The organism is Vagococcus sp. JNUCC 83 (genome assembly GCF_053667615.1).
Map to the genome: position 1 here is coordinate 57,672 of NZ_CM132204.1, position 57,671 is coordinate 115,342.

A 57,671-nucleotide genomic window follows, 5' to 3' on the forward strand; every position below is an offset into this window, starting at 1 on the left:
TAAGGATACTCAACAATTGGGAAATCCTAGTGGCTCAACAGATCCAAAATGGATGAGTGAGTCTAGTGTTAAAGACTGGACAAGTATTAGATCCTTTAAAGTTGAGTTAATACCAGGTACGGTTTGGATTAAAGGTGTGGATATGAATATCACGTTTAGAATGGAGGCTCCAACAGTAGAACGAGCTTCTGATAAAGCAATATTTGATCCTAAAACAGATCCCCGAGAACGAGTAGCCTGGAATTCGTTTGCTGTTGCAACTGATAATGGACAACCAGTAGAACCTCAACAAGTAGGTGTGTATATGAATGAGGACATTGGAAACTTGACTATCAATAAAATTGATAGTGAAACTAAAAAAACATTATCAGGTGCAGAATTTAAAATTAGTAATAAGGATGGTTCATTCGTTAAAACAATTGTATCTGATGATAAAGGAATAGCTAAATTAGAAGATATCCCTTTAGGAAAATATACAATCAAAGAAACAAAAGCTCCAGATGGATATAATTTATCAAGTGATATTTTTGAATTTGAGGTAACTAATGATAAATATCAACACGAATTTATAATAAAAAATCAAAAAATAAAAGGTAAATTAACGATTAAAAAAGTTGACTCTATAACAGGTAAAGTATTGTCAGGTGCAGTATTTGAAGTGAAAAATAGTAAAGGTGAGATTATCACAACTTTAACTACTGATGATAAAGGGTTAGCAGATATTTCTGACTTATTAGATGATAAGTATACAATCACTGAAGTAAAAGCTCCAGAAGGATATAATATTCTACAAAAACCAATAGAATTTGAGATTACATCAAAAAATTCAGATATAACACTAACTGTAAAAAATACAAAAACTGGTTGGGAGTTACCTGATACTGGAGGGAACGGTATACTTCTTTCAAGTGTTGTAGGGTTGATGTTTATGTCAGTTGGATTATCTCTGATTAGATTACGTCGTGTTTAAAAGTTTATAAAGTGAACTCTATTTTTAAAATAGGGTTCATTTTTTTGAAATGGACGTTCATTAGAAGTTCATTGCTAAACTGATACAATAACATTAAATCTGTATATAAGATAACTAAAGTGACAGAAATAAATACAGTGAATGATAAATATATAAGTCAATTCTAATTTCTTCAATGAGATTAGAATTTTTATAGTATAAGGAGAAAAAAATGAAGAGAAATACAATTATTACTTTTTTTCTATTAGTAGGTATGGCGATATTTTCTTATCCTTTCATAGCTAATATGGTATCTACTACAGGGCATGTGCAAAAGGTAAAAGGTTATGAAGAAATGATGGAAAAAGTAGATAAAAAACAAAAAAAGGCAGCTGAAGAATTAGCACAAATTCATAATGAAGAAATAAAAAAAGGTGAACAAATATTTGTTGACCCTTTTGAGAGTGGTACAGAGTCTGTAGGCAGTCAAAGTTATTATGATGCCCTTAATTTGGGAGAGGTTATTGCGGTATTAAAAATTCCTAAACTTAATTTGGAGTTACCAATTTATCATGGTTCAAACGAAAAAGTTCTGAGTAAAGGTGTGGGACATCTTGAAAATTCTGCTTTACCCATTGGAGGGACGGGCACTCACTCGGTTTTAACAGCACATAGAGGGTTGCCAACTGCAAAATTATTTAGACATTTAGATAAATTGAAAAATGGCGATGTTTTTTTTGTTGAGGTGCTTGATGAAACACATGCTTATGAAGTATTTAATGAAAAAATAGTTTTACCAAATGAAACGGAGTGGCTCACACAAGATGAAGACAAAGAGTTAATGACCCTGTTAACTTGTGAACCATACATGATTAACACACATCGATTACTTGTAACAGGAAAACGAATTCCATACGATGAAAAAGTAAAAGAAATTCATAAAAATGCATCAAATAGTTTATCGAAGTTATATATGCTGGCTGGTGCTGGACTTAGCCTATTCATATTACTAATCATTTATTTAGTATACCGTTATAAAAAGAACACAAAGAAAAATAAACGAGGTAAAAAATGAGAAAAAAACGCTGGATACTAATAGCATTATTTCTTTTTATTGGCTTAGGGCTGATAACGTTCCCTAAAACAGTCAGAGTGTATTATGATTTGAAAAATAAACGGAGCTATGAATCTTATAAAAAATCAGTCAATGATATGGGAGAAGAAACTGCTAAAATCAAAACTGAAAAAATAAGACATTGTTACGATGAAACTACACAAAACGACGAAGGCATTATGGACCCATTTAACTCGAATAAAGAATCTGCCAATCGAATGGCTTCATGTCTTGATATGGAAAAAAATGATATTTTCTCAATGTTAGAAATACCAAAATTAGGCTTAGTTATTCCTATTTTTCTGAATTCAAGTAATGAGGCTCTTAACCATGGTGTTGGGTTGGTTGAAGGTTCTTCTCTTCCAGTGGGTGGAATTAGTACTCATTCAGTATTAGCAGGTCATCGTGGTTTATGGACACAAGAAATGCTAAGGCATGTGGATAAATTAAATAATGGTGATGTGTTTTATGTTCATACGTTAGAAGAGACACTAACGTATGAAGTATTTGCCAAAACGATTATTGACCCACATGATACGGATATATTAGAAATAGAAGAAGGGAAAGACTTAACGACTTTAATTACATGCCATCCTTTTCCCACTGACTTGCAACGATTGCTAATTAGGGGAGAAAGGATAAAATAAATGACCTATATATATAAAATCGTAGCAAAAAATAACAAAAAACATACTAATTATGAATGGTTGTTCAGTTTTTTTTCAGTATTTAATGATAAAATTGAAATCGAAACACAAAAAGGGTAAATGAGATGATTATTATGAGCAAAAAGTCATATCGTGTTTGGGTGTATGTTATTTTGGTAATATTTTTATCATTATCTTTATTTGGTCGATTGTTATGGGAAAATAAATTTGGGAGTGTCTCACGTGATGCAAAAGGAGGAGTCATAGAGTTTACTAGCAAAGACTTAGAAAATAATATCTATGCGATAAATGGAGAATGGTCATTTTATCCAAATCAACTATTAACTTTAGATGAAATGGTACTATCTGCCAATGATTATACGCCTGTCCCGAATAATTGGGGGCAACAGTTTAAACGGAGTCCTATCGGATATGGGACATACCATCTAAAATTATTTGTTCCAAAGCATAAAAAACGCTATGCACTACATTGGGTAAGCATCCATAGTGCTAGTAAAGTTTTTATTAATAATGAATTACTGTATGAAACAGGGCATGTTGGCAAGAGCGCTAAAGAAAGTGCACCTAAAAATATCCCTAAAACAGTATCATTTAGTAAAGATGAAGGTCAGGAAACAATTGATTTAATTATTCAAGTATCAAATTTCAATGACACCAGGTCTGGTGGTTTAGTAAGGGAAATATTGTTTGGTGATGCGACTCATATGATGGATAGTATGAGTATTTCAAACAGTTTGGAGCTTATTACACTAGCGATTTTAGTGTTAACAGTGTTTTTATTGTTTGGTTTATTTGTATTTGTTAAGCCAAAAAAAGAACTGTTTTATGTGAGTTTAATTTTATTGAACTTTACTATATTGTTTATGACTGGATTAGGTGAGAAGCTACTTCATCATTGGGTAGATATTCCTTATTATATTAATGTTAAATTAGTTAACAGTAGTATTTTATTTATCTCATTTCTCTTTTTAGATTTAATAAAGGAAAGCTTTTCTCATAGGTATCAATCAATGATAAAAAAACTTATCCATGTTGAGATAGTCAGTATTATCGGTTGTGTATTGTTACCAGTTGAGATCGTCCATAGTTTATCCAATATATTTATCATATTCTTAGTCATATCATTATTTATGACATTTTATATTGCCAATAAAAAAGTTGAAAAAAATGTTCCAACACAAACGTTTTTTTTAATTGCTTTAGGCTGTTTGATGTTGCATTTATCTTGGTGGTTTTATACTTTTTTAACAGGTGAAGTTTACATTTTTTATCCATTTGATTTGCTTACTTCTATTTTTTGTTTAATGTTTACTTGGCTTAAACATTATGAAAATTTATATAGTCAAATGGAAGAGATGAATGCAAATTTAATTTATGCTATGGATTCTAAAAATAATTTTCTATCTCGTGTAGCTATTAAACTGAGAAAACCGATTAAAGAAATTGATAATCTGATTAGCCATATTATGATTCAATCAAAAGATAATCATTACCCAGAATTAGAAGAAGAGCTAACATTACTAGAAGAAGCTAATCAGGATATCTTGGTATTAGTTAATAATATGGTTGAACTTTCAAATAGTGAATTTTCGTTAAAAAATGATTTTGTTGAGCCTTTATCTATTTCCAAAAAAATAGATTACTGCTCAAGTATTGTTCTGAAGAATGAGTTTTATAAAGAGATGACAGTGGTGACAGATATAGATCATTCAACTGATTTAATTTATGGAAATGTCAGACATTTTGTACAACTTATTTTTCAATTATTGTTTATTTCAAAAAAGTTAATTCCTTCAGGTCTTCTGACTTTTTCGTCAGAAAAAAGAGATGACTCGCATATATCACTAAGAGCAACATTTAAAGATTGTTTTGTTTCACCTAAGCAGATTGAAATAATGAATATGTCACTTCATGAATTGATGGAAGATGATACATTATTTGAAAGCATGTACGGTGTTGAGATGAGTTTGTTGCATTCTATGACAAAACTGCAAGGTGGTACTTTATACATAGAGCCTTTACACAATGGTATTGAAATGGTATTTACATTTGATCAAGCCCATATGTTAGATGTATATGGGGAAGAGAGCTTTGAGATAATCGAATTAGACGAACCGTTGCTACAAGAAAAAGAGAAAATAATCTTAGTTATAAGTAGTAATATCAAGCAATTGATGGCATTAAAAACAATGTTAGAAAATAAAGAAACCTTAGTTATTGTAACAAATTGCACGTCAGATGCTTTAAGTTATATTAAAAAATATAATATTGATTTAGTGATTGTGGATACTATATTGGATAATGAAACAGGCTTTTCCTTTGTTAATAATATAAGAAAATCTCATACTATTATTCAGTTACCTGTATTGATGATTGTTTCAACAAGCAAATATAAAGTCGAACTTAATGAAGTATATCGTTCGGGAGCCAATGATTACATTGAAAAGCCGATTGATGCAGTGGAGTTATCCGCGAGAGTTAAAATTTTAATTGGTATGAAACAGAACATAGAACAAGCCATTCATTTTGAAGCGTCTTGGCTACAAGCGCAAATTGAGCCACATTTCTTATTCAATACATTAAATACTATTATTAGTTTATCAGATGATGACGAAGATAAAATGAATGAAGTGTTTGATGCATTTATGACATTGCTACATAGTAAGTATCATTACGATAACGAAGGAATTATTACGTTGGAGGAAGAAATAAAATTAGTCAAATCTTACTTATTAATAGAAGAAACCAGATATGGTGATAAATTAAAAATAGATTGGCAAGTAGAGGAGACTTTAAATTTAGAGAAAATTAACATCATTTCTTTGTCAATACAACCTATCGTAGAAAATGCGATTAAGCATGGCGTATTGCCAAAAAGAGGGACTGGTACACTGACAATAATTATTGCTAAGGTAAATAAGTCGCAAGTAAAAGTAACTATACAAGATGATGGAAATGGTACAGATAAAAGCATGTCAGATTTTTTAAAGATGAGGTATCAAAAATTACCTGTTGGTATTGGATTAACAAATACATATTATCGATTTAAAAAAATTATGAAAGAAGAATTAGTTTTTGAATCTATAGTTGGAAAAGGAACAAAAGTTTCGTTTTATTTAGACTATGAGTAGAGGGGATATTTGTATGCGTACAATGATTGTCGATGATGAAATGCCTGCACTAAAACTACTTGAGAAACATGTGAATGGCCAAAATGATTTAACACTAGTATATAGTACAACTATTGGGGAAGAAGTTGTTGAAAAAGTTAAAGAACTGGACATTGAGTTATTACTAATGGATATCAATATAGGAAATGTGTTGGGAATTGAGTTAGCCGAAGAAATTAATCGAATTAATCCCAAAGTCAAAATTGTGTTTATTACAGCTTATTCGGAATATGCTGTGACGGCATTTGAAGTCAATGCCATTGATTATTTATTAAAGCCTGTCACTAAAAACCGATTTGCAAAGATGATTCAAAAAGTTGGATCGATAGCAGAAGAAAAAGAAACGGAACAACATCCGTTGATTTTTGATGTGTTTTCAGAAGGACAAATATATAAAGATGAACAAAATCTTTTAGAATTAAGAACAAAAAAAGCCGCAGAATTGTTATTTATATTGTGGCATTTTTCAGATGGTGGTCTAAATAAAGAACAGTTAGTTGAGTTTCTTTGGCCAGATCAAGCGAAAGAGTCAAGCACAATGATGTTACACACAACGATATATCAAATTCGACAAGTGTTTAAAAAAAATAAATTACAAAATCCTATTGTACATAAACAAGGAAGGTATATTTTAACTTATCCTGTTAAAACATCATTGGATACGTTAAAGCAGATATTACAAAAAGCGTATACACTTGAAAATATTACGATGGTGTTAGATCTCTATAAAGATCGATATTTTGCCATTAGTGATTATCTATGGGCTGATGAATACAGTCAAACTTTACATCAAGTTATTTTAGAATACTTGATGAAAGCAATTGAGCAAAATCTTGTTGATCAACCTATTATAGCTCGAATTTTATATAAGTTTAAAGAAGATTTATTATTAGAAGAAGAATATGTAGAAAGTATCTACCGTTATTATAAACAAAATAATCAACATATTAGAGCTACAGAATTTTTAAAAGAAACAGATGAGTATTGGCGTAATGAGTTGGACATTCCATACTCACATTTTTTAGATAGATTAACATCTTAGGACTAATGAAAAGAAGGTATTGATATGCCTTCTTTTTGTTTATAAAAAAATTATAAAAATAAATATGTTATCCGGTTGACATGAAAGCGGATTTAAATTATACTATGAAATATAGAAAGCGCTTTTCGAAAAAATGTGGTAACCGGTTGATATAATTAAAAAAATATACTATCATTGGGGGAAACCAATATGTCAAAATTAAAAGAATCATTTAAAAATGCATCATATTTACAAAGTTCATTAACATTATTACTATTTTTTGCTTCATGGGGAGTTTGGTGGTCATTTTTCCAATTGTGGCTAACATCTGAAGCAAATGGATTGGGCTTGAGTGGAAGCGCTGTCGGAACGGTGTTTTCGGCCAATTCATTAGTTACCTTGATATTCATGTTTATCTATGGAACATTGCAAGATAAGCTTTATATTAAAAGAACGCTATTAATCTTTTCTGCATGTATTGCTACTCTAGTTGGTCCATTTTTTATTTGGGTATATGGCCCGCTTTTAAAGAATAATTTTAATCTAGGGATTATTGTTGGGGCAGTTGTTTTATCAGCAGGATTTTTATCATCAGTTGGGATATTTGAAGCTGTAACTGAGAGATTTAGCCGTTTATTTGATTTTGAGTATGGTCAAGCTAGAGCTTGGGGATCATTCGGCTATGCAGTTGTAGCGTTACTTGCCGGTTTTCTTTTTGTGAAAAATCCGGACTTAAACTTTTGGGCAGGATCATTTTTTGGCTTATTATTGTTATTAAATTTATTATTCTGGAAACCAGAGGCAGAGAAAAAAGCGAATAAAGATTTTGAAGACAAACAAGCTGAATCAAGCAGTGTGCCATCGTTAAAAGAAATGTTTGGTTTATTAAAATTACCACAGTTATGGGCAATTATTATATTCATCGTTTTTTCATGGACATTTTATAATGTATTTGACCAACAAATGTTTCCAGGTTTTTATACTAGTCTATTTTCTACATCAGCAGCTGGAGAAAAAATGTATGGGACACTAAATGCTGTTCAAGTTTTCTGTGAAGCAATTATGCTTGGTGTTGTACCGATTATTATGAGAAAAATTGGTGTAAGAAATACATTATTATGTGGTGTAACAATTATGTGTATTCGTATTGGCTTGTGTGGTTTTACGACTTCTCCAATTGCTGTATCTTGTATTAAAATGTTACATGCTTTAGAAGTACCAATGTTTATTTTACCAATGTTCCGTTACTTTACATTACATTTTGATACAAAAATGTCCGCAACACTTTATATGATTGGGTTCCAAATTGCAGCTCAAGTTGGGCAAGTTATTTTATCAACACCATTAGGGATGTTAAGAGACAATGTGGGATACCAATCTACATTTAAAATAATTTCACTAATTGTCCTTGTAGCAGGTGTTTATGCGTTCTTTATCATTAAAAAAGATGATCAAGATGTACAAGGTGATCCATTTATTAGAGGTTAATAAATTAGATAAATACATTTAGAAAGTAGGAGAATTATTATGACAAAAAAAGAAGCAATCGAATTAACTAACTCACGTTACCGCTTAGGCTACCATGTATCAGCACCATCAGGTTGGATTAATGATCCAAATGGTTTTTGTTATTTTGATGGGTATTACCATGTATTTTTCCAACATCATCCACACAGTGCTGAATGGGGACCAATGCATTGGGGACATGCGAGAAGTAAAGACTTAGTTCATTGGGAATCTCTACCTATAGCATTAACTCCTGGAGATAAAGAAGATGAAGATGGATGTTTTTCAGGTAGCGCCATAGAAAAAGATGGTGTATTATATCTGTTTTATACTGGACATCATTATTATGGTGACGGTGATAAAGATCATTTTTGGCAAAATCAAAATATGGCTTACAGTACAGACGGCATTCATTTTACAAAATATGAAAAAAATCCAATAATAGCAAAAGAACCAGGGGATAACACACATCATTTTAGAGATCCTAAAGTATGGGAACATGAAGGAACTTATTACATGATTTTAGGTAGTCAAGAAGAAGATGGACTAGGACGAGCAATTGTTTATTCATCAAAAGATTTATTAGATTGGGAGTACGAAGGCGCTATATCTAAAGCGAATGGGTTAAAAACAGAAGGCTTTATGTGGGAATGTCCTGACTTTTTCAATCTTGATGGTAAAGATATTCTATTATTATCTCCACAAGGAATCGATGCACAAGGTAAAGATTATTTAAATCTTTTCCAAACGGGGTATTTTGTCGGTGACTACGACTATGATAATGTTAAGTTTACGCATGGGGCATTTAAAGAGCTTGACAAAGGGCATGATTTTTATGCAACGCAAACAACAGAAGCACCAGATGGCCGACGAATTGTGATTGCTTGGATGGATATGTGGGAAAGTCCACTTCCTGAACAAGAGGATGGCTGGGCTGGAGCATTAACGATTCCACGAGAATTACGATTAAAAAATAATCATCTTTACATGACACCAGTCAAAGAATTAGAAAAATTAAGAGTAAAAGAAATTAGTAGTGATTCGGTTGAAGTGGCGCACAATCTACTTGTGGCAAGTGATGCTTCATCAAGTGAGATTTTAGTAGATATTCCATTAAGTGGTTCAGATAAAGAAGAAGTGACTTTTGCACTTAAAACAATAGATGAGGAATTAGTTTCATTAAGCTATTCAAAAGAAACAAATGAGTTTATTTTAAAACGTAGTGACAAAGATGACCTAAGATATGGTACAATTCAACCATGTGATAAGTTGTCATTACGAGCATTTGTTGATACAAGTTCAATAGAAATATTTATTAACAACGGAGAACTTGTATTTACAGAACGTTTCTACACAGAAGAAAAGACAAGTGTAGCTGTTACTGTTAGTGAAAAAGAAACAATCTCGTATACAGTTTATCAACTTGAGAATGATGCAGTTTCTTATAACTAAGGAGGTTTTATTGTGTTAATTGGTAGTATTGAAGCAGGAGGAACAAAATTTGTTTGTGCTGTAGGTGATGAGGATTACCGAGTAAAAGACCAAATAACGTTTCCGACAACAACACCTGAGGAGACATTAAAACAAGCAGTGGACTATTTTAAAAAATTTGATATTGAAGCATTAGGTATTGCCTCATTTGGTCCAATCGAGATTAGAAAACATTCACCAAAATCGGGTTACATCACAACCACACCAAAACCAGGTTGGAAAAATGTGAATGTATTAGGCTATTTACAACAACACTTAAATGTTCCAATGTCTTGGACAACAGATGTCAACGGGTCAGCATATGGTGAATATATTATGTCGACTTTATCAAATGAAAAGATAGACTCTCTTGTTTACTATACTGTGGGTACTGGTGTAGGCGGTGGAGCAGTTATTAATGGAGAACTTTTAGGAGAAGCAGGACATCCAGAAATGGGGCATACATTTGTTAAGCGCCATCCAGATGATTTGGAGTTTAAAGGTATTTGTCCTTATCATGGAGATTGTTTAGAAGGCCTTGTTTCAGGTCCAACTTTTGAGGCTAGATTAGGTAAAAAAGGTGAAACAGTCCCTTTAACAGATCCAGTATGGGATATTATGGCGTACTACTTGGCTCAAGCAGTTATTCAAACAACTCTAATCATCCGACCAGATAAAATTGTGTTTGGTGGAAGTGTGGCTAATGAGACCTTACTCGAAAAAGTACGTGAAAACGTTAAAGAATTGTTAAATGACTATATTGAGTTACCACCTCTTGATAAGTACATTACTCGCCCCCTCATTAAAAATAATGGGTCAGCAACTTTAGGTAATTTTGCTTTAGGGTTAAACCAATTACAAGAATAATACTTTATGAAAAGACTTTTATAATGAAATGAATTGTTATAAAAGTCTTTTTTATGCTATTCTAGACATAGAAATTTATGAGGGGAAAGAGTATGAGACCGAAGTTAGAAGATGTTGCTAAACGAGCAAACGTATCCAAAACAACTGTATCTAGAGTGCTAAATAATAGAGGGTATTTAAGCCAAAAAACCATAGATAATGTCCATAAAGCAATGGAAGAATTGAACTATCAGCCAAATGTTGTAGCGCGACAGCTTTATAATAAAAAAACCAATATTATAGGATTGATTTTTCCGACTGTCGCTAATCCATTTTTTGGAGAATTAGTTGAGGCGCTTGAAAAAAAATTATATGAGAGTGGATACAAAGTAATAATTGGAAACTCAATGAATAATACTAAAAAAGAGTCAGATTATCTGAATCAATTACTATCTGAGCAAGTGGATGGGTTGATTGTAGGAACACACAACCAGGGGATTAAAGAGTATAAATACCAAAATTTACCAATTGTTGCAATTGATCGAGTGATGAATGAAGATATTCCAGTGATAGAATCAGATAATTACCAAGGAGGAAAATTAGCGACACAGGCATTAATAGAACAGGGAGCTAAACAGATTATTCATACTAATGGACCTATCGAACTTGAAACACCTGCCAAGCGTCGGCGGTTAGCTTATGAAGAGACAATGTTGGCTTACGGACTAACACCTGAAACTGTCACACTAGATTTTAATATACCTTATCAAGAAAAAAAAGCAATTTTTTATCAATTATTCGAAACATATCCGAAAGTAGAGGCAATTTTCGCCTCAAATGACATGGATGCCGCGCTGATTCTTCAGGTAGCTAAAGAAAAAGGTATCAGAGTGCCAGAAGATTTGTTACTTGTTGGTTATGATGGGACACTCATGACACGTAGTATTTTGCCAGATTTGACAACTATTATACAGCCCATTGATGACATAGCCGAATTAGCGATTAATATTTTAATGAAGCGTATCAATAAAAAAGAAACGGATAAAGAGTATATTCTTCCTGTGACACTATGGGAAGGTAAGACATCAAAAAAAGGCAGCCATTTTTAGCGGTTGCTTTTTTATTTTTCATTTAAGAAATGAAGAGCAGTGTAAATGGCGGAAAAGATAAGCAAGAATACGAGAATAGAAATGACGATAATCGGTGGGTGGATTAATGATGTAGTTATATCAAGTGTTGTGGAAATAAGATAAAATATAGAACCTAACACAATGAATAACCATGCTTCAGAGCGTAAAAGAAAACTTTTCGAACGTTTAATTTGTTTGATATCATTTGGAGAATGGCTGGACTGTAATACTTTTTTTAATTCTCTATTTTCTAAATAAAGTTTATAAGGAAATAGGAGCCACCAGTCACCTTTAATCATTAATCGTTTATCCTGTAGATTTTCTACTTCCTTTAGTTCGTTTTTATATGTTCTTAATTCCATGATAGCTTGAACTGTTGTAAATGTTAAAAGAAGCCAGTCGGCACTAATTTGAAGGAATTTAATAGCTATTTGCATAAAGGACACTCCTTTTTTGTGATAGGTATAATTTTACAATATTTTTCACAAAAAGTATAATTTATAAAAAGAGGAGGGATAATTTGGAAGATGATTACATTATGCGTCAAATAAGGCTAGCAAGTGAAGGTATTGCTAGATTATTTAAAAAGGACATATCGAAAGACTTTTTAGGAGAGGTTCAAAAGGAGGATTCATCTCGTGTTTCTAGAATGGATTTAGTACTGGAGCATGTAGATAATCACCAATATCACGAAGCTTTTTTACTTGTAAACGCTCTAAAATTTAAAATGTCTCTTTATGATTTTCAACAAGTAACGGATTGGTTCATCAAATTGTTGAGGGAAAGACACGCCAATTATCCTCTCGAATTAACGAGTGAAGATATTGAAACTTACAAAACTAAATTAAATGCTCTTTTATAATAGGTTAATTTGTGTCATTATAGACAAGACATGACAGTTATAAAGGAGATAAATAAAAATCATGAGAAATATAAAAATGAGTATCGAATATGACGGGAGAAGATATCAAGGATGGCAAAGATTAGGTGATTCGGATAAAACGATTCAAGGAAAAATAGAAAATATTATTCATCAAATGACAGATGAAAGAATAGAAATTATCGGGTCAGGTCGAACAGACGCTGGGACTCATGCAAGAGGCCAAGTTGCAAATTTTAAAACAGAGTCGACCCTTTCTTTAAATGAAATGCTTGATTTTTTTCATCAATATTTACCACAGGATATTGTCATCAAACATCTTGAGGAAATGCCAGAAAGGTTCCATGCGAGATATAATGCAGTAGGAAAGCAATATAGTTATTACATTTGGAATGAGCGTGTACCATCAGCCTTTTATAAAAACTATAGTATGTACGTTCCGGAAACATTAAATATAACAAAAATTGAAGAAGCATGTGACAAATTAACAGGAACACATGATTTTAAAGGTTTTTCAGCGCTAAAGAAAACGAAAAAATCAACGACTCGTACTATTTCAGAAATAAGTATACAACAAGAAGGTGAATTAATTCATTTTACATTTGTTGGTGATGGATTTCTACATAAAATGGTGCGTATTATCATGGGAACACTATTAGATATAGGCACCGGAAAATTATCAATAGATGATATTGATACAATTTTTGAAACAGGTGTTAGAAGCCAAGCGGGAGATACGGTTCCAGCACAAGGCTTATTTTTAGATGAAGTATTTTATAAATAAAAAAAGAGGCTGACCCAAAAGTAAGTTTTTAAATGAAAATCACTAAACTAACAAAACAGAACTCCCATGAAGTCAGTGTTTTAATAAACTGATTTCATGGGAGTTTTCTATTTTAAGATTTTTGGGTCAGCCTCAAAAAGTCTAACTTTTAGGGTGCACTACACAAGTCACTCTTTTTTATTAGTCTTTTTTAAAGAATCGTATACCTGTTAAGATTGTAGCAATTAAACAAATAATAAAAGCAGTGATATAGACAGCGTGCATACCATAAATAAAGACATCCGGTCGATTGGCAATATAGGTTGTTACTTTTTGTCCATAATCATGACTCATTGCAGCATATAAGACAGAAGTTGATAAAGAAATTCCTATTACCATACCTAGGTTTCTAGCCAGTGAGTTCAAACTGCCAGCTACTCCTAAATCTTTCTTTTCTACATTGCTCATAACGAGTGTATTGTTGGGTGCTTGGAATAGGGCATTTCCTAACCCAACAAATAAAGAAGCAAAGACAAAAAAGATGAGAGAAGTCTGTTCTCCTAATGTTAGATACAATAGTTGTGAAAGTGTGATTAAAATTAGGCCGATAAAAGTTAGCAATCGAGCACCTATTTTATCAGTAATATACCCACTTATAGGTGATCCTACAATCATTGTTAAAGGAATAATCATCATTAGTAAGCCAGCAAAACTAGCTGAATAGCCTCGCGTATTTTGTAAATAAAAAGGAATCACAACGTTTGTAAAAAAATTAGTCACAAAAATCATAGAAGCAGTTAATAAGCTTAGGGTAAATACTTTATTTTTAAATAATGAAAATTGAATCAGAGGATTATCTTTGCTAATTTCAACACGGTAAAAAATAAACATAGTGACAAGCGCTATTGCTATTAACGCGATTGGCAGAGTATGGGCATACCCTAACTCTTGACCAATAAAAATACCTCCAAATAAAGTGAGAATCATCGTTGCAAATAAAATAAAACCGATAAAATCAATATTAGCACCCGATTTAGTGGAATCTTTTGGTAAGACTTTTTGTCCAAGAATAATAGTCAACACCCCGACTGGAACATTGATTAGAAAAATATATTCCCAAGAAAAGTGAGCTAAAATAATTCCACCAAGACCAGGACCCATAATTGACCCTAAAGAAACAAATGCCCCAATCATACCAAGAGCGCGTCCGCGTTCGCTCAGTGGAAAGACTTCCGTAATAATTCCTGTATTAGTAGACATTGTCATGCTTGCCCCAATTGCTTGGATAATTCTAGAAAGCAATAGTAATTCAAATGTATGAAACACACCACATAGTAATGACCCCAAAACAAATGTGATTGTCCCAATTCGGAAAATTTTTATTTTTCCAATACTATCTCCGATTTTTCCAAATAAAGGCAAACACGCACAGACTGTCATTAAATATATTGAAACAATCCATTCTGTTTGATTCATAGGAATGCTCATTTCTTTTGACATTACAGGTAGTGCGATGTTCACAATACTTCCATCCAAAGTAGACATGAATGTAAATAAACCAATGGCGACTAAAACAAGCCACCTATTTTTGTTAGGTATGTGAGTTACTTTTGTCATTAATCATTCTCCGTTCTTAAAATTACCCTTTTTTGTACTGTTTAACAATTGATAAACGCTCATCTAATTTATTATTATCTTATCTTACTATAAATTGTCATTTTTTTGTTAATAATTTGTTGAAGTTGACATACTTATAATATGATAAACTATTACTATAGAGTAAACTAGGAGGAAAATTCTTTTATGGTAGAGAGTAATGAAAGAGAGGTTGTTCACCAACTAGGTGAGTATATTAGAAAAATAAGAAAAGAATCAGGATTGACAATGGAACAGTTATCAAAAAAATCGGGTGTTAGTGTGCTATCAATAGGAAATATTGAAAATGGCCGGACTAATCCAACAATTAATATTCTATGGAAGTTGTCCAATGCTTTAAATATAACATTATCTCAATTGATAGGGTATTCAAATAACGTGAATATTGTATCGAAAGGAAACGATCCATACTTTATGAGTGACTTGACTAAAGGGTGGTTGGTTCAACCAGTATTTCAAGAAGATAACATAGAAGTATTTCGAGTCTGTTTAAAGGCACACTCTTCAAACAAAGGACAAAATCAACCATCAGAATCGGTAGAAGTATTAACTGTCATGAAAGGAAAAGTGGATATAAAAGTTGAAGGAAACACCTATCATTTAGAAGCGTATGATACGATCAATTTTCAATCTGGGATGATCCATGAATACATAAATAAAACAGAAGATGATGCCTTGCTAAGTATTGTTGTTAAATACTAAAAAATATATTATAATGTATTTTTATATATTATAATATATTTTTATTTAAGGAGATTAAGATGGAAAAGAAAATAAATAGTGTATTGTTGTTGGGGATAATCTTTGTAGCGATGAATTTACGTTCACCAATTACGTCTGTTGGTCCTTTAGTTGGACTCATTTCAGATGATTTATTATTATCTGGTGGGCAAGCAGGATTAATTACTACCATCCCATTGATTGCATTTGCATTAATCTCACCAATCGCACCTAAGTTGGCTAATAGATGGACGATAGAGAAAACTATTTTTGGTGCGTTGATTGTGTTGATTATAGGGATGGTTTTAAGAGCAATTCCAACATTATCTATGCTATTTCTAGGTACAACACTAATAGGTTCCGCCATTGCGATTTGTAATGTTTTAATACCTGGATTAGTCAAAAAAGAATTTTCTCATAAAAGCGGATTAGTTACTGGTATTTATTCAGTTAGCATGAATTTAACAGGCGCAATTGCCTCTGGTGTAAGTATTCCTCTTGTTAAAAAGATTGGTTTGGATTGGAATGTAGCATTAGGAGGATGGTCTATTTTAGCGGTAATGGCATTTCTGTTTTGGTTACCACAGTTAAAACGACGTGACATGGTAGAACAAACAATAAGCATAACAGATGATTCATCGGTTTGGTCTTCGTCTCTTGCCTGGTCGGTAACATTATTTATGGGGATACAGTCTTTTATATTTTATGTTTTAGTTGCATGGTTACCAGAAATGTTAATTGATAAAGGTTTATCAACAATACAAGCTGGTGGTATGTTATCTTTGTTACAAATGACGTTATTGCCTATAACATTTATTGTACCGATTATTGCTGAAAAGCAACCAAATCAAAAAAGTTTTGTGTGGGTATCGTTTATATTGTTTTTTTCAGGAATCTTTGGATTAATGTTAAACAATATGTTACTGGTTACTTTAGCAATCATAGCAATTGGTGTAGCAGGAGGTGTTGCATTTAGTCTTTCTATGATATTTTTTAACTTGAGAACATCAAGTGCAAAGCAAGCAGCTGAGTTATCAGGTATGGCACAGTCAGTTGGTTATTTATTAGCAGCAACAGGGCCGTTTTTATTTGGTTTTTTACATGATATGACAAAAAGCTGGCAATCTTCTTTAATTATCTTATTAGTGATGACAATAGTATTATTAGTAGTTGGATTAAATTCAGCTAAAAAGCGAGTGATATAAGAGGCTGACCCAAAAGTCTCTTTACAGAAAACAAGCATTCCAAAATGAAACCTCTCATTTCAGAATGCTTGTTTTTTCGTGATCTCTTACTAATATCCTTCCTATTTTTTCTCAGTTTTCTTAAATTTAGTGCCATTAACGCAAATCCCAGCTCCTGTGAAATCTTATCTTTTCCTCTTACAGAGAATCGATTGAATGCCAAATTAGCCTTCAGATTTCCAAAGGCTGGTTCAACATCTATTTTTCTTTGACGGTATATTTCTCCTGTGACATCCTCTTTCAAAAGCTCTCTTACGTGAGCCTTAAAATATTCCCAATTCCCATTTTTTTGAATCACTCGATTTTTACTACTCTTCGCACGAGTACATAATGCTCTAACTGGGCAATTTAAACAAGACTCACATTCATACATTTTAAGTTGTCTTTTGAATCCAGATTTATCCACTCGAGTAGAGTAATTTCTAAATTTGACTTCTCTATTATTCGGGCAAATATAAGTATCTGCCAATTCATTATAAATCCAGTTATCTGGAATAAATGGATTTTGTTTGTATTTTTTAGTGTGTTCTTTCTGATACATTGTATAAGTAATTAATGGAGTTCTTTCAAAATCATCTAAAATTGCTTGATAGTTTTCTTCACTACCATAACCTGCGTCAGCCACAATGTATTTAGGTAAGTCAAAATAAGATTTCTTGATAGTATCTAAGAAAGGAATCATTGTTTTAAAATCCGTTGGATTTGAAAATGTTTCATATGCTAAAACGTATTGATGATTGGTTGCAATTTGAACGTTATATCCAGGTTTTAACTGACCATTCATCATGTGGTCATCTTTCATTCTCATAAAAGTGGCATCATGATCTGTTTTAGAGTAGCTATTTCTACCGTTATAAATATCATGTTGTTCTTTATATTTTTTCTTTCTATAGATAAAGTTAGAAAAAGCTTTCAATGCTTTGGGACTGAACCCCTAAAATGAGACAGTAATAAAAACACCTATGCGATTACTTTTTTCCGATAGTCAACTGGAGATAAGTAGTCGTATTTTTGTTGAATTCTTTCTTTATTATAATAGTTGATGAAATTTTGTACAGTTTCAATTACACTAATTGTAGAGCTTCCAAGCTCTGGGTGTAATGAGAACGTTTCAGACTTTAGGATGGAATGAAACGATTCTATTGGAGCATTATCTGCAGGAGTCCCTTTTCGGGACATACTTCTGGTAATGCTCTTTTCTTTTGTTGCGTGATAATAAGCATATGAAGTATACACAGAACCTTGATCCGAATGAAGTATACATTTATCTGGAAGTTTAGGTAATTTATTTAGTGTGTCTAAAACACAAGATATGTCCTGTTTTTCACTTATTGTATAAGAAAGTATTTCTCCATTAAACAAATCCATAATGCTAGAAAGATAGAGTCTTTTAGGACCATAATCAAGATAAGTGGGTTTGTCAAGTTAAGTGTGTAAGTAATTTTAAATAATAATAGAACGACAATTTGACAATGAGTCGTCCTGTGATAATCTTCGAGGATAAGAGGGCATTTTTAATAAAGCTCTTGTCCCGATAAAAATTCACAGGACGAGAGACTCGTTGTCAAATTATATATATCCAACCTATTTTGATTAGTACCGATTATATTTTTCAACTCGTTTTGAAAAAGAATCATTAACAGTTAATTGATTAAGCACCATAGCCCAATTGTGAACGTGTCCACCTTCCCATTTACTTTGAAGTTCTTTTACTCGAAGATATAGCAGCTTAAGAAGGGCATTCTCATTAGGGAAAGCGCCTTTTTTAGTTACCTTACGGAAACTTGAATGAACACTCTCTACAGCATTTGTTGTGTACATTATTTTTCGAATAGCTGATCCATAATCAAATAGTTGTTCAACATGTTGAAAATTTCTTTTCCAAACATCAACAGCTCCTGGATAAATAGCCCACTTTGTTTGAAAGGTATCAAAAGCTGTTTGAGCAGCCTTTAAAGAAGAAGCGCTGTAAAAAGACTTCATATCCTTACAAACTTCTTTATAACTCTTACTTGGTACATAGCGAAGGGCATTTCTAACTAAATGAACTAAACAACGTTGAACCACAACGCCTGGGAAAATAGCTTTAGCACCATTTTCAAGTCCTGATACGCCGTCCATTGAAATAAATAGAATATCTTCAACTCCACGCTCTTTAATCTCATCAAAAATCTGCATCCATCTGTTTTTTGATTCTGTTTGATTTAACCAAAGGCCTAAAATTTCTTTATTTCCTTTTAAATCATAGCCAAGAATTGTATACACTGCACATTCTTTCACTTCATAATTTTCTCTTAGAGTGACATACATACAATCAACAAACAAGAAGGCATAGCATTTGGCCAGAGGTCTGATTTGCCATTCCTCAAGTTCTGATAATATTTGATCTGTGATATCCGACACCATGTCATGAGAAATAGTAAAGCCATAAATATCTTCAATTGTCGAGGCAATATCTCGTTGACTCATGCCTTTGGCATACATAGAAAGAACTTTACTTTCAATACTTGAAACGTCTTTGCTTCTTTTAGGAATAATTTCTGGTTCAAAAGAAGCATCTCTATCTCTTGGAACCTGAATGTCTAATTCACCGAAACTTGTTTTTAACTTTTTATTTCCATATCCATTCCGTCTGTTTTGAGTTTCTTTTTCTTGTCTTGACTGATTCTCATAACCTAAATGATTATCTAATTCTCCACGTAGCATAGCTTCAAACATCGGTCCAAAAACATCTTTTAAAGCTTCTTGCATATCTTCAACCGATTCTGGTTGATAGATGTCAATAATTGATTGAGCTAACTTCGCTGATTTTTGGTCTCTTTTCTTTTTAGCCACAGCTTCTCACTCCTTTAATCTATTGTAAAAAAAGAAAAACCGCGAAGCAACCCACTACCTAGGATGGTAGGTTACTTACACAGTTTATATTACACTCTCAGATAAGTGATGTCTGTTGTTAGTTTTTCTAGTGGCTTACTTGAACTAAAGTCTCTATCAATTACATTAGTAGTTTTAAAATAAATAGAACCATGACGTTTTTCTTTCTTTATTTTCACCTGACAACTCCATCCATATTTTTGCATAATACGCTGAACAACTTTATGATTCACTTTTATCTTTTTACGAAGTAAAAAAGTGATTTTTCGATAACCATAAGTGAACTTGTTTTCTTTACACAGCTGCTCAATCATTTTAATTCGATTATCGGCAACATATTCTTTCTTAGACCAACGATAGTAAGTACTTCTAGCTATCCCAAAATAGTGACATAACCATGTTATAGATAGTTTTCCTTTATAAGAATCAACTAAATTTATGAATACTTCTTTTTCCACATCCTTTCCAACTCCTTGTATTTTTTTAAAACATCAATTTCCTGTTTCAAGTACTTGTTTTCTCTTTCTAGAACTTCTAAAGGTGAAAAGTGTTCATTACCTTTTCCATAAGTATATTGTTTTCCCACACCTTGAGAGAATCGATAAGATTCTCCATTTCTATACCATTTCCACCATGTTTTCACCTGAGTTTTATTCCGAATGTTGAGTTTATTCATAATTTCTGATGTTGTTTTACCTTCAAGTTTCATTTTTATAGCTTCTTCTTTTACTTCTACTGGATAAGCAATCCTTTTAACCATAAAAAATACACCTCCGTTAAATTCATTTTACATGAATTCAACAGGGGTGTTTTTATATTTGTCTCATCTTTTGGGGTCAGTTCCCTTTTTTAGGCTCTTTACGCTCAGAACGAAGTTCTTTTCTCTCTTGAACATCTGAAGTATTTTCAATTTTAGTACTTAAATCACTTACTTTCATTTCCAACTCATCAATGATTTGTTTTAAATTTTCTGTGTTTAACTCATCATCTTCTGAACAAATAGATGGAATAATTTGCTCTTCCACAAGTTGTTGATAATAGGACTTTGACTTCTCTCTCAAAGATTCTTCATAACGTTGTGTGCTCTTTTTCCAAACGAAGGTATATTTATTTGCGTTGGCTTCTAACTTTGTTCCATCAATAAAAATAGCTTCTTCATCAATTAATTGTTGAGAAACAAGCTGATTTCTAAATTGAATAAAACATTCTTGAAGTATCGGTTGAACCAGTGGGTTCACTCTGAATCGATTAATTGTTCTGAAGTTAGGTGTCTGTGATTGCGTTAACCACATGGCACGAATGCTATCTTTAGACATAGCTTCTATCTTTCTTCCTGAAAAAATAGATTGAGTGTAGCCACACAGAATAAGCTTCAACATCATTTTTGGATGATAAGACGAAGTTCCCATTCGATGCTCAAAAACTGAGAACACATCCACAGGGATACTTTCTACTAATTCATCAATCGCAAAAGCGATATCATTTTCTTCTAAATAAATATCTAAATTCAGTGATAAAGTAACCTGTTTCGTGTTATAATTCTTATACATAAATAGCACTCCTTTTTAGTTGGTTTCGTCACTTTAATTATATAGGATAGTGCTATTTTTTACGTCAAAAAAGGAAGAAAATCGAAAAAAGATTTTCTTCCTTTTACTTTATTCTAGAGACTTTTGGGTCAGCCTCTCGGACTGTAAACAAAGTATTGATTAATTTTGATACTTTTTTTAAATTAATCAAATAAGTAAACGTCATCTGATAGTTTTTTGTAGGTGATCATATTCATGTCCTGCAATAGTGGTTTCTCCGACTTTTTGAAAGCCATTATTTAAATAAATTCTATTGGCATTATCATTAATTTTATCGACATTTAGCCCTATAGTAGAAAGGTTTGTTTCTTTTACTATTTCAGGTAAGGCATTCAATAATTCTTTAGCAACACCTCGACCTCGGTAATCTGGTGAAGTTACTATTGTGTCCAAATACCATTCGTTATCAAATGCTTCATATTCTGTAAATAAACGATATTCTTTTGACAGGTTATGTTGTTCTAAAATATCGTAAAATCCGTCATCTATATTTTTTTCATGATGGTGCGGATAACCAAAAGCTATACCTGCGATGTTGCCATCTATTTCTTTAACCATCGCATTTTTGTAGCCATACCGATGTGTAGGTTTTTCTTTGTATGCCTTGATTAAAAGATTTTTTACTTCTTTTTCAGAAAGTTTATTAAAAATATCAAGTTCCATATCTTTTAGTACTATCATGACTAAGTCAATGGCTTGAGTAGCATCTTCCTTTTTAGCAAATCGAATCATGATTAATTATTCCTCCTATAGTTATACATATGGCAACTATATCATGGGTGTTTTATAGTAGCAACTTAGGAAAATAAAATTAATAAAAAGGTATTGATTATTTTGTTATTCATAGTATAATGTGGAGGTGCGTGTATACACGTATTTCTTTTTTATTTACAGTGTGGGAGGAGAAATTTCCATCTCCATTAAACCACATCACGGACTTAAGGAGGTATGTCTCGTGGCAAAGAAAGTTGAAAAATTAGTTAAATTACAAATTCCTGCAGGGAAAGCAACACCAGCTCCACCAGTAGGTCCAGCATTAGGTCAAGCGGGTATTAATATTATGGGATTCACAAAAGAATTCAACGCTCGTACAGCAGATCAAGCTGGCTTAATTATTCCAGTTGTAATTTCTGTATATGAAGATCGTTCATTTACATTTATTACAAAAACACCACCAGCTGCAGTATTACTTAAAAAAGCAGCTAACATTGAAAAAGGTTCTGGAGAGCCTAACTCTAAAAAAGTAGCATCTGTTACTAAAGATCAAGTAAAAGAAATTGCTGAAACTAAGATGCAAGACCTAAACGCAGCTGATATTGAAGCAGCTATGCGCATGGTAGAAGGTACTGCACGAAGCATGGGTATCACTGTAGAATAATTATTCTACAGCGACTCTTGAAGTAGCTTCTCAGTCGATTTATATTGAAAAATATAAATACGTGGGAGGTACAACCGTTATAACCACAATCAAGGAGGAAACAAAATGGCTAAAAAAAGTAAAAAAATGCAAGAAGCATTGAAAAAAGTAGATGTAACTAAAGAATATCCTGTAGCAGAGGCGGTAGCTTTAGCTAAAGAAACAAACATTGCTAAATTCGACGCAACTGTAGAAGTTGCTTATAGATTAAATGTAGATCCTAAAAAAGCTGATCAACAAATTCGTGGAGCAATGGTATTACCTAATGGAACTGGTAAAACTCAATCTGTATTAGTTTTCGCTAAAGGTGAAAAAGCTAAAGAAGCAGAAGCTGCTGGAGCTGACTTTGTTGGTGAAGCTGACATGGTTGAAAAAATTAAAGGTGGATGGTTTGGTTTCGACGTAGTTGTAGCAACTCCAGACATGATGGCTCAAGTTGGTCAATTAGGACGTGTATTAGGACCTAAAGGATTAATGCCTAACCCTAAAACAGGAACAGTTACTATGGACGTAACAAAAGCTGTTGAAGAAGTTAAAGCTGGTAAAGTAACTTACCGTGTAGACAAACAAGGAAACATCCATGTTCCAATTGGTAAAGTATCATTTGACGATGCTAAATTAATTGAAAACTTTGAAGCATTAAATGATGTTATCTTAAAAGCTAAACCAGCAGCTACAAAAGGTGCTTATATCCAAAACTTAACAATTACAACAACTTTTGGACCTGGTGTAAAAGTTGACAAATTTTCATTCTAATTAATAAAAACAGTTGACCTAGATAACTGTTAATGTTATAGTTATCTAGGTTAAAATATTATGCCGAAGACAGTAGGTGGTTCTAGAACCTTAATTTCCTACCGAGGACAATGATTAATACAATCAATAGTCCCTCTATGTCAACGGTGGCATGGAGTTTTTTTATTATAAAAAATTCCACCATCTATTAATTTACGGAGGTGAAAATAAATGAGTGAAGCATCAATTGCAAAAAAAGCACAAGAAGTTGAAGTGATTTCTGCAAAACTAAAAGAAGCTGCATCTGTAGTTGTAGTGGATTACCGTGGTTTAACTGTAGAAGAAGTAACTAACTTACGTAAACAATTACGTGATGCAAACGTTGAGATGAAAGTTATCAAAAATGGTATCTTACGTCGTGCGGCTGAAAAAGCTGGATTAGAAGGTATGGAAGATGTATTCTTTGGCCCTACTGCAGTAGCATTCAGTAACGAAGACGTTGTTGCACCTGCTAAAATCATGAATGATTTTGCAAAAGAAGCAGAAGCATTAGAAATTAAAGGCGGTATTATCGAAGGAAATGTTTCTTCTAAAGAAGAAATCGTTGCTTTGGCAAAACTACCAAGTCGCGAAGGCTTACTTTCTATGTTACTATCTGTACTTCAAGCTCCTGTCAGAAACGTGGCTTATGCAGTCAAAGCTGTGGCAGAAAAAGAAGAAGAAGTTGCTTAATTGCAGCATAGTTTATTAAAAAATAAAAATTAAATAATCGAAAGATTTAAAATGGAGGAAAACAACATGGCATTAAACGTTGAACAAATTATTGCTGATTTAAAAGAATCAACTATTTTAGAATTAAATGATTTAGTTAAAGCTATCGAAGAAGAATTTGGTGTATCTGCTGCTGCTCCTGTAGCTGTAGCTGGTGGAGCTGCTGAAGGTGGAGCTGCTGCTGAACAAACTGAATTCACTGTAGAATTAACTTCTGCTGGAGATTCAAAAGTTAAAGTAATCAAAGCAGTTCGTGAAGTAACTGGTTTAGGATTAAAAGAAGCTAAAGCATTAGTTGATGGAGCTCCATCACCACTTAAAGAAGGCGCATCTAAAGAAGAAGCTGAAGAAATCAAAGCTAAATTAGAAGAAGTTGGCGCTGCAATTACATTAAAATAATTCATTATTTTATGTATCAAGAGGAAGAGAAATCTTCCTCTTTTTTTTGTTTTAAAATACCTTGGTGTTAAGAGTTGAGAAATTTGTTTTAAAGACGTAAAATAGAGGGGGTAAAAACAAAAGGAAAAAGAATTGGAGAATAGAATGATTAATCGATTACATGACGATAGTTTAGCCCTGCACACAGATTTATACCAATTAAATATGATGAAAACTTACTGGGAATTAGGTAGAGATGATAAACATTCTGTTTTTGAATGCTACTTTCGTGATATGCCATTTAAAAATGGTTACGCTATATTTGCCGGATTGGAACGTATAGTTGATTATTTTGATAATTTATCTTTTTCAGATTCAGACATTGACTATTTGCGTAAAGTGACAGATTATCCGGAAGAGTTTTTAACTTATTTAAAAGAATTTAGGTTTAAATGCACTGTCAGATCAGCTCTTGAGGGAGAATTAGTTTTCAATAATGAACCGATCTTTCAAGTTGAGGGACCACTGGCACAATGTCAGTTAGTTGAAACAGCTGTTCTTAATATTATTAACTACCAAACATTAATCGCAACAAAAGCTGCAAGAATTCGTGCAGTCTGTGATGATGATTTGATTATGGAATTCGGTACCCGACGAGCACAAGAATTGGATGCTTCTATATGGGGGACTAGAGCGGCATATATTGGAGGATTTGATTCAACAAGTAATGTGAGAGCTGGTAAAATGTTTGGTATTCCCATTGCTGGAACTCATGCCCATAGTTTGATTCAATCGTATTTAAATGATTATGAAGGGTTTAAAGCGTACGCACAAACACACAAAGATTGTGTCTTTTTAGTGGATACATATGATACGTTACGTTCAGGAGTTCCAAGTGCGATTCGTGTAGCTAATGAGATGGGGGATAAAATTAATTTTATTGGTGTCAGAATTGATAGTGGCGATATGGCTTATATTTCTAAAAAGGTTCGAAAACAATTAGACGAAGCAGGATATCCTGATGTGAAAATTTATGCTTCAAATGATTTAGATGAGTCAACGATTTTAAATTTAAAAATGCAACGAGCAAAAATAGATGTATGGGGTATTGGAACAAAATTAATTACGGCATATGATCAACCAGCTTTGGGCGCTGTTTATAAAATAGTATCGATTGAAAACGATGAAGGCAAAATGGTTGATACGATTAAACTATCGAGTAATGCTGAAAAGGTATCAACTCCTGGTAAAAAACAAGTTTGGCGTATTACTGGTGAAGATGGTAAATCAGAGGGAGATTATATTACTCTTTGGACCGAAGATCCTAGAAAAGAAAAAGAGTTATACATGTTTCATCCAGTACATACCTATATAAATAAAACCGTTAAGAATTTTACAGCACGCCCAGTATTACAAGATATCTATATTGATGGAAAACGTGTATATGAATTACCATCATTGGAGGATATTAAGCAACTATCAAAAGATAATCAAGATTCATTATGGGAAGAGTATAAACGTAATTTAAATCCTCAAAAATACCCAGTTGATTTGTCAAAAGAATGTTGGGAGCATAAAATGGCAACCATCAAAAAAGTACATGATATGACAAAGAAAGAAGCAAAAAATAATTGATGTAAGGGCATAATGAGATGAATGAAAAAGAGAGCGCGTTTTGGAAAAAATTTTTAAAAGAGACAGACGTTGAAAAACCAGTTTTTGGTGAGTCTTGGTCGTTTGGTGCTATTCCTGATGAGTTAGCTAGTTTAGTACTGCAAGGGAAAAAGACGGCAACTGCGAGCGCTAAACTTGAATATGAATGGGGAAATGAGGAGTTACCTAAAGCAAATCGTTATTATGATATTTTGTTAGATGGGAAAGAGAATCCTGTAGCTATCTTGATGACAACAAAAGTTTATGTGACACCTTTTAAAGATGTAACAGCTGAACATGCCTTTAAAGAAGGGGAGGGAGATTTGTCTCTTTCTTATTGGCGAGAAGCTCATTATAGATTTTGGACAGAATTATTTGACGAAGTATACCATAAAACAGTTGATATAGAGAATATGGACGTTGTTTGTGAAGAATTTGAAATGGTCTACCAATAAAAAAAGAAAGAAGATGCCCCAAAAGTAATTTTTTAAATAAAAATCACTTAACTAATAAAATAGAAATCCCATGAAATCAACGTTATATTTAACAGATTTCATGGTTTTTTTCTATTCTAGGATTTTAGGAACAGCCTCTTTTTTGTAACATAAAGACATGACTTACTATTTGTTCATTATCTGTTTATACCTATTTTAGTATAATATAATTGTTATTTTATATAAAAGAATTCAATTATTAGTTATTTTAAAATAAAATAAATTGTTTTTTTTAAAAAAGTTTATTAATTTGCTGTTTGTTGATTATATGAGTAAACTATCGGATATTATATTAAAAGAAGGGGTAAACATGGTAAAACAAAAAAAGGTATATGTAAATAGTTTTGGAAGGGGGCGTTTGCTAGATGATAAAGGGGAACGTATTTTATTACGAACCAAAAAAGCGTACGAACTATTCTTTTACTTATTCCATTTTAGAGATGAATTGGTAACGAAGGATGACTTGGTCAATGTATTATATCCTAATATGATCACTGAAAAAGGTGGCAGTAATTTACATACGACTATTTATCAAATTAGAAAAGAGTTCGAGAAACATGGATATTCGGATATTATTGTCTATAAGTCAGGTACTTATTTTATCAATACAATAATAGATAATGATTACGATCAAGTTAAAAATAGTTTGCAAGAAGGACTCTCAGAAGACTCATTATTAAAAATGTTGAATGTCTATGATGGTCAATATTTTGAAAAGGATGGTTATGAGTGGAGTGAATATTTAAGAAAGGATATTCATAGTAAAATTATATTGAGTGTAAAAGAGGCTATTCTTTTAGATGAATTATCGAATATTGCCTTAATGCAATTTTTACTTGTATTTAGAGATGATTGTTTGAGTGATTTAGAATTGTTAGGAATTATTTTAGATAATTTTTTAAAAAGTAGAGACCAATTAAAGATAAGAAAGGTATTGAATGAAGCAAAACAATATTGGAAGTCTGAGTTGTCTTGTGACTTGCCAGGAGAGTTTGTTGGAAAATATGAATAATATATTCAACACCCTCATCATTTGAAATGTTATGTAGCGCGCCTCAAAAGCTAGACTAAAAAATTTAACTTTTGAGGTACATTACAAGTAGTAATTCCTTAATTATGTTTTGTTTTTTTTTGATTTATGATAGGTAATCTCAAGATGAATTCAACACCAATAGGGAGTATGTTTTTAGCTTGAATGTTTCCACCATGTTCTTCAACGATTTGTTTAGCAATCGATAGACCAAGACCATTTCCACCAGTTTCCTTGTTTCTTGAATCGTCTTCACGATAAAATCGAGTAAAAATATGATTTAGTTTGTCTTCTTTGATGTGAGGTCCTGTATTTCTAATGGCTACTTCCCACTGTTTTTTTGATGTTAAAGAAGAAGTGACAGTAATAATATCACCACTCTTTGTATATTTAAAGGCATTATCTAACAAAATTAGTAATACTTGATGCAGTTTAGCAACATCTACAGTCGCTTCAAAGGAAATATTTTCTTTAAAGAGCAGTTGTTTGTCCTGTTCCTCAGCTATCAGTTGAAAAGGGTCTAATACCTTATGAATAAAAGTATTTGTATCAATTGTTTCCTTATCAAGCACAAGAGTATTAGAGTCTCCCTTAGCTAAAAGAAGCAAATCACTTGTTAGTTTGGTAAGTCGTTGGGCTTCATTTAATGCTTGTGCAATATGTTCTGATTCATCAATAATAGTATTGTTAGGATGAGTAAATAGTTTTTCTAAATTTAGCCGAATAATGGTTAGCGGTGTACGTAACTCATGTGACGCATTTTCTACAAATTCTTGTTGTTTTTTCCAAGATTTTAAAATAGGTCTCATAGCAAATTCGGATAATCCGTAACTAATAGCTAATGATAGTAGCCAAAACACAAACATACAGATTAAAATAATCACACGAGATTGTTTAACAGCTTCATCGATTTGATTAACATTGACTAATACTTGAATATAGGCAATATTCAAGTTGTTTTCGCTTGGTGAGATGGTAATACTACGAAATGAAAATTTAGAATCATTATTTTTATTTTTTAAAGATAACGTTGAAATAATATCAGTATTTTTTTTATCCAGTGTCGGTTCTTCTAAGTTTTCTAGCTTATCTTCCACGGATGAATCATTTAATATATTACCATTTTTATCCCATAGAACAACCACTGTATTAAATTGATTGTTTGGTCCATTAAAATTAAATTTTGGTGTTCCAATAGGCCCGTCTTTTCCATCTTTATTTAACATTCGGATTTCTCTATCCAATAAACTGGGGTCATTTGCCATTCTCTCTAAAGTTGTGTCTGTTTCAGTGTAAGCTGAATTTTGGATAATTTGGATAGTGATAAAGGAAAGCAGTGAAAAAATTATGGCAAACGCACCGCAATTAATTAGAAAGAATTTTAGGCGTTGCTGTTTTGAAGCGGTTGATTTCATAGTGCATCCTCTTTTTGTAAAATATAGCCAACATTTCGTATAGTAGTTAATTGTTTATTTAAACTTGTTTCTTTTAAATGCTTTCTTAAATGGCTCATGTAGACCTCAACAACAGATAAAGCTGTGTCTGAATCATAGCCCCAAATGCGATTAAAAATCTGTTCTTTTGTTAGGATGATGCCTTTGTTTTGTAGCAAGTACACAAGTAAATCATATTCTTTACCTTGAATTTGTAAAACTTTATCTTGATACTTCACTTCTCGTTGTAGCAAAAGACAGGTTAAATCACCGTAACTAAGTGTGTTATCTTCATATAATTCAAATGTTCTTTTCAAAATTGCTTTACTCCTCATGAGTAATTCGTCACGATGAAATGGTTTGGTTAAATAATCATCGGCTCCAACTTCAAAGCCTTCTAATTTGTTTTCAAGACTATCTTTGGCTGTTAAAATTAAAATAGGAATGTTGTTTTTATCATTTCTCAATTTTTTTAAAATGGATAAACCATTCATATTTGGTAGCATTAAATCAAGTACCACAAAATCATATTCACCAGACTCAACTTCATATAGAGCCTCATCTCCATCATAAACTTGTGTCACGTCGCCAAGCTCAGTAAGGATGTCACGGATATGTTGGGAGATTTCTTTTTCATCTTCAATGACTAAAATTTTTATCATGTCATCACTCCTTTATATAAACTTTAACTACATTATACACAATATACAAAAAAACAAATACTAACTAACCAGCTTGTGAGGAACTGGCTAGTTAGTCATATTATCTTACTTCCTTATCTAGGAGCACCCATACCGCCTCCCATGCCCATGCCACTTTGGACAGCATTACCATCTTGATCAATATTCAAAACATTTGAACTATCAAAGGCTATCGTACTTAATTTTTCGCCAGTTGTTTTTGTTCCTGTCGGGTATAATCCACTGGATGATTCTTTGGATGTTGAACCGCCAGAAAGTAAAGTATAGGTTGCATCATTAGATAAATCTGGACTAGAAATTACGACATGTTGAAATTCTTTCTTGGATTTAAAGGTAACGAGGGGAGTACCATCACTATTAGTTAGACTATACAACGTATCGGCTGGTTGAGTTGAGTTGAAGGATATGCCGACACTTGCTTGAGAACTATCGTCACTAACATTCATTGCCATGTCGGAAGTTCCTGTTGCAATCAGTGTTCCACCTGTTAAATTAAATGTGCCATCGTAGTCAAGGGCACCATTTCCACCATTAGTTGGTCCATACACAATAACCTCTCCACCTGACATAGTAATAGATCCATTACTATCTAATCCATCACCAGAAGCATCTATTGTAATAGTGCCACCTGTAATTTCTAAAGATTTACTGTCATCCGCTTGACCAGGAGGATTTCCTCCTTGAGAAAATGAGTCAGCACCAAACTGTCCTGTTCCATCATCTTCACTGCTACCACCAGCGTTAATGCCATCGTCGGATGCTGTAACATTTATAGTGCCACCGTTTAATTTTATGACACTTGACTCGATTCCTTCATAACTATGGTTAATAGAAATATTTCCATTATCAACTGTCAAACTATTATCAGCGTGAATCCCGTCATCTCCAGTATCAATTGTATAATCGCCACCTTTAATAGTTAATGTGTCATTACTATGAATCCCATCGTCTAGGGTATTAAGAGAATACGTTCCACTAAGTAATGTGACAGATTTTGCTTTTAATCCTTTATAACTTTCATTGGTATCAAATTGTTCTGTGTTGTATCCACCACTCGTTTTGATATTAATCGATGCTTTTTGGATAGAAAGTGCTGTTTCAGCTTGGATTCCGTCCCGACCACTTTTAATAGTAAATTCACCACCATCGATAGCAATAAATCCCTTATTCTCTTCAGTCGAATTATTTGCTTGTATGCCATCGCCTTCACTAGTTGTTAATTTATATGTTCCATCTTTAATAGAGACAGAATCTTTTCCTTTTAGGGCGTTGTTTTTTGCATCAATAGTATAACTTCCTGAAACTAACGTTAAATCATCTTTGCTTCGAATACCATTGTTGTAGCTAGCCTTAACATTTAGAGACCCTTCGCCATTAATCGTCAAATCATCTTTACTAAATATAGTGGCATCTGGCTCTGTTTCACCATCATTTAAGGTATAGTTTTCACCGTCAGATACTGTGTTTTTAGAGTTTTTAGCAAGAGTTATGATGGCTTTATCAGTTTGTTCGACCAGTATAGCAGGACCATCATTATTATGGATAGTTGCATTATTGAGAACTAGCTGAACTTTTTCTGTTTTATCACAGTTTATGATAAGTTGACCATCAGATAATTCTCCATCAACAATGTATGTTCCACCCTTAGAGATGGTCACAATCTGACCATCTGCGGTTGCCCCTTCACCATTAATATCAACAGAATTACCAAGTTTAATCTTTGTTGCATTTGATTCGTCATAGTCTGCATTTAAATCTGTATCAGAGTACTTTCCTAAAAGATCAGTTGAATCATCCACAGAAGAGGTAGAACTTTTAGTGGTTTGAGTCGTAGATGTTGCATTAGACTCCGTTTTAGAGTTTTGACAGGCTGTTAGTAAAAAACTAGGACTTAACAGTAAGACTAGTAAGAGTGATTTTTTCATAAGAACTTCTCCTTTCTGTTATAACGTATCATTATGTGTTTTACATCTTCCAAGAACGACAGGTAGGTTACCGTTTCTTACACGAATAGCATCTAACAGTTCTTTTTCATTTGTCCCTTCTTTTAAGATTAAGTGATATCTTAATTCATATAGACTGCCCATTGTTGTCGTTCTGACAGAATCAAGTTGTTCGCTCGTTACAAATTGATCGAATATATCTTGAAATAAGTCCGGATAATCTAAATCTTCAGAAATCGTTATTTTCAATTCTCTTTCGGTGAATTTTTGTTTTGATCCAAAAGGTGTCAAATAAAGAGCTATTAAAATGATAGTAACAAAAAGCGAGAAAATAATAGCGTAAACGATGAATCCCATACCAGTTGCCAAGCCAATTCCCATAGACCAAAAAATACTAGTGATTTCTCTTGATCCTCCAGCAACAGAACGGAATCGAACCAAACTAAATGCCCCAACGACTGCCATACCAGTACCTAGATTACCATTTACTAACATAATCACTGATTGAACCAAAACAGGAAGAATAGCTAATGTGACGATAAAATTTTTTGTATAGATATTATTTAAGGTGTGGATGTATGAAACCACAATTCCTAATCCAATAGATGTTAGAGTGCAAAGAACTAATTGAGTCAATTGAATAGTAGAACTGCCATCTGGAAATATACTAGCTAACATGTGACATCACCTCAACATTATTTTTATGGATATAGCGACAGTAAGTTTGAGAATATTTAGAAAAACTTGCTTTTCTTAAATGGTATTTGTTTAGTAAATCAACAAACCATAAAGGGTAAGCACCTAGGACTTTCACTTCCATGAGCACGCCAATTTCGGGTGCCACAATTTTCCCGTAACTTCCGTGTTGTAAGCATAAATCATGCGTTCGGTAGCGAATGTCGTGGTCGAAAGTAACTCTGAAATTTGAATCATCTGGTGTAAAAAGTGATAAACGATCATAGGATATGAGGACTCTGGGTTTAAGGTTTTTATATCGTTTATATACCCAATCAATTTCTCGATAGGTTTGAGTATTTGCTAAGTCATCTGACAAAATATTTTGGGTTTCAAGATTAACGTAATCTTTATAAGACATGTCAATTCTTCTTTTATAAACGGTGCCTTGTATTTTCTTCTTTAGTTCTAAAAACACATGAGTATCTTCAGTAGGTGTTTGATAACTTCTAACTCTTAGTTTCTCCTTATAAGCAGGTTTTTCCATCGAGTGCTTTATTAATAAAAAATCCTCTGTGTCATAATATAGTGACATAATAGTGTGTAACCCATAACTATCTATAGACATATGCTGTTGTAAATCTGTCATGAAGTGTTCATATGTATCTAAATCAATCATGTATTTATGTTCTTTTCGTTTAAACTCTTTTTTTGCTTTCATATTATTCGACTCCTTTAAAAATAGTATGGATATAGTTTATATGATTAATCTTAACGCTACCTTAAAGGGAAAAACGATTAGTGATTATATTAACAAAAATAATATTGTATTCTTTTAATTGATAATATTATGATTATTTTGTCTCTTTTTTAAGTTTTTTAATTATTTATAAAGATAAAAGTATTTATTTATTAAAAGTGAAAAAAATCACATTAAAGTATTTACAAAGAGACAGAATTGTTGTATATTATATTTGTGAAATACATAACGAATTTAATTCAGGAGGGTATTACTTTGAAAGATAAAAATAAAAAAACAGAAGTTAAAGAACAATCAGTGGTTGAAACGATTGATCATTTAGTGGAAAACGCTCAAGAAGCATTAAAAGAAATGAAAACTTTTGATCAAGAAAAAGTGGATCATATCGTTCACCAAATGGCTATGGCTGCCTTGAATGAACATATGCCTTTAGCCAAATTAGCAGTAGAAGAAACTGGTCGTGGAATTTATGAAGATAAAGCTATTAAAAATATGTTTGCTTCTGAAAGTATTTGGAATAGCATCAAGAATGATAAAACTGTTGGAGTTATCAATGAAGATGACCAAAAACAAATCATTGAAATTGCTGACCCAGTCGGAGTTGTGTGTGGGGTAACACCAACAACAAACCCAACATCAACAACCATTTTCAAAGCAATGATTGCGATTAAAACACGTAACCCAATTATTTTTGCTTTCCATCCAAGCGCACAAAAATCATCTGCAGCAGCTGCAAAAGTTGTAAGAGATGCAGCAGTTAAAGCTGGCGCTCCTGAAAACTGTATTCAATGGATTGAAACACCATCTCTTGAAGGAACAAACACATTAATGAACCATGAAGGTGTTGCAATCGTCCTTGCAACTGGTGGTTCTGGAATGGTTAAAGCCGCTTATTCAACTGGTAAACCAGCTCTTGGTGTAGGTCCTGGTAATACACCTGCCTATGTTGAAAAATCAGCTAAAATCAAACGTGCTGTAAATGATTTAATTACTTCTAAATCATTTGATAATGGTATGATTTGTGCATCTGAACAAGGTGTGATTGTTGATAAAGAAATTTATGATGCAGTGAAAAAAGAATTTGAAGCTCATCAAGTCTATATCGTTAAACCAAATGAATTAGAAAAATTAGAAAACGCCGTGATGAATGAAACTAAAACAGCAGTTAACCCTAAAATTGTTGGACATTCAGCAGTATCAATTGCAAAAGATGCTGGAATTAAAGTACCAGAAGGAACTAAAATTTTAGTAGCTGAATTAGAAGATGCTGGTCCAGATTATCCATTATCACGTGAAAAATTATCTCCAGTATTAGCAATGTTTAAGGCTGAGAATACTGAACATGGTTTAGAACTATGTGAAAAAATGTTAAAACTTAATGGTGAAGGTCATACAGCTGTTCTGCATTCTGAAGATGAAGACTTACAATTAGCCTTTGGTTTAAGAATGAACGCTTGTCGTATTTTGATTAACTCTCCAGCGGCTCAAGGTGGTATTGGTGATATTTACAACGAAATGATTCCATCATTAACTTTAGGTTGTGGATCTTATGGTAAAAACTCAGTATCTAAAAACGTTTCAGCAGTTAATTTAATTAACACTAAAACTTTAACGAAACGGAGAAATAACATGCAATGGTTTAAATTACCTGAAAAAATTTACTTTGAATTAAACTCTATTCAATACTTACAAAAAATGAAAGACGTTGAGCGCGTGTTTATCGTTTGTGACCCTGGTATGGTTGAGTTTGGTTACGCTCAAAAAGTAATTGATGAATTAATGAAACGTCAAAATAAAGTGAAATTTGAAATGTTCTCAGATGTGGAACCTAATCCTTCAACTGATACAGTTTACGCTGGTACAGAACAAATGATGAAATTCCAACCTGATACAATTATTGCTATTGGTGGTGGCTCTGCTATTGATGCGGCTAAAGGTATGTGGTTGTTTTATGAACATCCAGAAACTGAATTCTTTGGTGCTAAACAAAAATTCTTAGATATTCGTAAACGTGCGTATAAAATTCCCGAAGCTAGAAAAGCTAAAATGGTTGCTATTCCAACAACATCAGGTACTGGTGCGGAAGTAACACCATTTGCGGTTATTACTGATAGCGAAACACACGTTAAATACCCATTAGCTGACTATGCTTTAACTCCAGATGTGGCAATTATTGACCCACAATTTGTTATGAGTGTTCCTGCTTCTGTTACAGCAGACACTGGTATGGACGTATTAACTCATGCAATTGAGTCATATGTATCTGTTATGGCAAGTGATTACACAAGAGGTTTAAGTTTACAAGCGATTAAATTAGTCTTTGAAAACTTAGAAGACTCAGTTAAACATCCTAACTTAGAAAACCGTGAAAAGATGCACAACGCTTCAACTATGGCTGGTATGGCATTTGCCAATGCATTCTTAGGTATTTGTCATTCAATCGCTCATAAAATTGGTGGAGAATATGGTATTCCTCATGGACGTACTAATGCGATTCTTTTACCACATATTATTCGATATAATGCAAAAGATCCTTCAAAACATGCATTATTCCCTAAATATGATTACTTTAGAGCAGATACAGATTATGCAGACATCGCGCGTTTCTTAGGACTTAAAGGAAATACAACAGAAGAGTTAGTAGATGCTTTAGCTAAAGCTGTTGATGACTTAGGAAAACGTGTTGGAATCGATATGAACTTATCAGCTCAAGGTCTAAGTAAAAAAACATTGGATGCAACAGTTGATCGCATGGCAGAGCTTGCTTACGAAGACCAATGTACAACTGCTAACCCTAAAGAACCATTAATTAGTGAATTAAAACAAATCATTATTGATTCTTATGAGGGTAACTAATTTATGTTAAAAAAGGTGGCTCTATAATTTCTACTGTTGGTAACACAAGTTACCGACAGTTTTTTTGTATACAAAAACATGTGATATCCGTTAGAATGAAATTGAGAAAAAACAAACTAAGGAGGATACCACATGTCATATTCACAGACTATCAAAGATATCTTAAATATACTAGACCTAAATATTATTTTTAATGAAAATTGTTTATCTACTGAAAAAATAAAAGGCGTTTTCTCTCGGATATTCCATGGCTTTTTAGAAGAATCCCCTAAATGCTGTCCGCATTGTCAAAGTAATCACTCTAATATTATTAAATGGGGATATACAACTAGCCTAATTAAAATGCCTAGTGTTTCTGAATATGTTACTTATATTAGATTAAAAAAACGTCGTTTCTTTTGTAAAAAATGTGATACGACTTTTGTTTTAGATACCCCTTTTGTTTCTAGAAACAACTGTATTTCTAATAATTTAAAACGTCTCATTGCGAAACAGTTAACCTCTAAACACGCCATGAGTGATATCGCAAAACAAACGAGCGTCTCAACTTCAACTGTCTCTCGCGTATTAAAAGAGTGGTATGAACCGATTAAGAAGTATAGTTATGAACTTCCATCTGTACTATATTTTGATGAATTTAAATCTGTTAAAAAAGTAGCTGGTTCAATGAGTTTTATTATGATGAACGGTGAAACAAATGAATTAATTGATATTCTACCTGATCGAAGATTACCAAAAATTGAGAATTATTTTAATGGCTTCTCTCTAGCTAATAGAAAACAAGTAAACTATGTCGTTTCAGATATCTATCAACCTTACATTACTTTAACTAAACGAGTGTTCCCTAACGCTAAAGTCGTTTTAGATAAATTTCATCTCGTTCAACATCTCGGCAGGGCATTTCAAAAGATACGGATTAAAATAATGACTCAATTAAAATATAAAGATAACGGGGTTATCTATAGACGAATTAAAAAGTATTGGAAATTACTTCAAAAAAGCTATGACAAATTAGATTATATCCAACAGCATTGGCGTCCATCCTTTAAAGCGTATCTTTCTGAAAAAGAATTACTTGAACGCTTACTTACCTATGATTCTAAATTGACAGAGGCTTACAACACCTATCAACAAATTTTAAGAGCGATTCAAACAAAGGATTATTCTTTATTTTTGGAATTAATTAATCAACCAACAGGATTTAAAGAGTTTATTCCTGTTTTCAAAACATTTAAAAAATATCGAGAAGAAATAAAAAACACCTTTGAAACATCTTATTCAAACGGTCCATTAGAATGTATGAATAACCACATTAAAGTCATTAAGCGTAATGCCTATGGCATGAGAAGTTTTTATAATTTTAAGCTACGACTATCAATTTGTTTAAAAGAATCTACCTTTACATCACCAAAAAAGATCTAGAAAAATAAATGCTTTCTAGATCTTAAATTCTAACGTATTAATCCTTACCAACAGTAGTTGACAAAGAGCCAAAAAGGTCGGCTCAAGATAATCTTGGGCTGACCTTTTTTCTATTCAATTAAATCATACGTTGTCGTATTTGGTTCATAAACTAATGTTTGTTTTTCAATAGGAACAGTGATAGACGAAATAGCGGGGCCAACTTTTTCTTTGAAATTAATTTTTTTAAAAGTGTTATCCGTTAACTCAGCATATCCTTTGATGATAGAGACCTGTTTAATAGGTTGAAAAGTTATAACGTCATTCGATAAATCTAATTGATAGATATCCTTATCATCTGTAAAAAAGTAGAAAGCATCATTCTTTCCTAGATAACTTAGAGAATTAGTTTCAGTAATAGTTTTCTTTTCATAAAAAGGGAGATTTAGGGTTTTATTGATATCATATAAATTAGCATTATTTGATGTGTCATTTGCTCGTTTTTCATAATTTTAATTGTCAAATTAAGTTGGACAAAATATCATGATCGACATAACTCAAAAATACTTCTAATGGTGTTAGGTAATTTAGTGATTTTCTCGGAATCTTATTTCTTTTTGATGCAATTGATTGAATAAAAGATTCATCAACGCTGTTGAAATCCATATGTTTCAGTAATCCATCTTTACGTAATAATCCATTAGAATTTTCGTTTAAACCTCGTTGTGACGGTGTTCCTGGATCAGCAAAATAGATATCAATATCATTCAAGTTACTAACTGATTTCCAGTTAGAAAACTCTTTTCCACAATCAAATGTGATGGATTTAAAAAGATGATTGGGCACGTTATCAAACCAATTATTTAGACTATTTTCAATGTTTACTGCCTTTCTACCCGTTGGTTTTAGTGTAATAGTTACTTTTGAGAGTCTTTCAACGAGTGTGATGATAGCACTTTTATGATCTTTTCCAACAATAGTGTCACCTTCGAGGTGACCAAACTCATGATTAAAGTGTTGATAGTCCTCATTACGTTGATGGATAGTTCGTTTAAAGGCTTGTTTTCCTCTTTTTTCTTTATGACCATTTGATTTTCTTTTTCCCTTCATAGGTAACGATGACACGTCAAATGTTCCCTGTTTAAATAATCTATAAAGAGTTCTAACAGAGCATGAAATAGGAAACTCCGCACGACCAATAATGACATCTGGAGTCCACCCTTGAACCACTTTCTTTTGAATATATTCTGTTTCATCATCAGGTAAAGAAATAGGACGTCTACCACACTTCTTTTTATTGTTTTTATATCTTTTATAGTAATCTAGTGCAGATAACCCGTCATCAAAAGCTTTGTAAACATTATAAATAGTCTGTTTTGATCGTTTTAATAACTTAGCAACAATTATTCCTTTTTTATGTATATGATAATAAGATTCTATTAAAACGAGTTCATCTGTAGTAAGATGTGTATAGGTCATTTGTGAGCACTCTCCTTGTTTTCTTTTGTCGGAATTACAATTTGAGTGTATCACAAATGATTTTTTATTTGTCTAGCTTAATTTTACAATCGGCGTAATGTAAAATAGCCATTTTTGTTTTACGATTAGCATTAATTTCGAATGGATACAGTTGTCGATAGTCTGTCGTATACACAAAAATCCCTATAGTTATCGCACAAGATGTTACAATAATAATCAAAATAGATTTAAATATTCTTTTTTTGTTTTTTGTTGATGGGGATAAACCTAGTAATATAAAAAGTGTGATAGCTATTATTAAAAAAAAATAGGCAAAACGGCATTAATTAAGTGTTTCGATAGATACCAGTAGTTACTACTAATCATTATAAAAAACATCCTAAATAAATATGTCTATTAATTATAGCATAGTAGTGATTGATCAGTTTATTAAAATTTTAAAAACAAATGAGTCCGTATATGGTTTATATTTGATAATAGTGGTAGAATCAAGGATGTATGTTTTTTAGATTATAAGATATTACGGGGTGAAAAGGTGAAAAAAAATAATTCAAGTAGAAATATTATTATAGCAGTTACTGTGGTGATTGTTATCATTTTATTAGTTACGTTTAGTGCTATGCAACGAGATAATAACAAGAAAAGTTTACCAGGGCAATCTCAGACAAACAATGTCATTGCTAAAGTAGATAATGTGGTAAAAGCGCCATTTCGTTTATTAGAGAGTGGTGTTAAGAGCATTAATAATTTATTTAACACCTATACAGAAAATCAAGAATTAAAAAAACAAATTGATAAAAGTGTCTCACTCGAAGCAGAACTTGCTAGTCAAAAAGCTGAAACAAGAAAATTAAAAGAGCAATTAAAACTAAATGATACGTTAACAGATTACGATATCATTAATGCAAGTGTCATCAATCGATCACCAGATAGTTGGCAAGATGTGTTGATTATTGATAAAGGGACCAAAGATGGTATTGAAGTTAATATGGCAGTTATGGGAGATAAGGGGTTAATCGGTCGTGTGATTATTGCAGAATCTGGAAGTTCAAAAGTGGAACTATTAACAACCCAGAATCAAAATACGAATCACTTTCCTGTGATGATACAAACTGATGATGAAAAGTCAGCTTATGGTTTGATGGAAGGTTATAATAGTAAGACACACACTCTTATTGTGTCACAATTAACGAGTGTAGATAATATCAAAAAAGGTGACCTAGTATCGACATCTGGCTTGGGAAATAATTCCCCAGAAGGATTAGTAGTCGGTGAAGTGAAAGAAATTAAAAAGAATAAAACAGGGCTAAATGCTGAAGTGTTAGTGTCTCCTGTTGCGGATATGTATGATGTTTCAAGTGTGACGGTTATAAAACGTCTTGCAGGAAATCAAGAGGTGAAATAATGGCAAAGAAATCCTACTATCCATATTATCTTCCAGTCATATTATTTATTGCGATGTTAGTCGATGGACATGTAAGTAGTGCGATGATGGGGATGTTATCCATTCCAATGACGTTTACAAGTCACTTAGTCCTATTGATATTAATGTTTTCAACATTCAAAGTGAGTCAGTCTTATTTGATGATCTGTGCAACAGTCGTAGGGTTACTATATGATTCTTATTTTTACAATGTGTTAGGAATTAATCTTATTTTATTGCCTTTAATTGTATTTTTAATGTATCGTTTATTTGATTATGTAAAGCCTAATACGTTGACTTTGATTTTAAGTTTTATTGTGTTTGTGACATTGATTGCTATTGGTAGGGCTGTTTTACTTACAGTATTTAAATTAACAAATGCGACTTTTTTAGATTTTTTTACGAGAAATCTCGCACCTTCTTTATTAGTCAATACACTATATATCTGTTTATTAGTTATCCCGCTATCGAGGGTATATAGAATTAATGAAATAAAATGAGCAATTGAAATGTTTTTGTAACATTCCTATCATGCAAGTGACATGTATCTATGTTAGAATTTATTTATTGTTAAAGTTAATGAAAAATTAAATGATTAAATAAAGAAAATAAATGTGAATTTAAAAATGGAGGATGGCTAACTTTGAAGAAAAAAGTATTATCGACTGTTTTATTAAGTAGTATGTTGTTAAGCTCTATAGGTGCACCAGCAGTAGCTACTGCTGCAAGTGCAGATTCAAAAGTTGAAGAACAAAATAAAAAAATTAAAGAATTGGCTTCTAAAGAACAAGAAGCATCAAGTCAATTATCAAGTATTAAAGAAAATATTTCATCTATTAGAGAAGAAGCATCAGCTTTACAAACAAAGCAAGTAGAATTAACGAAAGAAATCTCTAGCTTAAATGGTGAAGTAAAAGATTTAGAAGCTCGTATTGCCAAACGTGATGCGTCTATTAAAGAACAAGCAAGATCAGTACAAGTGGATTCTAATAGTTCTAATGTTGTAGACTTAGTGCTAAATGCAGAATCTGTTTCTGATGCTTTGACTAAAGTGATGGCTGCAAGTCGTTTAGTTGGAGCAAACAATGATATGATGAAACAACAAAAAGAAGATAAAGATGCTGTTGAATCTAAGAAAGCATCAGTTGAAGAAAAAGCAAAAGAAGTTCAACAAACTGCTGTGACTTTAGAAGCTAAAAAAGGTGAATTAGAAGACCAAGAATTAGCTCAGCAAGCAACTGTGAGCCAAATTTCTGCTGAAAAAGCGACAGAAGAGAGTAAAAAAGAACAATATCTAGCTGAGCAAAAAGCAGCTGAACAAAAAAGAGAAGAACAACAAAAAGCAGTAGAAACAGCAAAAGCTGAGCAACAAGCACAGGAAGCTCAAAAGAAACAAGATATAGCTGCTGGTAAGATTGATAAACAAGAAAGTATTGTAACACCAAATGAAATTAAACCAACTCAACCAGAGCAATCAGTAACACCAACTACTCCTGTTGAGCCTGTAACGCCAGTTACGCCTGAGCCAAGCAACCCTACACCGGAAGAAAGTACGCCGGTAGCGACTACGCCAACACCAGCTGCACCAGCTGCTAATAGTAGTGCAGTAGTAGCAGAAGCTTATAAACATATTGGAAAACCTTATGTTTGGGGTGCTAAAGGACCAGAGTCATTTGACTGTTCAGGGTTTACTTCTTATGTATACCGTCAAGCAGCAGGTAAAGAAATTGGTGGATGGACTGTTCCTCAAGAAAGTGCAGGAACTCAAATTTCATTGAGTGATTTACAGCCTGGTGACTTAGTATTTTGGGGCTCTAGAGGAGCAACATATCATGTAGGTATTTATGTAGGTGGTGGACAATATATCCATGCACCACAACCAGGAGAAACTGTGAAAGTAACGAGCATGTCTTATTATTCACCAGATTTTGGTGTAAGAGTTAACTAATTTGATAAAAAAATCATTTTAGTGATTCGTAGTTTATTACTGCGAATCACTTTTTTTGTTGACAAACAATATATCATTCTATAATATATTGTTAAATGATATATCGCAGGATGATATATAGTTAGATTAAAGGAGAGTGAAAAAATGGAACCAATGACAGACTCGACATATTTAATCTTACTAAGCTTGTTAGAGCCAAGACATGGTTATGCAATTATGAAAGGCATAAGTGATATGACCAATGACAGTGTCACAATTGGGCCAGCAAGTATGTATACAATATTAAAAAAGTTAGAAAAAAAGGGCGATATTCGTTTAAAAGAGGATAAGGATAGAAAAAAAATATACGTCATAACATCCCAGGGTAAAGAAGAACTAGTAAAAGAAGTAGATAGACGACGTATGTTTTATGAAGCTGGTTGTTCTTTATTAAATGGGGATAAGGTGGATATTTATGATATGGAAAAATACGAAGATTAAATTGTCAAAAGGATTAGCTTTTTATGCAGAAAAAGAAAGTCTTTATTTTTCAGAAGAAGCCAAAAATGGTTGGCAACTGAAAAAAATAAGCCCATTTGGTTTCTATATCTTAAAAAAAGCACCAATTGAAGAGTCGACATGGGTGATTGATTTTTATAGTGAGAAAGAAGATGATGTAGATGAGTACATTGATTTTTATAGAGAAACTGGTTGGGAGTTAGTTGAAAATTATAGAAACCGTTATTTTGTTTTTAAATCAAGAGGAAACCATGTCTTTAATTATACTGATAGACAAACGTATAAAGAAAGATTAAAAAAAGAAACAACATGGATGATGCTTCAATCGTTATGGGTGTTTTTTCCTAGTTTGAGACTGTATCTAATCTTGATTTTTAATAATAACTTCGGTATGAGTTTGTGGTTAAGAGCATTGGTAAGTGGTATTTTATTTGCTGGAATTATTTTCCCGGTATTATTAAGTTGTTTAATGATATATTTTAAAGTGGTTTATCATAAACGTCCTGAATTATATCGTAATCCAAAAGCAATTGATAAAGCACAGAAATTTGGGAGAGATATTGTTGTTGCGATGATTATAGGAGCAATTTTTGGATTTGTAAGTAGTATGTTATTTTTTAAATAGGGAGGAAAAAAATGTTAGAAGTAGAAGGGTTAACTAAGTATTTTGGTAACATGGCAGCTGTAGATGATGTGTCATTTCGCATTCCAGATGGGAAAATATTAGGCCTAATAGGGCAAAATGGAGCAGGAAAATCAACCACATTTCGTTTGATACTAAATTTTTTAGATGCAGATGATGGAGAGGTATTATGGAATGGTAAGCCATTAACTGAAAAAGATTATAATATTATAGGGTACCTACCAGAAGAAAGAGGTCTTTATCCTAAAGTAACTATTGAAGATCAATTGATTTATTTTGGAAGATTGCGTGGGAAGAAAAAGAAAGAGATTGTTCCGTTGATTGATAAATGGATGGATAAATTTCAAGTAAAAGGCAAAAAAACAGATAAAGTAAAATCATTATCAAAAGGAAATCAACAAAAAGTTCAATTAATTGCTACATTAATTCATGAACCTAAATTAATTATTTTAGATGAACCATTTAGTGGGCTCGATCCTGTGAATGCGGAGCTTTTAAAAGAAGGAATCATCGAATTAAAAGAAAAGGGCTCTTGTGTCATTTTTTCTAGTCATAATATGGAAAATGTTGAAAAAATTTGTGATCATTTAGTCATGCTTCGTGATGGTGATATGGTACTAGATGGAGAAGTCCAGACGATTCGGGAATCATTTGGCAGAACACATCTTGAGATTGAAACAAGTTTAACATTAGATGAGTTAATGTTAGTTCCGGGTGTCATTGGAGTAGAAGAGGTTAGACCCAATTATTATCATCTTAGATTAGAGTCTTCTGAGGCAGGTCGATTGGTATTTGACACTGCGATGTCAGTGAGTGATTACATACCAATTTTTAATCAACAACCTCCAACTTTAGAGGAAATATTTAAAATGAAGGTTGGTGAGGATAATGAATAAGTTTTGGGTTGTTGCGTTAGAAACATACAAAAAACATGTGAAATCAGCTAGTTTTATTATGATGGTACTTGCACCGTTTTTATTAATTGCCTTCTCATTTGGAACAGGGTACCTTAGTTCTAAATTTGCAGATGTGAATGAAATAGCTATTGTTTCAGAAGATAAAGCTGTTAGTCAGTCATATTCTGAAATGGCTAAAAAAGATTTTGATATTAATAAAGATATTCAAACAGAGTCTCAAGCAAAAAAAGCACTGGAGAAAGAAGAAATAGATGGTTATTTATTAATCTCTGTAAAGGATAATCAGCTAAATGGTCAGTATACAGGAGTCGAAACTCTTGGAACAACAAACGAGCAATTATTACTAGGTTACCTGAATCAAATCCAATTATCTATTAACTCAGGATCATTGGGATTGACTTCAGAACAAGTGAGTAAATTATTATCACAAGCATCTTTGAGTGAAACACAAGTTAAAGTTTCAAATGGAACGATTGAAGAAAATAAAGATAATCGAATGGCTCTTACATTTGTTGGTTTCTTTATAGTATTAGCGATGTATATGATTGTCCTATTGTATGCTTCGATTACAGCACAAGAAGTGGCTTCTGAAAAAGGAACGCGTATTATGGAAATCATCCTATCAAGTACAACCGCAGCAAAGCATTTTTATGGAAAAATAATGGGGATTTTCTTAGTTATTTTAACACAGGTGCTTATATATCTATTTTCCGGTATTGTGGCGTACTTTTTAGCTAAAGATATGGATATGGTTAAAGGATTTTTACAAACTGTTTCTATAGAAGAATTGATAAAAGGTATTTTAGGGTATAATTTGCTCTATCTATTACTAGGTGTGTTAATTTATACGATTTTATCGGCATTTACAGGGTCTCTTGTGAGTAAATCAGAGGATGCAGCAAAAGCTGTGACTCCTGTAACTTACTTAATCATGATTGCATCGTTACCAACGATGATGTTAGGAATGTCTGATCCACAAAATATTTTAATTAAAATATTTTCATTTATACCATTTTTTTCATCGTTTGCGATGCCAATTAGAATTGCAAATGATAGTGTAACGAATTCAGAAATTTTAATTTCTTTAGGAATCCTTATATTAGCTGTTATTTTATTGCTAAAAATGTCTGCAAAAGTTTATAAATCAACAGTGCTAATTTACAGTGATAAAAATATGATGCAAGTCTTTAAAGATGCAGTAAAAGTAACAAAATCAAGATAAAAATAGGCTGACCAGAAGTCTTAAAACAGAAAAAAATCCCATGAAATCTGTTAATTATAACGTTGATTTCATGGGATTTCTATTTTGTTAGTTAGGTGATTTTTATTTAAAAAGTTATTTTTGTGTCAGCCTCTTTTCGTTATGTCATTTTTACATTTAAAAGATGGTCTGTATATGTCACAGTACCTGTTTTTGTTAAAATAAAGGTGTCAATATCATCCATGTTGGTTAAAACAACAATCATAGAGGTTTCTTTTTTCGCTTCTTTAATTTGCTCTAAATCAACCATCGCTAATAAGTCACCTTGTTTCACTTTTTGACCTTGTGTTACTCTAATATTAAAAGGTTTTCCGCCAAGATTGACAGTATCAATTCCCATATGGATTAAAATATCTAGTCCGTTAGTTGTTGTGATACCAATGGCATGTTTTGTTGGGAAAATAGTGGTAATTGTTCCATCAACTGGAGAATAAATATGACCATTACTTGGATCAATAAAGTAACCATCGCCCATCATTTTTTCTTGGAATACAGGATCACTCACTTCTTCTAATGTATGAGCTACACCATTTGCAATAGAAGTTAAACTAACCTCTTTTACTTGACTAGTTGGTTGGACAATAATATCTTTCGTTGTTTCTGCTAAGGTGTTTTTTTCTAATTGTTCTTTTGGAATACCAAAGAAATAAGTAGCTAAAAATCCACCAACATAAGCAACAAGTAAACCTAAAACATATCCCCACCATCTACCATTAGAGATTAATGGGATTAACGCTACACCAGAAGGGCCAATAGCAATCGCGCCAATATTTCCAATCAATCCGACAACAGCACCACCAATACCACCACCAATACACGCGGTAATAAAGGGACGACCTAAAGGTAAGGTTACGCCGTAAATTAAAGGTTCACCAATACCCAAAATTCCAACAGGTAAAGCTCCTTTAATCATTTCAGTTAATTCTTTGTCCTTTTTGCATCGAACCCATAATGCAATGGCAGCTCCGACTTGTCCAGCACCTGCCATTGCTAGAATCGGTAGTAGCATCGTTTGTCCTGTCTCATTAATCATTTGGACATGAATAGGTGTTAATATTTGATGTAAACCAAACATCACCATTGGTAAAAAGAATGTTCCTAAAATAAATCCAGAGAATGCACCACCTATGTTTAGTACCCAGTTAATACCACCAACCATGCCGTCAGAAATAAATCCAGCAAGAGGCATAATAAAAAATATTTCAATTAATCCAATAATGATCAAAGATAAAGTTGGAGTGACAATAATATCTATCGAATCAGGAATGACTTTATGCAACCTTTTTTCAACAATAGAAAGTAACCAAACAGCAAAGATAACACCTAAAATACCCCCTTGACCAGGAGAAAGAGCTTGTCCTGTAAAGAGATTTTTAAGAGGAACTTCAGGGTTCATACCTGTTAACATGACAACAGCACCGATGACCCCACCTAAAGTAGGCGTTGCTTTAAATACTTGAGCAGCGTTAATACCAGTATAGATAACTAAATAACCAAACATCCCATTTTTTAGAATGTTCATGACGTCAATATACTGTTGCCAAGTTTCCCCATTAATACTTTCAGCAGTTACTAAGTTTGTTAGGATAGCAGCAATCCCTGCAACAATCCCAGTACCGACAAAAGCTGGAATCATAGGAACGAAAATGTTAGAAATGTCTTTAAGGATGACTTTTAAGGTAGATTGTTTTTGTTTGGCTTTTTGAGATTCTTTCATTTCTCTGGCTTTTTCATTAACCATTTCTTTTCCTGAATGGGCTTCAGGGAAAGTTTCTCCTAAATCAACACCAGCCATATCGACCATCTCTTTAGCTACTTTATTAACTTTTCCTGGTCCAATGATAATTTGTAGTTGTTCATCATCGACTACTCCCAGTACACCAGGAATAGCTTTTAAACCATCTAAATCAACTAAATCACGATTTTTAAGAGTCATTCTAACACGTGTCATACAGTGAACAACAGAGACAACATTTCTCATGCCACCAACATGATCATATATTTGTTGTGATAATTCGTTTAAACTTAATTCATTCTTTGCCATAGTGTTTCTCCTTTATAATGTTTTTTTTATAAAACCTTTAGCCTGAGTTAATTTGTCCATAGCCTCATTTTTGCTACTATTTGTCAAAATCATAACAATAGCTAATTTGACATCTTCATTTGCTTCATAAAAGTACGTTTCAGCCGTTTCATAATCAACTTCTGTTGCTTGCATAATAATGCGTTTTGCACGCTCTACGAGTTTTTCATTGGTTGCTTTTACGTCGACCATTAAATTATTAAAGACTTTGCCGATCCCAATCATGCTAATAGTTGAAATCATATTTAAAATGAGCTTTTGGGCCGTTCCTGATTTTAGTCGAGTTGATCCTGTTAAAACTTCTGGGCCAACGTTGACTTCAATTGGAAAATCAGCACTTTGGCTAATCAGCGCATTTTTATTACAAGACAAACTGGCAGTTTTTGCACCTAATTCTCTAGCATAGTTGAGTCCGCCAATTACGTATGGAGTTCTACCACTTGCCGCAATTCCAATGACCATATCTTGTTTTGATAAATTTAAATCAACTAAATCCTTTCTACCAAATTCCATCGAATCTTCAGCGCCTTCGACTGCGATAGTCATGGCTTTTTCCCCACCTGCAATTAATCCAACTACCATATCAGGATTAACACCAAAAGTTGGGACACATTCAGCTGCATCTAACACACCCAGTCTGCCACTTGTACCAGCCCCCATATAAATAAGACGTCCTCCTTGGTTAAAGGCTCTAATCGTTTGGATAATTACTGGTTCAATGCTAGTTAATTCATTTTTAATCGCATCGGGTACTTTTTCATCTTCTTTATTCATTAATAAAAGAGCTTCTTTGACACTCATCGTATCTAAACCTAATGTATTTTGATTACGTTGTTCAGTAGTTAAATTAGTTAAATCGATCTTACTCATTATTATCATCCTTTCTTAATTCATAACTCATGCCTGCTTTGATATGGTCTATTAAGTGAATATCCTTTTTAACTACATGAGCTACAACATTTACTTTTTCATCTTTAGGTAAGTTAACTTTGGTAATTTGTAATTCTCCCATATAGCGTAAATACTCGTGATTATCTAACGTCACACTCCCTTTTGAGCGTAGTAGGATTTTTTTTTTGGGAATATTAGGTATTTGCTTAAATCGTGCATTCGCACTTCTTACCACATCGCGTGCTTCATCTTGGCGGTTGTGATGTTGACCAATAAATAGAGAGTTAAATTCTTCATCAATGGTATCAATATGGAGAATTAGAGTATCATTTTGTAAAAACTCTTTAAACTGAGATTGTGTTACTTCGTTTAAACCACCATCTCCGATATAAATGAAATCAGTGAGTTGATTGGCTAAATCTAGAGCACTTGCTAGAGGATGGATATAACGATGTTCTTCTAGTGTAGGTAATCCTTCATAAAGTGGGCCTCGTAAATCATCGTCACCTGGAACGAAACCTTGAATAGTAAATCCATTTTCTTTTAACCATTGATTTTTTCCTAAATACCATGTTTTATCTAATCCTGTTTCTGGGCGAGGATAGTAGTTATGCCATGCTTCTAAGTTCTTGAAATTTGTTTTGTGTTTGATTAGTTCATTAATATCATGTTGTGTAATCGTACTAGCATTTAAACCCACAGTGATATGATGGGAAAAATGTGCGATTAATTCATTTGAAATATGATAGTCAATTCGAAGACCTGTTATGCCAATACTTTTTAATTCTTCAATGTTTTTCATAGAAAATCCAGCTTTAGTCAAAGCATCACCTGAAATATCAACCATTAAACTTAGGGAGTTTTTTTTTGCTTCGAGTCCAAGTTCAGTGAGTCGGGAGTGATAGGCAGTCACATTGTCTTCTGGAATATGGAGAGAAGTGAAGATCCCAGAAAAACCGATTGCTTTCATTTTTTCTATATATTTTTTCTTTTCGTTTGTTAAAGATTGGTTCAAAAAAATAGAAAAACCAAACATAGTTGTAAACCTCCTTTTTGGGTTCGCTTTCAATTTACGTAACCCTATTATATCTTAATGGAATTTTTTTTCAATAATAATATATAAAAAAAAAAATTTTATTTCATGAACATATTAAGTGACTAATTGGAAAAGATTGTTTAAACTGTAAAAAACTAAATGAGGTGATGAGTTAATGGAAGAAAAAGCGATTTTTGCTGGCGGATGCTTTTGGTGTATGGTAAAACCGTTTGATGAGCTACCAGGAATTATAAAAGTAGTATCTGGTTATACAGGAGGGCACAAAGAAAATCCTACCTATGAAGAAGTTTGTAGTGGAACAACAGGACACACAGAAGCTGTGGAGATAACATTTGATCCTGAAATCATATCATACAAGCAGTTAGTAGAAATATATTGGCATCAAACAGACCCAACAGATGCGATGGGACAATTTGTTGATAGAGGAGACTCGTATCGCCCAGTCATTTTTTATGCCAATGAAGAACAATATAATGTTGCAATAGAATCTAGGAAACAACTTGAAGAAAGTGGAAAATTTGATCAACCAATTGTGACGCAAATTGAAAAAGCGCAAGTCTTTTATCCGGCAGAAGAATATCATCAAGATTTTTATAAAAAAAATAGATCACATTACCAAAACTATCGTCAAGCATCTGGCAGAGATAAATTTATTAATCAAAATTGGTAAATAAAAAGAGGCTGATCCAAAAGTCTTAAATAGAAAAATCCCATGAAATCAATTTATTAAAAGACTGATTTCATAGGATTTTTGTTTTTTTAGTTTAGTGATTTTCATTTAAAAAGTTACTTTTGGTTCATTCTTTTTTTAAAAGTGGAAATCAACAATTTGTGTGCCATGTACTTCATTTACTTTTAAAAATGAAGCAACTGTATCTAAGTTTTTGTGAGAAATACCTCCACCAGGTAGGATGGTAATTCGATTATTTGCATAAGATATTAAATCATTAATGTATTCTAAATGTTGTTCGATAGGAACAAGGCTAGAGCCACCGTGAGTTAAAATACGTTGGACCCCACGTTCACTGAGCCAATCTATTGCCTCAAATTGATCGTCTCGACTCATTGAATCAAATGCCATATGAAAGGTGACTTGCATACCTTCAGCCGCTTCTAGTAAGACTGACATTGCTTCTTCATCAATTTTATGTTGTTCATTTAGACAGCCAAAAACGACGCCGTCTACGCCTAATTGTCTTGCTTCTAAGATATCTGCTTCCATAATTTTCAACTCAATATCTGTGTAAACAAAGTTTCCCCCTCGAGGTCTAATAATCGCCATAACAGGAATACTTTTTTCACTGCAATAAGCCATTGTTTCAGCCATGACACCTTTACTTACTGTTGTCCCTCCGACAGCTAGATTGTCACATAATTCAATTCTTGTTGCTCCTGAAGCAATTGCTTTTGGAATATTTGTAAAATTTTCAGCACAAAATTCTTTAATCATCACCAAAAAATCCTCCGATTTAAATTCAATAGTATAATCATAGTATAGCATAAACAATCATGCACTGATTAAAATTATGGTATGATAGTCCTAACATTTATTTAGGAGTTTATATATGCTAAAAAAGAAAAAAGAATATGCATTTAATCATTTAGAAAACAGTCTTATGGTATTTCAATGTCCAAAATGTCAAAATGAGTTCGCGTTATCAACGAGTGGTTTAGTGTGTCAATCAAACCACCATTTTGACTTGTCAAAAAAAGGTACCATCCATTTTCCGCTTCATCATATGACAAGTGACTATGATAAGGAAATGCTATTACATAGACGAAAAATGATTCAAAAAGGATTGTACGAACCAATAGAAAAAGAGATTGCAAGCATTATCTCTAGACAACATCATGTTGATGTTGTTGTCGATATGGGGTCTGGTGAGGGAAGTGTGTTAGAAAGATTGGTATCTAAACATTCTATAAGAAGTCATGCGATAGGTTTTGATTTGTCTAAAGAAGGTGTTCTATTATCAAGTGATTTTTCGGAAGAAGCGTTTTGGTTTATTGGGGACGTGACTAATATGCCTTTTAAAGATGACAGTATTGACATTCTTTTAAATATTTTTTCACCTAGTCATTATGAAGAAATGAGCCGAGTGTTGAAAAGTGAGGGACTTGTTATAAAAGTCATCCCAGAGTCTTACTATTTAAAGGAATTAAGAGATGTTTTTTACTATGATTCTGAAAATAAACAAGAGTATAGCAATCAAAAAGTCTATCAAAAGTTTTTAAAAGATATGTGCTTGCTAGAAGAAAAACGAGTGACCTATGATTTCTTCTTTGAGCAAGAGGATTTTCAAGATATCTTGATGATGTCACCGATTCATTGGGGAGCAAGTGAAGATGCTAAAATAAGAGCAAAAGAAAGTTATTTTCAGAAACTAACAGTCGATGTGAAAATATTGGTTGGGAAAAAACGATGATTTGCAAAAGTATGGTTGTTTTTTCAAAGCGATAATGCTACAATAACATCAAGTCATTTTCAGCGGTTTTTATCAGATTCCTGTTCTGATAAAAGTTGGTGAGATGGCAAACCGCCAACGTAGCGACTCGCAGTGGATTAACACCGAGACGATACGTTTTTTTTATGCAAAAAATTAGGAAAGAAGAGACCTTAAGAATGAACCATATCGTATTATTTGAACCACAAATACCTGCAAATACTGGAAATATAGCTAGAACATGTGCAGCGACTAATTCACCACTGCATTTAATTGAACCGTTAGGATTTTCAACCGATGATAAACACTTAAAACGTGCTGGATTAGATTATTGGCACGATGTGAATATTACCTATCATAAAAATTTGGAAGCCTTTTTAGAAACCATAGGGGAGTCTCCACTTCACCTTGTGACAAAATTTGCTAGACATACTTATAGTGATGTAACATATGATGATGGACGTGATCACTTTTTTATATTTGGAAAAGAAACAACGGGATTGCCTGAAACATTCATGAGAGACAATGAGGAAAAATGTATTCGTATACCAATGAACGATGAACATGTGCGTTCGCTTAATTTATCGAATACGGTTGCCTTGGTGGTATATGAAGCTTTAAGACAACAGGCATTCCCTAATTTAGAAACGGTTCATATTTATGATAATGACAAATTAAGTTAGGAGTCGAATAAATGAAATTATATTTTGTGCGTCATGGAAAAACAGAATGGAATTTAGATGATAGACTACAAGGGATTAAAGATTCACCATTATTACCACAAAGTTATGAAGACATGAAAAAATGTGGTTTAGCGTTAAAAGATATTCCATTTGAGGCTATTTATACTAGTCCAATTAAACGTGCTAAAGAGACGGCTGAAGGAATTGTGTCACAGTTCGACACAACTATCCCAATGTATGAAAGACAAGGCTTTGTCGAGCTTAGTTTTGGGGATTTAGAGGGAGATAAGTTTACTGAAGCTAAACGACGTTTTCCTGATGAAATGTTTTACTTGAGAAATCATCCAGATAAGTATGATCCTTCAGCTTTTCGTGGTGAAGATTATCGTTCAATGATTGACCGAAGCACTCGCGTTGTAAAAGAGGCGATACAAGAAACTGATACAGGGCCATTGTTGTTTGTGGGTCATGGTGCGATGTTAATTGCTTGTATGAGGACATTACTAGGAGTGCCAATTGAAAAAATACGTGAAGTTGAAGGTATGTTAGATAATAACAGTGTCACTATTTTGTCTTACGACGATGGTCAATTTACGTTAGATGCTTGGAATAATACAGATTTTTTATAAACGAATGAAATGTTGAGGTGATAACAATGGACGACGTACAAGACACCCTTTTTTTAAAAGGGAATGTTGAAGCCATCTTTTTTGAGAATGCGACAAATTTTTATAAAGTGATGTTAGTCAAAGTAAAAGAGACTAATACAACTTATGATGGTGATGAGATTGTTGTCACTGGAACATTTGGTCAGATACAAGAAGGTGAGCCTTATTGTTTTTATGGCGAGGTAGTGAATCATCCTAAATATGGTGAGCAATTAAAAGTTGAACGTTATGAACAAGATAAGCCGACCTCTACAGAAGGGTTAGTTAATTATTTATCTAGTAGTAAATTTCCAGGTATTGGTAAAAAAACCGCCCAGACTATTATAGAACAATTGGGTGAAACAGCAATCGATGATATCCTGGATAATCCTGATTTATTGGATAAAGTACCAGGCCTAAATAAAAAAAAGAAAGACGTATTAGTCGCTTCTTTACGAGAAAATTATGGGATGGAGCAAATTGTTGTTGGGTTAAATCGTTATGGATTTGGAAATCAATTATCGTTTGCGATTTACCAATTTTATAAAGCTGATACGCTAAAAGTGATTGAAGACAATCCTTATCAGTTAGTTGAAGATATTGAAGGTGTTGGCTTTAAAAAGGCAGATATGTTAGCTGATAAGTTGGGAATATCTGCGACGTCCTCAGCACGGATAAGAGCAGCACTTATTCATGAGCTTTACCAAGGATGCCTCAATGCAGGAGACACGTATATGGAGGCTAGACAGTTACTTGAAGCTTCTATCAACGTCTTAGAAAGTAGTCGTGCTGTCGAAATTTCACCACAATTAGTGGCTGACGAAGTGATTAATTTGTCGGAAGAAGGAGTCATCATTCAAGAGGGGACTCGCTTATTTGAAAAATCCTTGTATTTTTCAGAAATAGGAACGGCCGCATCGATTAATCGTTTACTAGAAAAAAAGAAAAAATTGCCTTACAAACAAAAAGAAATTAATGACACCATAAAGATGATTGAAGAACAAAACAATATAACTTATGGTAAAAGTCAGAAAGAAGCTTTGGAAGAAGCGATTATGTCACATTTTTTTATTTTAACTGGCGGACCAGGAACAGGTAAAACAACTGTCATTAATGGGTTAGTGACGTTATATGCTGAACTAAATGGTTTATCTCTTAATTTAGAGGATTATACACAAAAAATTTTCCCTATTTTATTAGCTGCACCAACAGGACGAGCTGCAAAAAGAATGAATGACATGACAGGATTACCAGCTAGTACGATTCATCGCTTATTAGGACTTACCGGTCGAGAAAAAGATGGTGTCGAAGCAGCAAAAGAGTTAGAAGGTGGCTTGTTGATTGTTGACGAATTATCAATGGTTGATACTTGGCTAGTCAATACATTATTAAAGTCTATTCCAAATAATATGCAAGTTATTTTTGTCGGGGATAAAGATCAATTACCATCTGTTGGTCCTGGACAAGTATTGACAGATTTATTAAGAGTAGAGGACATACCTAAAAAAGAATTGATTGATATTTATAGACAAGATGATGGGTCTTCTATTATATCTTTAGCACATCATATCAAAAATGGTGAGGTGCCAAGTGATTTAACTGAAAACAAAAAAGATCGTTCGTTTATTTCATGTCATGTTAATCAAATAGAATCAGTTGTTGAACAGGTTGTCACACGAGCGAAGGTTAAAGGATTCTCAAATCAAGAGGTACAGGTTTTAGCACCTATGTATCGTGGAAAAGCTGGGATTGATCAATTAAATATTATGATGCAGCAAATTTTAAATGGTAACGAAACAGGTGAGAGAAAAGAAGTTAAATGGTTGGATAAAGTTTATCGAATTGGTGACAAAGTTCTCCATTTAGTTAACAGTCCGGAAGTTAATGTGTTCAATGGTGATATGGGTGAAATTGTTGGTATCACTTATGGAAAAGACACAGAAGATAAGGTAGATGAATTAACGATATTGTTTGATGAAACAGAAGTGGTTTACAAACGAAACGAGTGGCAAAAAATTACATTAGCCTACGCGTGTTCTATCCATAAATCTCAAGGTAGTGAATTTCAAATGGTTATATTACCTTTGGTCAACCAATACGGTCGGATGCTCCAACGAAAATTATTGTATACAGCTGTCACAAGAAGTCGAGATTTTTTGATTTTGCTAGGTGAACCAGAAGCATTCATACGAGCGATTGAAAGTCAAACGATTGAAAGACAAACAACTTTAGCCGAGCGCCTAAGAGAGAGTGATGATACGTTAGAACAAAAGCTAGAGGATGAAGAGGATTACCTACAAGAAAAAATAACTAGTGTAAAAGAATCATTAACTCACGTTGTTGAAGAAACGACGGCTCAGTTGCCAGAAAAACAAGTAGTGGAGACAGTGTCATTATTTGATAAAGAGTCAGTCGAGAAAAACGAAGAACAAGAAACAAAAGAATACTATATTTTAACAATGGAAAATTATCAAACGATTTCCCCTATGATAGGGATGGAGGAAGTTTCTCCCTATGATTTTAATCAAAAAAAATAAGCGATGGTTGATATCCATGGCTTATTTTTATACCCAAAATAAACGGTGTGTGGTTTTGAAGTGTAGTTTAAATTCTCGTTCACCAAGTTCTTCACCATCAGCTTGTCCATTTTGTGGTACAGGACAAGTTAATATTAATTCAGAGTCAATAAAACGATGTAAATGTGGTGAAGTGAGATGCTGTTTAAAAAATAATTTTATAATTAGCCATGCTAAAGATAATGGAAAAATTTTCTCAACAACAATTAAGTGAATATCATCAGTGAAAACTGAAGCAGTTGGATCAATCGCAACACCACCTCCAAAATAAGGGTGATTGGTTGAGGTACACAAAAAAGCTTTTTTAAATTCTTGCTTATCGTCATTTGCTTCAACAATTAAAGGAAATGACGGTTGCTTGAAAATCGATGAAAATGCCGCACTGACATATGATAAAGAGCCTAATTTTAATTGGTTTAATAAGGATTTGGCTTTTGAATGGTTAGCTGTTGCAACAATTTTTGCATCAATGCCAACACCAACATTATTCAAAATAAGTCTAGTTTCATTTGAGTGTATGTCGGTGGCTTGCATCAGACTAATTGATTTAGGGTACGTTGTATTTAATATACGTTCGAGTGCTTGATTGACTTTCCTTGGAATACCAACCCCACGAGCAAAGTCATTTCCAGAACCACTGGGAATATAGGCAATAGGAATTTCAGGATAGTGTTTCAAAGCATTAACAACTTCATGAAGTGTTCCATCACCTCCAAGAACAACTAATAAATCAGTAAGAGGTTCATCTTCTTCATATGGCTTTAATGTGCCAGATAAGAGGCCTTCGACTATCTCTTTTTCGTGTCCAGCATAATTAGTTAGATAGGTCTGAAAAGGGAGGTTTCTTTTGGTTAATTGCCTTTTGACCTCTTTGCATTGTCTAGCCCCTTTACCAGACCCTGCCTGTTGATTGACTAATAGATGCAGTGTTAAATTTTTCATAGAGCAACTCCTTAATAGTGACAGGTTCTAAAAAATGGATTAGTTTATTGAAGTCTTTTTTGGAGACGTAGTTGATCTTTTAATTGAATCCCATGTTCAAATAAATCGTTTTTATAATGATGAGTAAAATAATCAGTTTGGACATCAATAATCCGAAATCCGTGTTTTTGATAAAAATAAAGTTGCCAGATACTTGTAGAACCTGTGCAAACTTCAAGTACAGAGTAGTGATTTTCTTTAGCAAAACAGTCGGCAAAAGATAGAAATGTCGTTCCGATCCCTTTATTTTGATAGTTGGTATCAACTGAAATATTCATAATTTCTATGGTAGA

The 57,671-nt window shown here is 32.9% G+C and carries 51 protein-coding genes, 5 pseudogenes and 1 other annotated feature (2 of these 57 cut by a window edge); of the genes and pseudogenes, 35 read left to right on the forward strand and 21 right to left on the reverse strand.

The window, feature by feature from the left end; genetic code table 11:
• The 9 genes from JNUCC83_RS00290 to JNUCC83_RS00330 form a co-directional block, all read left to right on the forward strand.
• A protein-coding gene (locus JNUCC83_RS00290) for an MSCRAMM family protein (protein WP_454460279.1) crosses the window boundary here: on the forward strand, nt 1-970 show its 3' portion. It extends 2,942 nt beyond the left edge of the window; only the last 970 of its 3,912 coding nucleotides appear in the window; its start codon lies beyond the left edge, outside the window; its stop codon occupies nt 968-970.
• A 211-nt stretch (nt 971-1,181) separates the two neighbouring features.
• Nucleotides 1,182-2,024 carry a class C sortase gene (locus tag JNUCC83_RS00295; protein ID WP_454460280.1) on the forward strand — a complete coding sequence of 281 codons (843 nt, stop codon included), beginning with the start codon at nt 1,182-1,184 and terminating at the stop codon, nt 2,022-2,024.
• On the forward strand, nt 2,021-2,710 hold the full coding sequence (locus tag JNUCC83_RS00300) for a class C sortase (RefSeq protein WP_454460281.1): 690 nt from the start codon (nt 2,021-2,023) through the stop codon (nt 2,708-2,710). Before JNUCC83_RS00295 ends, JNUCC83_RS00300 begins: the two co-directional genes overlap by 4 nt.
• Before the next feature lie 134 nt (nt 2,711-2,844).
• Entirely contained in the window at nt 2,845-5,862 is a 3,018-nt protein-coding gene (locus JNUCC83_RS00305) for a histidine kinase (protein WP_454460282.1), read from the forward strand.
• 13 nt (nt 5,863-5,875) lie between these two features.
• Entirely contained in the window at nt 5,876-6,943 is a 1,068-nt protein-coding gene (locus tag JNUCC83_RS00310; protein ID WP_454460283.1) for a response regulator, read from the forward strand.
• A 189-nt stretch (nt 6,944-7,132) separates the two neighbouring features.
• Nucleotides 7,133-8,410, forward strand: coding sequence for an MFS transporter (locus tag JNUCC83_RS00315; RefSeq protein WP_454460284.1), 1,278 nt, complete (start codon nt 7,133-7,135; stop codon nt 8,408-8,410).
• Nucleotides 8,411-8,449: 39 nt separating this feature from the next.
• The gene (locus tag JNUCC83_RS00320; protein WP_454460285.1) at nt 8,450-9,880 is read left to right on the forward strand and encodes a glycoside hydrolase family 32 protein; all 1,431 of its coding nucleotides are present in this window, start codon (nt 8,450-8,452) and stop codon (nt 9,878-9,880) included.
• Nucleotides 9,881-9,892: 12 nt separating this feature from the next.
• A complete protein-coding gene (scrK, locus tag JNUCC83_RS00325) occupies nt 9,893-10,765 on the forward strand; it encodes a fructokinase ScrK (RefSeq protein ID WP_454460286.1) in 873 nt (290 codons plus the stop codon).
• Nucleotides 10,766-10,857: 92 nt separating this feature from the next.
• Nucleotides 10,858-11,853, forward strand: a complete 996-nt coding sequence (locus JNUCC83_RS00330) for a LacI family DNA-binding transcriptional regulator (protein ID WP_454460287.1) — start codon at nt 10,858-10,860, stop codon at nt 11,851-11,853.
• Between the two features lie 11 nt (nt 11,854-11,864).
• Here the strand turns inward: JNUCC83_RS00330 and JNUCC83_RS00335 are convergent, their stop codons facing one another.
• A complete protein-coding gene (locus tag JNUCC83_RS00335; RefSeq protein WP_454460288.1) occupies nt 11,865-12,311 on the reverse strand; it encodes a hypothetical protein in 447 nt (148 codons plus the stop codon).
• 83 nt (nt 12,312-12,394) lie between these two features.
• Here JNUCC83_RS00335 and JNUCC83_RS00340 point away from each other — a divergent pair, with 83 nt between their 5' ends.
• Both JNUCC83_RS00340 and truA read left to right on the forward strand, forming a co-directional pair.
• Entirely contained in the window at nt 12,395-12,736 is a 342-nt protein-coding gene (locus JNUCC83_RS00340; protein ID WP_454460289.1) for a hypothetical protein, read from the forward strand.
• Nucleotides 12,737-12,797: 61 nt separating this feature from the next.
• Nucleotides 12,798-13,538 carry a tRNA pseudouridine(38-40) synthase TruA gene (gene truA / locus JNUCC83_RS00345; RefSeq protein WP_454460290.1) on the forward strand — a complete coding sequence of 247 codons (741 nt, stop codon included), beginning with the start codon at nt 12,798-12,800 and terminating at the stop codon, nt 13,536-13,538.
• A gap of 180 nt (nt 13,539-13,718) precedes the next feature.
• On the opposite strand, the gene JNUCC83_RS00350 is transcribed toward truA, so the two are convergent.
• Complete coding sequence (locus JNUCC83_RS00350) at nt 13,719-15,134, reverse strand: MFS transporter (RefSeq protein WP_454460291.1); 1,416 nt, start codon at nt 15,132-15,134, stop codon at nt 13,719-13,721.
• A gap of 186 nt (nt 15,135-15,320) precedes the next feature.
• Here JNUCC83_RS00350 and JNUCC83_RS00355 point away from each other — a divergent pair, with 186 nt between their 5' ends.
• Nucleotides 15,321-15,875 carry a helix-turn-helix domain-containing protein gene (locus tag JNUCC83_RS00355; protein WP_454460292.1) on the forward strand — a complete coding sequence of 185 codons (555 nt, stop codon included), beginning with the start codon at nt 15,321-15,323 and terminating at the stop codon, nt 15,873-15,875.
• A 59-nt stretch (nt 15,876-15,934) separates the two neighbouring features.
• On the forward strand, nt 15,935-17,098 hold the full coding sequence (locus JNUCC83_RS00360) for a CynX/NimT family MFS transporter (protein ID WP_454460293.1): 1,164 nt from the start codon (nt 15,935-15,937) through the stop codon (nt 17,096-17,098).
• Here JNUCC83_RS00360 and JNUCC83_RS00365 read toward each other — a convergent pair.
• From JNUCC83_RS00365 to JNUCC83_RS00395, 7 genes and pseudogenes are all read right to left on the reverse strand, one after another.
• Nucleotides 17,079-17,984 (reverse strand): annotated as a pseudogene (locus tag JNUCC83_RS00365) (transposase); the annotation flags it as partial. The gene JNUCC83_RS00360 and the pseudogene JNUCC83_RS00365 sit on opposite strands and share 20 nt — an antisense overlap.
• A gap of 113 nt (nt 17,985-18,097) precedes the next feature.
• Nucleotides 18,098-18,550: pseudogene (locus JNUCC83_RS00370) on the reverse strand (transposase); the annotation flags it as partial.
• 180 nt (nt 18,551-18,730) lie between these two features.
• Nucleotides 18,731-19,972, reverse strand: a complete 1,242-nt coding sequence (locus tag JNUCC83_RS00375; protein ID WP_454459153.1) for an IS256 family transposase — start codon at nt 19,970-19,972, stop codon at nt 18,731-18,733.
• Between the two features lie 89 nt (nt 19,973-20,061).
• A complete protein-coding gene (locus JNUCC83_RS00380; RefSeq protein ID WP_454460294.1) occupies nt 20,062-20,469 on the reverse strand; it encodes an IS3 family transposase in 408 nt (135 codons plus the stop codon).
• On the reverse strand, nt 20,448-20,771 hold the full coding sequence (locus JNUCC83_RS00385; RefSeq protein ID WP_454459949.1) for a helix-turn-helix domain-containing protein: 324 nt from the start codon (nt 20,769-20,771) through the stop codon (nt 20,448-20,450). Before JNUCC83_RS00385 ends, JNUCC83_RS00380 begins: the two co-directional genes overlap by 22 nt.
• 490 nt (nt 20,772-21,261) lie before the next feature.
• Nucleotides 21,262-21,561, reverse strand: a pseudogene (locus JNUCC83_RS00390) (transposase); the annotation flags it as partial.
• A 201-nt stretch (nt 21,562-21,762) separates the two neighbouring features.
• The gene (locus JNUCC83_RS00395; protein ID WP_454460295.1) at nt 21,763-22,332 is read right to left on the reverse strand and encodes a GNAT family N-acetyltransferase; all 570 of its coding nucleotides are present in this window, start codon (nt 22,330-22,332) and stop codon (nt 21,763-21,765) included.
• Nucleotides 22,333-22,555: 223 nt separating this feature from the next.
• Between JNUCC83_RS00395 and rplK the strand changes: the two genes are divergently transcribed.
• From rplK to JNUCC83_RS00430, 7 genes are all read left to right on the forward strand, one after another.
• Nucleotides 22,556-22,978 (forward strand): 50S ribosomal protein L11, encoded by a 423-nt coding sequence (rplK, locus tag JNUCC83_RS00400; protein ID WP_454460296.1) that lies wholly within the window; start codon nt 22,556-22,558, stop codon nt 22,976-22,978.
• A 105-nt stretch (nt 22,979-23,083) separates the two neighbouring features.
• Nucleotides 23,084-23,773: a 50S ribosomal protein L1 gene (gene rplA / locus JNUCC83_RS00405; protein ID WP_454460297.1), complete on the forward strand. Its 690-nt coding sequence runs from the start codon at nt 23,084-23,086 to the stop codon at nt 23,771-23,773.
• Between the two features lie 45 nt (nt 23,774-23,818).
• Nucleotides 23,819-23,946, forward strand: a sequence feature (ribosomal protein L10 leader region).
• Nucleotides 23,947-23,983: 37 nt separating this feature from the next.
• A complete protein-coding gene (gene rplJ / locus JNUCC83_RS00410) occupies nt 23,984-24,484 on the forward strand; it encodes a 50S ribosomal protein L10 (protein ID WP_454460298.1) in 501 nt (166 codons plus the stop codon).
• Nucleotides 24,485-24,550: 66 nt separating this feature from the next.
• The gene (gene rplL, locus JNUCC83_RS00415) at nt 24,551-24,922 is read left to right on the forward strand and encodes a 50S ribosomal protein L7/L12 (RefSeq protein ID WP_454460299.1); all 372 of its coding nucleotides are present in this window, start codon (nt 24,551-24,553) and stop codon (nt 24,920-24,922) included.
• A gap of 144 nt (nt 24,923-25,066) precedes the next feature.
• On the forward strand, nt 25,067-26,536 hold the full coding sequence (locus tag JNUCC83_RS00420; RefSeq protein ID WP_454460300.1) for a nicotinate phosphoribosyltransferase: 1,470 nt from the start codon (nt 25,067-25,069) through the stop codon (nt 26,534-26,536).
• Between the two features lie 17 nt (nt 26,537-26,553).
• Complete coding sequence (locus JNUCC83_RS00425; RefSeq protein WP_454460301.1) at nt 26,554-27,009, forward strand: ASCH domain-containing protein; 456 nt, start codon at nt 26,554-26,556, stop codon at nt 27,007-27,009.
• A gap of 349 nt (nt 27,010-27,358) precedes the next feature.
• Nucleotides 27,359-28,060 (forward strand): hypothetical protein, encoded by a 702-nt coding sequence (locus JNUCC83_RS00430; protein ID WP_454460302.1) that lies wholly within the window; start codon nt 27,359-27,361, stop codon nt 28,058-28,060.
• A 98-nt stretch (nt 28,061-28,158) separates the two neighbouring features.
• Here JNUCC83_RS00430 and JNUCC83_RS00435 read toward each other — a convergent pair whose 3' ends face one another.
• From JNUCC83_RS00435 to JNUCC83_RS00455, 5 genes are all read right to left on the reverse strand, one after another.
• Entirely contained in the window at nt 28,159-29,493 is a 1,335-nt protein-coding gene (locus JNUCC83_RS00435) for a sensor histidine kinase (protein ID WP_454460303.1), read from the reverse strand.
• Nucleotides 29,490-30,173, reverse strand: coding sequence for a response regulator transcription factor (locus JNUCC83_RS00440; protein WP_454460304.1), 684 nt, complete (start codon nt 30,171-30,173; stop codon nt 29,490-29,492). The genes JNUCC83_RS00435 and JNUCC83_RS00440 overlap by 4 nt, the downstream gene beginning before the upstream one ends.
• A gap of 113 nt (nt 30,174-30,286) precedes the next feature.
• The gene (locus JNUCC83_RS00445; protein ID WP_454460305.1) at nt 30,287-32,137 is read right to left on the reverse strand and encodes a carbohydrate-binding domain-containing protein; all 1,851 of its coding nucleotides are present in this window, start codon (nt 32,135-32,137) and stop codon (nt 30,287-30,289) included.
• An 18-nt stretch (nt 32,138-32,155) separates the two neighbouring features.
• Complete coding sequence (locus tag JNUCC83_RS00450; RefSeq protein ID WP_454460306.1) at nt 32,156-32,833, reverse strand: DUF4956 domain-containing protein; 678 nt, start codon at nt 32,831-32,833, stop codon at nt 32,156-32,158.
• The gene (locus JNUCC83_RS00455) at nt 32,823-33,551 is read right to left on the reverse strand and encodes a polyphosphate polymerase domain-containing protein (RefSeq protein ID WP_454460307.1); all 729 of its coding nucleotides are present in this window, start codon (nt 33,549-33,551) and stop codon (nt 32,823-32,825) included. Before JNUCC83_RS00455 ends, JNUCC83_RS00450 begins: the two co-directional genes overlap by 11 nt.
• Nucleotides 33,552-33,845: 294 nt before the next feature.
• Here JNUCC83_RS00455 and adhE point away from each other — a divergent pair, with 294 nt between their 5' ends.
• A complete protein-coding gene (gene adhE, locus JNUCC83_RS00460) occupies nt 33,846-36,446 on the forward strand; it encodes a bifunctional acetaldehyde-CoA/alcohol dehydrogenase (protein WP_454460308.1) in 2,601 nt (866 codons plus the stop codon).
• Between the two features lie 132 nt (nt 36,447-36,578).
• Nucleotides 36,579-37,868 (forward strand): ISL3 family transposase, encoded by a 1,290-nt coding sequence (locus tag JNUCC83_RS00465; RefSeq protein WP_454459351.1) that lies wholly within the window; start codon nt 36,579-36,581, stop codon nt 37,866-37,868.
• A gap of 498 nt (nt 37,869-38,366) precedes the next feature.
• Here the strand turns inward: JNUCC83_RS00465 and JNUCC83_RS00470 are convergent, their stop codons facing one another.
• Nucleotides 38,367-39,326: an IS30 family transposase gene (locus tag JNUCC83_RS00470; protein WP_454460309.1), complete on the reverse strand. Its 960-nt coding sequence runs from the start codon at nt 39,324-39,326 to the stop codon at nt 38,367-38,369.
• A gap of 535 nt (nt 39,327-39,861) precedes the next feature.
• On the opposite strand from JNUCC83_RS00470, the gene mreC reads away from it, so the two are divergent.
• The 8 genes and pseudogenes from mreC (at nt 39,862) to JNUCC83_RS00510 (ending at nt 45,977) form a co-directional block, all read left to right on the forward strand.
• Complete coding sequence (mreC, locus tag JNUCC83_RS00475) at nt 39,862-40,731, forward strand: rod shape-determining protein MreC (RefSeq protein WP_454460310.1); 870 nt, start codon at nt 39,862-39,864, stop codon at nt 40,729-40,731.
• Nucleotides 40,731-41,249 (forward strand): rod shape-determining protein MreD, encoded by a 519-nt coding sequence (gene mreD / locus JNUCC83_RS00480; RefSeq protein ID WP_454460311.1) that lies wholly within the window; start codon nt 40,731-40,733, stop codon nt 41,247-41,249. Before mreC ends, mreD begins: the two co-directional genes overlap by 1 nt.
• Nucleotides 41,250-41,392: 143 nt before the next feature.
• Complete coding sequence (locus JNUCC83_RS00485; RefSeq protein WP_454460312.1) at nt 41,393-42,697, forward strand: C40 family peptidase; 1,305 nt, start codon at nt 41,393-41,395, stop codon at nt 42,695-42,697.
• Nucleotides 42,698-42,841: 144 nt separating this feature from the next.
• Nucleotides 42,842-43,177 (forward strand): PadR family transcriptional regulator, encoded by a 336-nt coding sequence (locus tag JNUCC83_RS00490; RefSeq protein ID WP_454460313.1) that lies wholly within the window; start codon nt 42,842-42,844, stop codon nt 43,175-43,177.
• A complete protein-coding gene (locus JNUCC83_RS00495; protein ID WP_454460314.1) occupies nt 43,152-43,820 on the forward strand; it encodes a DUF2812 domain-containing protein in 669 nt (222 codons plus the stop codon). Before JNUCC83_RS00490 ends, JNUCC83_RS00495 begins: the two co-directional genes overlap by 26 nt.
• Nucleotides 43,821-43,831: 11 nt before the next feature.
• Nucleotides 43,832-44,510, forward strand: a pseudogene (locus JNUCC83_RS00500) (ABC transporter ATP-binding protein); the annotation flags it as partial.
• 11 nt (nt 44,511-44,521) lie between these two features.
• Nucleotides 44,522-44,734 (forward strand): annotated as a pseudogene (locus tag JNUCC83_RS00505) (ATP-binding protein DrrA1-3 family domain-containing protein); the annotation flags it as partial.
• Nucleotides 44,727-45,977 (forward strand): ABC transporter permease, encoded by a 1,251-nt coding sequence (locus JNUCC83_RS00510; protein ID WP_454460315.1) that lies wholly within the window; start codon nt 44,727-44,729, stop codon nt 45,975-45,977. The pseudogene JNUCC83_RS00505 and the gene JNUCC83_RS00510, both read left to right, overlap by 8 nt.
• 139 nt (nt 45,978-46,116) lie before the next feature.
• Here the strand turns inward: JNUCC83_RS00510 and JNUCC83_RS00515 are convergent, their stop codons facing one another.
• From JNUCC83_RS00515 to JNUCC83_RS00525, 3 genes are read right to left on the reverse strand one after another with little or no spacing between them, the layout of a single operon-like run.
• The gene (locus tag JNUCC83_RS00515) at nt 46,117-48,060 is read right to left on the reverse strand and encodes a glucose PTS transporter subunit IIA (protein ID WP_454460316.1); all 1,944 of its coding nucleotides are present in this window, start codon (nt 48,058-48,060) and stop codon (nt 46,117-46,119) included.
• Between the two features lie 12 nt (nt 48,061-48,072).
• Entirely contained in the window at nt 48,073-48,969 is an 897-nt protein-coding gene (gene murQ / locus JNUCC83_RS00520; protein WP_454460317.1) for an N-acetylmuramic acid 6-phosphate etherase, read from the reverse strand.
• Nucleotides 48,962-50,026 carry a DUF871 domain-containing protein gene (locus JNUCC83_RS00525; RefSeq protein WP_454460318.1) on the reverse strand — a complete coding sequence of 355 codons (1,065 nt, stop codon included), beginning with the start codon at nt 50,024-50,026 and terminating at the stop codon, nt 48,962-48,964. Before JNUCC83_RS00525 ends, murQ begins: the two co-directional genes overlap by 8 nt.
• 175 nt (nt 50,027-50,201) lie before the next feature.
• On the opposite strand from JNUCC83_RS00525, the gene msrA reads away from it, so the two are divergent.
• Complete coding sequence (gene msrA / locus JNUCC83_RS00530) at nt 50,202-50,717, forward strand: peptide-methionine (S)-S-oxide reductase MsrA (RefSeq protein WP_454460319.1); 516 nt, start codon at nt 50,202-50,204, stop codon at nt 50,715-50,717.
• Nucleotides 50,718-50,855: 138 nt separating this feature from the next.
• On the opposite strand, the gene JNUCC83_RS00535 is transcribed toward msrA, so the two are convergent.
• On the reverse strand, nt 50,856-51,497 hold the full coding sequence (locus tag JNUCC83_RS00535; protein WP_454460320.1) for a copper homeostasis protein CutC: 642 nt from the start codon (nt 51,495-51,497) through the stop codon (nt 50,856-50,858).
• 115 nt (nt 51,498-51,612) lie between these two features.
• Between JNUCC83_RS00535 and JNUCC83_RS00540 the strand changes: the two genes are divergently transcribed.
• From JNUCC83_RS00540 to recD2, 4 genes are all read left to right on the forward strand, one after another.
• Nucleotides 51,613-52,473, forward strand: coding sequence for a methyltransferase domain-containing protein (locus tag JNUCC83_RS00540; RefSeq protein WP_454460321.1), 861 nt, complete (start codon nt 51,613-51,615; stop codon nt 52,471-52,473).
• A 197-nt stretch (nt 52,474-52,670) separates the two neighbouring features.
• Nucleotides 52,671-53,174: a tRNA (uridine(34)/cytosine(34)/5-carboxymethylaminomethyluridine(34)-2'-O)-methyltransferase TrmL gene (gene trmL / locus JNUCC83_RS00545; protein WP_454460322.1), complete on the forward strand. Its 504-nt coding sequence runs from the start codon at nt 52,671-52,673 to the stop codon at nt 53,172-53,174.
• A gap of 11 nt (nt 53,175-53,185) precedes the next feature.
• Entirely contained in the window at nt 53,186-53,803 is a 618-nt protein-coding gene (locus tag JNUCC83_RS00550) for a histidine phosphatase family protein (protein WP_454460323.1), read from the forward strand.
• 26 nt (nt 53,804-53,829) lie between these two features.
• Nucleotides 53,830-56,358 (forward strand): SF1B family DNA helicase RecD2, encoded by a 2,529-nt coding sequence (gene recD2, locus JNUCC83_RS00555; RefSeq protein WP_454460324.1) that lies wholly within the window; start codon nt 53,830-53,832, stop codon nt 56,356-56,358.
• Nucleotides 56,359-56,385: 27 nt separating this feature from the next.
• Here the strand turns inward: recD2 and JNUCC83_RS00560 are convergent, their stop codons facing one another.
• Nucleotides 56,386-57,339, reverse strand: a complete 954-nt coding sequence (locus tag JNUCC83_RS00560; RefSeq protein WP_454460325.1) for a diacylglycerol/lipid kinase family protein — start codon at nt 57,337-57,339, stop codon at nt 56,386-56,388.
• 44 nt (nt 57,340-57,383) lie between these two features.
• Nucleotides 57,384-57,671, reverse strand: the 3' portion of a protein-coding gene (locus tag JNUCC83_RS00565; RefSeq protein WP_454460326.1) for a GNAT family N-acetyltransferase. The gene runs 174 nt beyond the window's last position; 288 of the gene's 462 nt are visible here — the last part of the coding sequence; its start codon lies off the right edge, out of view; the stop codon is at nt 57,384-57,386.

What these genes read in the sequence shown, in the direction of transcription:
- rplJ (WP_454460298.1), top strand. Translation starts at nt 23,984, where the DNA reads ATGAGTGAAGCATCAATTGCAAAAAAAGCACAAGAAGTTGAAGTGATT.
- JNUCC83_RS00495 (WP_454460314.1), top strand. Translation starts at nt 43,152, where the DNA reads ATGATATGGAAAAATACGAAGATTAAATTGTCAAAAGGATTAGCTTTT.
- JNUCC83_RS00335 (WP_454460288.1), bottom strand. Translation starts at nt 12,311, where the DNA reads ATGCAAATAGCTATTAAATTCCTTCAAATTAGTGCCGACTGGCTTCTT.
- JNUCC83_RS00420 (WP_454460300.1), top strand. Translation starts at nt 25,067, where the DNA reads ATGATTAATCGATTACATGACGATAGTTTAGCCCTGCACACAGATTTA.
- JNUCC83_RS00445 (WP_454460305.1), bottom strand. Translation starts at nt 32,137, where the DNA reads ATGAAAAAATCACTCTTACTAGTCTTACTGTTAAGTCCTAGTTTTTTA.
- JNUCC83_RS00295 (WP_454460280.1), top strand. Translation starts at nt 1,182, where the DNA reads ATGAAGAGAAATACAATTATTACTTTTTTTCTATTAGTAGGTATGGCG.
- JNUCC83_RS00465 (WP_454459351.1), top strand. Translation starts at nt 36,579, where the DNA reads ATGTCATATTCACAGACTATCAAAGATATCTTAAATATACTAGACCTA.
- JNUCC83_RS00550 (WP_454460323.1), top strand. Translation starts at nt 53,186, where the DNA reads ATGAAATTATATTTTGTGCGTCATGGAAAAACAGAATGGAATTTAGAT.
- JNUCC83_RS00395 (WP_454460295.1), bottom strand. Translation starts at nt 22,332, where the DNA reads ATGATTCGATTTGCTAAAAAGGAAGATGCTACTCAAGCCATTGACTTA.
- JNUCC83_RS00525 (WP_454460318.1), bottom strand. Translation starts at nt 50,026, where the DNA reads ATGTTTGGTTTTTCTATTTTTTTGAACCAATCTTTAACAAACGAAAAG.
- JNUCC83_RS00535 (WP_454460320.1), bottom strand. Translation starts at nt 51,497, where the DNA reads ATGATTAAAGAATTTTGTGCTGAAAATTTTACAAATATTCCAAAAGCA.
- JNUCC83_RS00470 (WP_454460309.1), bottom strand. Translation starts at nt 39,326, where the DNA reads ATGACCTATACACATCTTACTACAGATGAACTCGTTTTAATAGAATCT.
- JNUCC83_RS00560 (WP_454460325.1), bottom strand. Translation starts at nt 57,339, where the DNA reads ATGAAAAATTTAACACTGCATCTATTAGTCAATCAACAGGCAGGGTCT.
- JNUCC83_RS00540 (WP_454460321.1), top strand. Translation starts at nt 51,613, where the DNA reads ATGCTAAAAAAGAAAAAAGAATATGCATTTAATCATTTAGAAAACAGT.
- JNUCC83_RS00490 (WP_454460313.1), top strand. Translation starts at nt 42,842, where the DNA reads ATGGAACCAATGACAGACTCGACATATTTAATCTTACTAAGCTTGTTA.
- JNUCC83_RS00300 (WP_454460281.1), top strand. Translation starts at nt 2,021, where the DNA reads ATGAGAAAAAAACGCTGGATACTAATAGCATTATTTCTTTTTATTGGC.
- murQ (WP_454460317.1), bottom strand. Translation starts at nt 48,969, where the DNA reads ATGAGTAAGATCGATTTAACTAATTTAACTACTGAACAACGTAATCAA.
- JNUCC83_RS00515 (WP_454460316.1), bottom strand. Translation starts at nt 48,060, where the DNA reads ATGGCAAAGAATGAATTAAGTTTAAACGAATTATCACAACAAATATAT.
- trmL (WP_454460322.1), top strand. Translation starts at nt 52,671, where the DNA reads ATGAACCATATCGTATTATTTGAACCACAAATACCTGCAAATACTGGA.
- JNUCC83_RS00425 (WP_454460301.1), top strand. Translation starts at nt 26,554, where the DNA reads ATGAATGAAAAAGAGAGCGCGTTTTGGAAAAAATTTTTAAAAGAGACA.
- JNUCC83_RS00315 (WP_454460284.1), top strand. Translation starts at nt 7,133, where the DNA reads ATGTCAAAATTAAAAGAATCATTTAAAAATGCATCATATTTACAAAGT.
- JNUCC83_RS00435 (WP_454460303.1), bottom strand. Translation starts at nt 29,493, where the DNA reads ATGAAATCAACCGCTTCAAAACAGCAACGCCTAAAATTCTTTCTAATT.
- JNUCC83_RS00330 (WP_454460287.1), top strand. Translation starts at nt 10,858, where the DNA reads ATGAGACCGAAGTTAGAAGATGTTGCTAAACGAGCAAACGTATCCAAA.
- JNUCC83_RS00455 (WP_454460307.1), bottom strand. Translation starts at nt 33,551, where the DNA reads ATGAAAGCAAAAAAAGAGTTTAAACGAAAAGAACATAAATACATGATT.
- rplA (WP_454460297.1), top strand. Translation starts at nt 23,084, where the DNA reads ATGGCTAAAAAAAGTAAAAAAATGCAAGAAGCATTGAAAAAAGTAGAT.
- JNUCC83_RS00510 (WP_454460315.1), top strand. Translation starts at nt 44,727, where the DNA reads ATGAATAAGTTTTGGGTTGTTGCGTTAGAAACATACAAAAAACATGTG.
- JNUCC83_RS00355 (WP_454460292.1), top strand. Translation starts at nt 15,321, where the DNA reads ATGGTAGAGAGTAATGAAAGAGAGGTTGTTCACCAACTAGGTGAGTAT.
- JNUCC83_RS00320 (WP_454460285.1), top strand. Translation starts at nt 8,450, where the DNA reads ATGACAAAAAAAGAAGCAATCGAATTAACTAACTCACGTTACCGCTTA.
- JNUCC83_RS00350 (WP_454460291.1), bottom strand. Translation starts at nt 15,134, where the DNA reads ATGACAAAAGTAACTCACATACCTAACAAAAATAGGTGGCTTGTTTTA.
- JNUCC83_RS00360 (WP_454460293.1), top strand. Translation starts at nt 15,935, where the DNA reads ATGGAAAAGAAAATAAATAGTGTATTGTTGTTGGGGATAATCTTTGTA.
- truA (WP_454460290.1), top strand. Translation starts at nt 12,798, where the DNA reads ATGAGAAATATAAAAATGAGTATCGAATATGACGGGAGAAGATATCAA.
- JNUCC83_RS00305 (WP_454460282.1), top strand. Translation starts at nt 2,845, where the DNA reads ATGAGCAAAAAGTCATATCGTGTTTGGGTGTATGTTATTTTGGTAATA.
- mreD (WP_454460311.1), top strand. Translation starts at nt 40,731, where the DNA reads ATGGCAAAGAAATCCTACTATCCATATTATCTTCCAGTCATATTATTT.
- JNUCC83_RS00450 (WP_454460306.1), bottom strand. Translation starts at nt 32,833, where the DNA reads ATGTTAGCTAGTATATTTCCAGATGGCAGTTCTACTATTCAATTGACT.
- JNUCC83_RS00440 (WP_454460304.1), bottom strand. Translation starts at nt 30,173, where the DNA reads ATGATAAAAATTTTAGTCATTGAAGATGAAAAAGAAATCTCCCAACAT.
- recD2 (WP_454460324.1), top strand. Translation starts at nt 53,830, where the DNA reads ATGGACGACGTACAAGACACCCTTTTTTTAAAAGGGAATGTTGAAGCC.
- JNUCC83_RS00385 (WP_454459949.1), bottom strand. Translation starts at nt 20,771, where the DNA reads ATGGTTAAAAGGATTGCTTATCCAGTAGAAGTAAAAGAAGAAGCTATA.
- msrA (WP_454460319.1), top strand. Translation starts at nt 50,202, where the DNA reads ATGGAAGAAAAAGCGATTTTTGCTGGCGGATGCTTTTGGTGTATGGTA.
- JNUCC83_RS00310 (WP_454460283.1), top strand. Translation starts at nt 5,876, where the DNA reads ATGCGTACAATGATTGTCGATGATGAAATGCCTGCACTAAAACTACTT.
- JNUCC83_RS00430 (WP_454460302.1), top strand. Translation starts at nt 27,359, where the DNA reads ATGGTAAAACAAAAAAAGGTATATGTAAATAGTTTTGGAAGGGGGCGT.
- rplL (WP_454460299.1), top strand. Translation starts at nt 24,551, where the DNA reads ATGGCATTAAACGTTGAACAAATTATTGCTGATTTAAAAGAATCAACT.